This is a genomic window from Halorientalis pallida, assembly GCF_049605515.1.
Lineage (GTDB): Archaea > Halobacteriota > Halobacteria > Halobacteriales > Haloarculaceae > Halorientalis > Halorientalis pallida_A.
The window spans coordinates 3,233,735-3,288,101 of sequence record NZ_CP187158.1 but is presented as its reverse complement, the minus strand read 5'-3'; the positions used below and the strand labels follow the sequence as shown (position 1 = coordinate 3,288,101).

The 54,367-nt window shown below is 69.3% G+C and carries 57 protein-coding genes and 1 tRNA gene (2 of these 58 cut by a window edge); 26 read left to right on the top strand and 32 right to left on the bottom strand.

The features are described 5' to 3' along the window. Together ACOZ4N_RS18590 and nadC are read left to right on the top strand one after the other, a co-directional pair. Positions 1-929: the 3' portion of an L-aspartate oxidase gene (locus ACOZ4N_RS18590; RefSeq protein ID WP_424017853.1), read on the top strand. It extends 595 nt beyond the left edge of the window; only the last 929 of its 1,524 coding nucleotides appear in the window; the start codon falls outside the window, past its left edge; it ends in the stop codon at positions 927-929. After that, positions 929-1,744, top strand: coding sequence for a carboxylating nicotinate-nucleotide diphosphorylase (gene nadC / locus ACOZ4N_RS18585; protein ID WP_424017852.1), 816 nt, complete (start codon positions 929-931; stop codon positions 1,742-1,744). The genes ACOZ4N_RS18590 and nadC overlap by 1 nt, the downstream gene beginning before the upstream one ends. A gap of 1 nt (position 1,745) precedes the next feature. Here the strand turns inward: nadC and ACOZ4N_RS18580 are convergent, their stop codons facing one another. Next, positions 1,746-2,507: a GNAT family N-acetyltransferase gene (locus ACOZ4N_RS18580; protein ID WP_424017851.1), complete on the bottom strand. Its 762-nt coding sequence runs from the start codon at positions 2,505-2,507 to the stop codon at positions 1,746-1,748. A 140-nt stretch (positions 2,508-2,647) separates the two neighbouring features. Between ACOZ4N_RS18580 and ACOZ4N_RS18575 the strand changes: the two genes are divergently transcribed. After that, a complete protein-coding gene (locus tag ACOZ4N_RS18575; protein ID WP_424017849.1) occupies positions 2,648-2,830 on the top strand; it encodes a hypothetical protein in 183 nt (60 codons plus the stop codon). Between the two features lie 48 nt (positions 2,831-2,878). Beyond that, positions 2,879-3,283 carry a hypothetical protein gene (locus ACOZ4N_RS18570; protein ID WP_424017848.1) on the top strand — a complete coding sequence of 135 codons (405 nt, stop codon included), beginning with the start codon at positions 2,879-2,881 and terminating at the stop codon, positions 3,281-3,283. Here ACOZ4N_RS18570 and gpmI read toward each other — a convergent pair whose 3' ends face one another. Continuing rightward, positions 3,284-4,801 carry a 2,3-bisphosphoglycerate-independent phosphoglycerate mutase gene (gene gpmI, locus ACOZ4N_RS18565; RefSeq protein WP_424017847.1) on the bottom strand — a complete coding sequence of 506 codons (1,518 nt, stop codon included), beginning with the start codon at positions 4,799-4,801 and terminating at the stop codon, positions 3,284-3,286. It lies immediately after the preceding gene. 119 nt (positions 4,802-4,920) lie between these two features. On the opposite strand from gpmI, the gene ACOZ4N_RS18560 reads away from it, so the two are divergent. Together ACOZ4N_RS18560 and ACOZ4N_RS18555 are read left to right on the top strand one after the other, a co-directional pair. Then, positions 4,921-5,316: a DUF7522 family protein gene (locus ACOZ4N_RS18560; RefSeq protein WP_424017846.1), complete on the top strand. Its 396-nt coding sequence runs from the start codon at positions 4,921-4,923 to the stop codon at positions 5,314-5,316. A gap of 67 nt (positions 5,317-5,383) precedes the next feature. Next, entirely contained in the window at positions 5,384-6,634 is a 1,251-nt protein-coding gene (locus ACOZ4N_RS18555; RefSeq protein WP_424017845.1) for a DNA double-strand break repair nuclease NurA, read from the top strand. On the opposite strand, the gene ACOZ4N_RS18550 is transcribed toward ACOZ4N_RS18555, so the two are convergent. Next, a complete protein-coding gene (locus ACOZ4N_RS18550) occupies positions 6,631-6,972 on the bottom strand; it encodes a DUF7113 family protein (RefSeq protein ID WP_424017844.1) in 342 nt (113 codons plus the stop codon). The two genes, ACOZ4N_RS18555 and ACOZ4N_RS18550, sit on opposite strands and share 4 nt — an antisense overlap. Before the next feature lie 105 nt (positions 6,973-7,077). On the opposite strand from ACOZ4N_RS18550, the gene ACOZ4N_RS18545 reads away from it, so the two are divergent. The 3 genes from ACOZ4N_RS18545 to ACOZ4N_RS18535 are packed head-to-tail and all read left to right on the top strand — an operon-like array spanning position 7,078 to position 9,896. Then, the gene (locus tag ACOZ4N_RS18545; protein WP_424017843.1) at positions 7,078-8,952 is read left to right on the top strand and encodes an ATP-binding protein; all 1,875 of its coding nucleotides are present in this window, start codon (positions 7,078-7,080) and stop codon (positions 8,950-8,952) included. Positions 8,953-9,006: 54 nt separating this feature from the next. Next, the gene (locus ACOZ4N_RS18540) at positions 9,007-9,435 is read left to right on the top strand and encodes a universal stress protein (RefSeq protein WP_424017842.1); all 429 of its coding nucleotides are present in this window, start codon (positions 9,007-9,009) and stop codon (positions 9,433-9,435) included. A gap of 44 nt (positions 9,436-9,479) precedes the next feature. After that, a complete protein-coding gene (locus ACOZ4N_RS18535) occupies positions 9,480-9,896 on the top strand; it encodes a hypothetical protein (RefSeq protein WP_424017841.1) in 417 nt (138 codons plus the stop codon). A 35-nt stretch (positions 9,897-9,931) separates the two neighbouring features. Here the strand turns inward: ACOZ4N_RS18535 and ACOZ4N_RS18530 are convergent, their stop codons facing one another. Further along, positions 9,932-11,239: a KaiC domain-containing protein gene (locus ACOZ4N_RS18530; protein ID WP_424017840.1), complete on the bottom strand. Its 1,308-nt coding sequence runs from the start codon at positions 11,237-11,239 to the stop codon at positions 9,932-9,934. A gap of 142 nt (positions 11,240-11,381) precedes the next feature. On the opposite strand from ACOZ4N_RS18530, the gene ACOZ4N_RS18525 reads away from it, so the two are divergent. Then, the gene (locus ACOZ4N_RS18525; protein ID WP_424017839.1) at positions 11,382-12,212 is read left to right on the top strand and encodes an NAD(+)/NADH kinase; all 831 of its coding nucleotides are present in this window, start codon (positions 11,382-11,384) and stop codon (positions 12,210-12,212) included. Here the strand turns inward: ACOZ4N_RS18525 and ACOZ4N_RS18520 are convergent, their stop codons facing one another. After that, a complete protein-coding gene (locus ACOZ4N_RS18520) occupies positions 12,213-12,473 on the bottom strand; it encodes a hypothetical protein (protein WP_092688845.1) in 261 nt (86 codons plus the stop codon). 55 nt (positions 12,474-12,528) lie between these two features. Beyond that, entirely contained in the window at positions 12,529-12,753 is a 225-nt protein-coding gene (locus tag ACOZ4N_RS18515) for a hypothetical protein (protein ID WP_424017838.1), read from the bottom strand. Between the two features lie 102 nt (positions 12,754-12,855). Between ACOZ4N_RS18515 and ACOZ4N_RS18510 the strand changes: the two genes are divergently transcribed. Next, positions 12,856-13,431: a response regulator gene (locus ACOZ4N_RS18510; RefSeq protein ID WP_424017837.1), complete on the top strand. Its 576-nt coding sequence runs from the start codon at positions 12,856-12,858 to the stop codon at positions 13,429-13,431. A 223-nt stretch (positions 13,432-13,654) separates the two neighbouring features. Here ACOZ4N_RS18510 and ACOZ4N_RS18505 read toward each other — a convergent pair whose 3' ends face one another. Continuing rightward, entirely contained in the window at positions 13,655-14,056 is a 402-nt protein-coding gene (locus ACOZ4N_RS18505; RefSeq protein WP_424017836.1) for a universal stress protein, read from the bottom strand. A 173-nt stretch (positions 14,057-14,229) separates the two neighbouring features. Between ACOZ4N_RS18505 and ACOZ4N_RS18500 the strand changes: the two genes are divergently transcribed. Continuing rightward, the gene (locus tag ACOZ4N_RS18500) at positions 14,230-14,598 is read left to right on the top strand and encodes a winged helix-turn-helix transcriptional regulator (RefSeq protein WP_424017835.1); all 369 of its coding nucleotides are present in this window, start codon (positions 14,230-14,232) and stop codon (positions 14,596-14,598) included. On the opposite strand, the gene ACOZ4N_RS18495 is transcribed toward ACOZ4N_RS18500, so the two are convergent. Next, complete coding sequence (locus ACOZ4N_RS18495) at positions 14,599-15,117, bottom strand: HTH domain-containing protein (protein WP_424017834.1); 519 nt, start codon at positions 15,115-15,117, stop codon at positions 14,599-14,601. Between the two features lie 291 nt (positions 15,118-15,408). Between ACOZ4N_RS18495 and ACOZ4N_RS18490 the strand changes: the two genes are divergently transcribed. The 4 genes from ACOZ4N_RS18490 to ACOZ4N_RS18475 all read left to right on the top strand — a co-directional run bounded on the left by ACOZ4N_RS18490 (position 15,409) and on the right by ACOZ4N_RS18475 (position 19,541). Further along, on the top strand, positions 15,409-15,576 hold the full coding sequence (locus ACOZ4N_RS18490; RefSeq protein WP_424017833.1) for a DUF7331 family protein: 168 nt from the start codon (positions 15,409-15,411) through the stop codon (positions 15,574-15,576). A gap of 88 nt (positions 15,577-15,664) precedes the next feature. Further along, positions 15,665-16,618, top strand: coding sequence for a bifunctional 2-dehydro-3-deoxygluconokinase/2-dehydro-3-deoxygalactonokinase (gene kdgK1, locus ACOZ4N_RS18485; RefSeq protein WP_424017832.1), 954 nt, complete (start codon positions 15,665-15,667; stop codon positions 16,616-16,618). Between the two features lie 127 nt (positions 16,619-16,745). Next, positions 16,746-18,485: a pyruvate kinase gene (gene pyk, locus ACOZ4N_RS18480; protein WP_424019972.1), complete on the top strand. Its 1,740-nt coding sequence runs from the start codon at positions 16,746-16,748 to the stop codon at positions 18,483-18,485. Positions 18,486-18,569: 84 nt separating this feature from the next. Next, on the top strand, positions 18,570-19,541 hold the full coding sequence (locus tag ACOZ4N_RS18475; protein ID WP_424017831.1) for an ROK family protein: 972 nt from the start codon (positions 18,570-18,572) through the stop codon (positions 19,539-19,541). Between the two features lie 118 nt (positions 19,542-19,659). Here the strand turns inward: ACOZ4N_RS18475 and ACOZ4N_RS18470 are convergent, their stop codons facing one another. The 3 genes from ACOZ4N_RS18470 to ACOZ4N_RS18460 form a co-directional block, all read right to left on the bottom strand. Next, complete coding sequence (locus ACOZ4N_RS18470) at positions 19,660-20,826, bottom strand: Cdc6/Cdc18 family protein (protein ID WP_424017830.1); 1,167 nt, start codon at positions 20,824-20,826, stop codon at positions 19,660-19,662. An 8-nt stretch (positions 20,827-20,834) separates the two neighbouring features. Next, complete coding sequence (gene glpK, locus ACOZ4N_RS18465; RefSeq protein WP_424017829.1) at positions 20,835-22,376, bottom strand: glycerol kinase GlpK; 1,542 nt, start codon at positions 22,374-22,376, stop codon at positions 20,835-20,837. Positions 22,377-22,539: 163 nt separating this feature from the next. After that, the gene (locus tag ACOZ4N_RS18460) at positions 22,540-24,915 is read right to left on the bottom strand and encodes an extracellular solute-binding protein (protein WP_424017828.1); all 2,376 of its coding nucleotides are present in this window, start codon (positions 24,913-24,915) and stop codon (positions 22,540-22,542) included. Positions 24,916-25,152: 237 nt separating this feature from the next. Between ACOZ4N_RS18460 and glpA the strand changes: the two genes are divergently transcribed. From glpA to ACOZ4N_RS18440, 4 genes are all read left to right on the top strand, one after another. Beyond that, entirely contained in the window at positions 25,153-26,835 is a 1,683-nt protein-coding gene (gene glpA, locus ACOZ4N_RS18455) for an anaerobic glycerol-3-phosphate dehydrogenase subunit GlpA (RefSeq protein ID WP_424017827.1), read from the top strand. Continuing rightward, positions 26,825-28,105 (top strand): glycerol-3-phosphate dehydrogenase subunit GlpB, encoded by a 1,281-nt coding sequence (gene glpB / locus ACOZ4N_RS18450; protein ID WP_424017826.1) that lies wholly within the window; start codon positions 26,825-26,827, stop codon positions 28,103-28,105. Before glpA ends, glpB begins: the two co-directional genes overlap by 11 nt. Then, positions 28,102-29,424 carry an anaerobic glycerol-3-phosphate dehydrogenase subunit C gene (locus tag ACOZ4N_RS18445; RefSeq protein WP_424017825.1) on the top strand — a complete coding sequence of 441 codons (1,323 nt, stop codon included), beginning with the start codon at positions 28,102-28,104 and terminating at the stop codon, positions 29,422-29,424. The genes glpB and ACOZ4N_RS18445 overlap by 4 nt, the downstream gene beginning before the upstream one ends. 102 nt (positions 29,425-29,526) lie before the next feature. Then, positions 29,527-30,096, top strand: a complete 570-nt coding sequence (locus ACOZ4N_RS18440) for a hypothetical protein (RefSeq protein ID WP_424017824.1) — start codon at positions 29,527-29,529, stop codon at positions 30,094-30,096. A gap of 1 nt (position 30,097) precedes the next feature. Here the strand turns inward: ACOZ4N_RS18440 and ACOZ4N_RS18435 are convergent, their stop codons facing one another. Then, the gene (locus tag ACOZ4N_RS18435) at positions 30,098-31,939 is read right to left on the bottom strand and encodes a histidine kinase N-terminal 7TM domain-containing protein (RefSeq protein ID WP_424017823.1); all 1,842 of its coding nucleotides are present in this window, start codon (positions 31,937-31,939) and stop codon (positions 30,098-30,100) included. Positions 31,940-32,081: 142 nt separating this feature from the next. Here ACOZ4N_RS18435 and gfo6 point away from each other — a divergent pair, with 142 nt between their 5' ends. Further along, positions 32,082-33,164, top strand: a complete 1,083-nt coding sequence (gene gfo6 / locus ACOZ4N_RS18430; RefSeq protein ID WP_424017822.1) for a D-xylose 1-dehydrogenase Gfo6 — start codon at positions 32,082-32,084, stop codon at positions 33,162-33,164. On the opposite strand, the gene ACOZ4N_RS18425 is transcribed toward gfo6, so the two are convergent. From ACOZ4N_RS18425 to ACOZ4N_RS18415, 3 genes are read right to left on the bottom strand one after another with little or no spacing between them, the layout of a single operon-like run. Further along, positions 33,161-34,393, bottom strand: coding sequence for a mandelate racemase/muconate lactonizing enzyme family protein (locus tag ACOZ4N_RS18425; protein ID WP_424017821.1), 1,233 nt, complete (start codon positions 34,391-34,393; stop codon positions 33,161-33,163). The genes gfo6 and ACOZ4N_RS18425 overlap by 4 nt on opposite strands. A 43-nt stretch (positions 34,394-34,436) precedes the next feature. Next, positions 34,437-34,703, bottom strand: coding sequence for a hypothetical protein (locus ACOZ4N_RS18420; protein ID WP_424017820.1), 267 nt, complete (start codon positions 34,701-34,703; stop codon positions 34,437-34,439). Positions 34,704-34,729: 26 nt separating this feature from the next. Further along, complete coding sequence (locus tag ACOZ4N_RS18415) at positions 34,730-35,656, bottom strand: dihydrodipicolinate synthase family protein (protein ID WP_424017819.1); 927 nt, start codon at positions 35,654-35,656, stop codon at positions 34,730-34,732. A gap of 120 nt (positions 35,657-35,776) precedes the next feature. On the opposite strand from ACOZ4N_RS18415, the gene ACOZ4N_RS18410 reads away from it, so the two are divergent. Continuing rightward, complete coding sequence (locus ACOZ4N_RS18410) at positions 35,777-36,073, top strand: MoaD/ThiS family protein (RefSeq protein WP_424017818.1); 297 nt, start codon at positions 35,777-35,779, stop codon at positions 36,071-36,073. Positions 36,074-36,078: 5 nt separating this feature from the next. Here the strand turns inward: ACOZ4N_RS18410 and ACOZ4N_RS18405 are convergent, their stop codons facing one another. From ACOZ4N_RS18405 to ACOZ4N_RS18395, 3 genes are read right to left on the bottom strand one after another with little or no spacing between them, the layout of a single operon-like run. Further along, complete coding sequence (locus ACOZ4N_RS18405) at positions 36,079-36,558, bottom strand: type II toxin-antitoxin system VapC family toxin (protein ID WP_424017817.1); 480 nt, start codon at positions 36,556-36,558, stop codon at positions 36,079-36,081. Then, positions 36,555-36,773, bottom strand: a complete 219-nt coding sequence (locus tag ACOZ4N_RS18400; protein WP_424017816.1) for an AbrB/MazE/SpoVT family DNA-binding domain-containing protein — start codon at positions 36,771-36,773, stop codon at positions 36,555-36,557. The genes ACOZ4N_RS18405 and ACOZ4N_RS18400 overlap by 4 nt, the downstream gene beginning before the upstream one ends. 41 nt (positions 36,774-36,814) lie before the next feature. Then, on the bottom strand, positions 36,815-38,065 hold the full coding sequence (locus ACOZ4N_RS18395) for an HAD family hydrolase (protein ID WP_424017815.1): 1,251 nt from the start codon (positions 38,063-38,065) through the stop codon (positions 36,815-36,817). A gap of 97 nt (positions 38,066-38,162) precedes the next feature. Between ACOZ4N_RS18395 and gfcR the strand changes: the two genes are divergently transcribed. Both gfcR and trmB read left to right on the top strand, forming a co-directional pair. Continuing rightward, entirely contained in the window at positions 38,163-38,801 is a 639-nt protein-coding gene (gene gfcR, locus ACOZ4N_RS18390) for a transcriptional regulator GfcR (RefSeq protein WP_424017814.1), read from the top strand. A gap of 40 nt (positions 38,802-38,841) precedes the next feature. Next, complete coding sequence (trmB, locus tag ACOZ4N_RS18385) at positions 38,842-39,894, top strand: HTH-type sugar sensing transcriptional regulator TrmB (protein ID WP_424017813.1); 1,053 nt, start codon at positions 38,842-38,844, stop codon at positions 39,892-39,894. A gap of 15 nt (positions 39,895-39,909) precedes the next feature. Here the strand turns inward: trmB and ACOZ4N_RS18380 are convergent, their stop codons facing one another. From ACOZ4N_RS18380 to psmA, 7 genes are all read right to left on the bottom strand, one after another. Continuing rightward, on the bottom strand, positions 39,910-41,028 hold the full coding sequence (locus ACOZ4N_RS18380) for an AAA family ATPase (protein WP_424017812.1): 1,119 nt from the start codon (positions 41,026-41,028) through the stop codon (positions 39,910-39,912). A gap of 46 nt (positions 41,029-41,074) precedes the next feature. After that, positions 41,075-42,508, bottom strand: a complete 1,434-nt coding sequence (locus tag ACOZ4N_RS18375) for a DUF7519 family protein (protein ID WP_424017811.1) — start codon at positions 42,506-42,508, stop codon at positions 41,075-41,077. Beyond that, a complete protein-coding gene (locus ACOZ4N_RS18370; protein ID WP_424017810.1) occupies positions 42,505-43,803 on the bottom strand; it encodes a DUF58 domain-containing protein in 1,299 nt (432 codons plus the stop codon). The genes ACOZ4N_RS18375 and ACOZ4N_RS18370 overlap by 4 nt, the downstream gene beginning before the upstream one ends. Continuing rightward, positions 43,800-44,537 (bottom strand): DUF7269 family protein, encoded by a 738-nt coding sequence (locus tag ACOZ4N_RS18365; RefSeq protein WP_424017809.1) that lies wholly within the window; start codon positions 44,535-44,537, stop codon positions 43,800-43,802. The genes ACOZ4N_RS18370 and ACOZ4N_RS18365 overlap by 4 nt, the downstream gene beginning before the upstream one ends. Next, positions 44,530-46,416 (bottom strand): DUF4129 domain-containing protein, encoded by a 1,887-nt coding sequence (locus ACOZ4N_RS18360; RefSeq protein ID WP_424017808.1) that lies wholly within the window; start codon positions 46,414-46,416, stop codon positions 44,530-44,532. The genes ACOZ4N_RS18365 and ACOZ4N_RS18360 overlap by 8 nt, the downstream gene beginning before the upstream one ends. Positions 46,417-46,510: 94 nt before the next feature. After that, positions 46,511-47,224: an archaeal proteasome endopeptidase complex subunit beta gene (gene psmB / locus ACOZ4N_RS18355; protein ID WP_424017807.1), complete on the bottom strand. Its 714-nt coding sequence runs from the start codon at positions 47,222-47,224 to the stop codon at positions 46,511-46,513. Next, positions 47,221-47,961, bottom strand: a complete 741-nt coding sequence (gene psmA / locus ACOZ4N_RS18350; protein WP_424017806.1) for an archaeal proteasome endopeptidase complex subunit alpha — start codon at positions 47,959-47,961, stop codon at positions 47,221-47,223. The genes psmB and psmA overlap by 4 nt, the downstream gene beginning before the upstream one ends. A 141-nt stretch (positions 47,962-48,102) precedes the next feature. On the opposite strand from psmA, the gene ACOZ4N_RS18345 reads away from it, so the two are divergent. Next, a complete protein-coding gene (locus ACOZ4N_RS18345; RefSeq protein WP_424017805.1) occupies positions 48,103-48,516 on the top strand; it encodes a GIY-YIG nuclease family protein in 414 nt (137 codons plus the stop codon). Positions 48,517-48,522: 6 nt separating this feature from the next. On the opposite strand, the gene ACOZ4N_RS18340 is transcribed toward ACOZ4N_RS18345, so the two are convergent. The 5 genes from ACOZ4N_RS18340 to ACOZ4N_RS18320 all read right to left on the bottom strand — a co-directional run bounded on the left by ACOZ4N_RS18340 (position 48,523) and on the right by ACOZ4N_RS18320 (position 52,894). After that, positions 48,523-49,293, bottom strand: a complete 771-nt coding sequence (locus ACOZ4N_RS18340; protein ID WP_424017804.1) for an enoyl-CoA hydratase/isomerase family protein — start codon at positions 49,291-49,293, stop codon at positions 48,523-48,525. A 63-nt stretch (positions 49,294-49,356) separates the two neighbouring features. Further along, a complete protein-coding gene (locus ACOZ4N_RS18335) occupies positions 49,357-49,821 on the bottom strand; it encodes a hypothetical protein (RefSeq protein ID WP_424017803.1) in 465 nt (154 codons plus the stop codon). Next, positions 49,818-50,144, bottom strand: a complete 327-nt coding sequence (locus ACOZ4N_RS18330; protein ID WP_424017802.1) for a ribbon-helix-helix domain-containing protein — start codon at positions 50,142-50,144, stop codon at positions 49,818-49,820. The genes ACOZ4N_RS18335 and ACOZ4N_RS18330 overlap by 4 nt, the downstream gene beginning before the upstream one ends. A 66-nt stretch (positions 50,145-50,210) precedes the next feature. After that, positions 50,211-52,502 (bottom strand): neutral/alkaline non-lysosomal ceramidase N-terminal domain-containing protein, encoded by a 2,292-nt coding sequence (locus tag ACOZ4N_RS18325; RefSeq protein WP_424017800.1) that lies wholly within the window; start codon positions 52,500-52,502, stop codon positions 50,211-50,213. 86 nt (positions 52,503-52,588) lie between these two features. Then, the gene (locus tag ACOZ4N_RS18320) at positions 52,589-52,894 is read right to left on the bottom strand and encodes a putative quinol monooxygenase (protein ID WP_424017799.1); all 306 of its coding nucleotides are present in this window, start codon (positions 52,892-52,894) and stop codon (positions 52,589-52,591) included. Between the two features lie 117 nt (positions 52,895-53,011). Here ACOZ4N_RS18320 and ACOZ4N_RS18315 point away from each other — a divergent pair, with 117 nt between their 5' ends. Continuing rightward, positions 53,012-53,680 (top strand): hypothetical protein, encoded by a 669-nt coding sequence (locus ACOZ4N_RS18315; RefSeq protein WP_424017798.1) that lies wholly within the window; start codon positions 53,012-53,014, stop codon positions 53,678-53,680. 64 nt (positions 53,681-53,744) lie between these two features. Here the strand turns inward: ACOZ4N_RS18315 and ACOZ4N_RS18310 are convergent. Then, a tRNA-Ile gene (locus tag ACOZ4N_RS18310) sits at positions 53,745-53,818 on the bottom strand. Between the two features lie 80 nt (positions 53,819-53,898). Continuing rightward, positions 53,899-54,367 carry the 3' portion of an FxsA family protein gene (locus ACOZ4N_RS18305; RefSeq protein ID WP_424017797.1) on the bottom strand. The gene runs 74 nt beyond the window's last position, so 469 of the gene's 543 nt are visible here — the last part of the coding sequence; its start codon lies off the right edge, out of view; the stop codon is at positions 53,899-53,901.

The window sequence follows — 54,367 nt, the reverse complement described above, 5'->3', positions numbered from 1 at the left end:
GGACGACCAACCCCGCCGGCTCGACGGGCGACGGCATCGCCATGGCCGCGCTCGCGGGCGCGGACGTGACGGACATGGAGTACGTCCAGTTCCACCCGACCGTCTGCGTGGCGAACGACAGCCCGTTCCTCGTCTCCGAGGCCGTCCGGGGCGAGGGCGCGGTCCTCCGCAACGGCGATGGCGAGCGGTTCATGCCCGACTACCACGAGGACGCCGAACTCGCGCCCCGGGACGTGGTGGCCCGCGCGGTCAAGACCGAACGGGACGCAACCGGCGAGGTCACGCTGGACGTGAGCCCGCTCGATTTCGCCGGCGAGTTCCCGGATCTCGTCGAGAAGTGCGAGGACCACGGCGTCGACTACGAGGACGGCATCCCGGTCGCGCCCGCCGAGCACTTCCTCTGTGGCGGGATCGACGTGGACGAACACGGCCGGGCGAGCCTCGACCGGCTCTACGCCGTCGGGGAGTGCGCCCGCACGGGTGTCCACGGCGCGAACCGGCTGGCCTCCACGTCCCTGCTGGAGGGGCTGGTCTGGGGCCTGCGCGCCGGCGAAGACGCCGCAGGCAAGGACGTGGACGTGATCGAAGCGCCGGAACTGCTGGAGCGGGACCCCGAGCTGCCCGAGCGGTTCGCCGAGGAGAAGTTCCACCGGCTCCGGCGCGTGATGGACGAGTACGTCGGGCTGGAGCGTGATCCCGACGACCTCGGCCGTGCGATGGCGGTCCTGCGCCGGCTGAAGGGTGAGGTCGACGCCTACACCCGGACCCGGACCTCGCGGTCGCTGTACGAACTCCGGGCGGCCAGCGTCACGGCGCTGTTGATCGCCCGGCAGGCCGCCGAGAACGAGGAGTCGGTGGGCTGTCACCACCTCGTCGAGGAGGCGAGCGCGGACGGGGGTCAGGCACCCGAACCGCGGGCCGACGACTGATGCTCCCCGACTCGACAGTCGAGGACTGGCTCCGGGAGGACCTGGGCCACCACGACGTGACCAACGAGGTCCCGGGGGAGACGACGGGGCGACTCGTCGCCAAGGAACCCGGTATCGTCGCCGGCCTCGACGCCGCCTGTGCCGTCTTCGAGTATCTGGACGTGACCGCCGAGCGCGCCGCGGAGGCCGGCGACCGCGTCGAGAGCGGCGGGACCGTCCTGCGCGTGGCGGGCCCCGCACGAGAGGTCCTGCGCGGCGAGCGCGTCGCGGTCAACGTCGCAGGCCACGCCTCCGGCGTCGCGACGAAGACCCGCCGCGCGGTCGAGGCCGCCCGCGAGGTCGACGACGCGGTAACCATCGCGGCCACCCGCAAGACGACGCCGGGCCTGCGCGGTGTGGAGAAGCGCGCGGTCGTCGCCGGCGGCGGCGACACCCACCGGCTGGATCTCTCGCACATGGTGATGGTCAAGGACAACCACGTCGCGGAGATGGGCCTCGAAGGCGCGGTGGAACACTTCCGCGAGCGGGCCTCCTTCGCCACGAAGATCGAAGTCGAGGTGGAGAGTCCGGACGACGCGCCGCGGGCGGCCGACGCCGGCGCGGACATCGTCCTGCTGGACAACATGACCCCCGACGAGACCGCCGAGGCCGTCGCGAAACTCCGCGAGCGCGACGACGACACGCTCGCCGAAGCCTCGGGCGGGATCACCGTCGCGGACGTGCCCGACTACGCGGCGACGGGCGTGGACGTGATCTCGATGGGGAGCCTGACCCACTCGGCGGACACGCTGGATTACTCGTTCCGGACGGGGTAAGTCACCCGCCGCGGACCGGTTCCGGACCGCCCAGATCGGCGGCGAGCATGATCTCGTCGACCGGTTCGCCGTCGATCTCGAAGTGGTCGTTCCGGACGGCCTCGATGCGCCAGCCGTTCTCCTGCAGGAACGAGACCGCGAGGTCGTTGGTCTCGGGCAGGGAGTTGTACACGCGCCGACAGCCGTTGGTGCGGGCCCACTCCATCCCGCGCTGGAGGAGGTGGCTGCCGATGCTGTACCGGCGGTACTCCACGAGGACGCCGACGGTTATCTCGGCGGTGTGGGCGAGTTTCGCCAGCCGCGGAATCTCGACCTGGCACCAGCCGACGACCTCGTCCTCGACGGTGGCGACGAAGAACACGCGGGTCTCGCCGGCGTTGTTACGAAAGAGCGCGTCCTCGTACTCGAGTTGTTCCGCGACGCTCTCGGCGACCAGATGCTCTCGCTGGTCGGCGACCTCGCGGACGACGCCGAGCAATCCCGTCGCGTCGGCCTGACAGGCCGGTCTGATCTCGTAGTGCAGTCCCGCCGTCTCGTGTTCTTCGCTCTCGCCGCAGTCGAGCTGGACCCGGAGTTTCCCGTCGTCGGTCTCGCGGACGTACCCGTCCCGTTTCAGGATCGAGACGTGATGGCGGAAGGTTTCGGGGTCGATACCGACGTGTTCGGCGGCCTCGCTGGTGTCGACGGTCCCGTGACGTTCGACGTAGCGATAGATCGACATGCGGTCGTCGTCGTCGAGATCGAAAGAGCCGAAGGGGCTCATTTCTCGGCGTGTAGGGACTCCCGGTGTATACAACTTACTACCGTCTGACAGGATTTGATACTCGGGTGGAACCTGACTGGCAAGGAACACGCAGGCGGATTGACCAGTCAGGGCGTCGTACTGCCGACAGGGTGATCCGCGTGGATTCGCGACTGCTCGCGGGCACCGCGGCGCTGGTACTCGGTGCCGTCGTCGTCGGGATCGAACTGCTCGGCGTGATCGAGAGCGCGCCCGTCCTCTTGCTCCCGACGGGCGTCCTCGCGCTGGCCGCGGGCACGCTGCTGGTCGGCACGTCCGGGCCGGTCCGGGGACAGGCGGCCTGACCGATCCGCTTCCGGCCGGTTAAGTGGCCCCGCCCGCTCTGGGTGGACATGGCCGACGAGACGAGTTCCCCCGGTCTCGCCGTGACAGTGGGACGGCTCGGCCTCGCCGTCACGGCTGGCGGGAGCCTCGGCGTCGTGGGGTACGTCGTGTTCCCCGATCCGCTCCCGGGCCTGCTGGCGGGGCTGGCGACCGCCGCCGGCATCTTCCTGCTGGTCCCGCTCCTGCTGGCACCGGAGCAGGTGGCCCGCGAGGCGAGCGCCCGCCGAACCGCCGGCGTCGATCCGATCCCGGCCGGCGTCGCCCTCGCGGGGAGCGCACCGCTCGTTTTCGTCGGGATGTTTCTCTCGGGGTCGGTCGCCCTGGCCGCGGCGCTCGGCCTACTGGGTGCCGTCTCCGGCTACCGGCTCTTCGCCGCGGCCGTCCCCGACGAGGCCCCCGATCCGGCCGAGTGATCACTGAAGCAGTGACTCGCCGGTCATCGCGTCGGGTTTTTCGATGCCCATCAACGACAGCAGGGTCGGGGCCACGTCCGCGAGCGTGCCACCGTCTCTGGCCGTATGGCCGCCGTCGGTCCCCTCGGCGTCGAGGTAGACGAACGGAACGGGGTTGAGCGTGTGGGCGGTGTGCGGATTCTCGACGGTGCCCATGTCGTCGGCGTTGCCGTGGTCCGCGGTGACGAGGGCGGCCCCGCCCGCCGCGTGGATGGCGTCGACCAGCCGGCCGACCTGTTCGTCCACGGCCTCGACGGCCTCGACGGCGGCGTCGAAGTCGCCGGTGTGGCCCACCATGTCGGGGTTCGCGTAGTTGAGGACCAGCGCGTCGGGGTCCTCGGACTCGATCAGATCGATAGCGGTGTCGGTCACCGCGGGCGCGCTCATCTCGGGTTGCTGGTCGTATGTCGGCACGTCCGGACTCTCGACGATCTCGCGGATCTCGCCGGGGAACTCCACCTCGCGCCCGCCGTTGAGGAAGTAGGTGACGTGGGCGTACTTCTCGGTCTCGGCGATGCGCACCTGGGTGTGGTCGGTGTCGGCGAGGACTTCGCCCAGCACGTCCGCGGGCTGGTGGGGCGGGTACGCGACCGGCAGGTCGAAGGTCTTGTCGTACTCGGTCATCGTGACCAGTCGCGTCTCGGGCGGGTCGGTCGCGAAGTCCCACTCGGGGTCGATGTCGGCCAGCATCCGGGTCAGCTGGCGGGCCCGGTCCGAGCGGAAGTTGAAGAAGACGATCGAGTCGCCATCAGAGAGCGCGGGTCGCCCCTCGACCAGCGTCGGCTCGACGAACTCGTCGGTGGTGTCCCGGTCGTAGGACTGGGTGACGGCGTCGACGGCGCTCGGAGCGGTGTACTCGGCCTCGCGCTCGACGATGGCGTCGTAGGCTTTCTTCGTGCGCTCCCAGTTCTGGTCGCGGTCCATGGCGTAGTAGCGGCCGGTGACGGTCGCGACGTGGCCGGTGCCCCGGTCATCGGCGTGGGCTTCGAGCGCGTCGAGGTACGCCTCGCCGCCCGTGGGCGCGGTGTCCCGCCCGTCAGTGAAGGCGTGGGTGACGGCTTCGGCGTCGCGCTCGGCGGCGATGTCGATCAGCGCGTGGAGGTGTGACTGGGCGGAGTGGACGCCGCCGTCGCTGACCAGACCCATGAAGTGGACGCGGCCGTCGTTGTCGCGAGCGTAGTCGAACGCCGAGTTCAGGGCCTCGTTGTCGCCGAGGTCGCCGTCGCGGATGTCGTCGGTGATCCGTGTCGTCTCCTGTTTGACGACGCGGCCGGCACCGATGTTGAGGTGGCCGACCTCGCTGTTGCCCATCTGTCCCTCCGGGAGTCCGACCCGGCGGCCGTGTGTCTCCAGTGTGGTCGACGCGCCCTGCTCGCGGAAGCGGTCGACGGTCGGCGTGTCGGCGGCCCGCACGGCGTCGCGGGCCGATTCGTCGGGGTTGAGACCCCAGCCGTCGAGGATGACCAGACCCACCTGCATACGCGAGGCGTCGCCACGGTGCGGTAAAGAGGCGTCGGACCTGCCCCGCCGCGTCCGAGCCCCCGGCAGGAGTATCGGAGACCACCGACGTTATATAACAGGACAGCCAGGGCTAACGCATGGAGACGACCATCGTGGACGAGGCCTTCGCCGAGAAGTTGGTGACGACCGCACGCACGGCGGCGGGTGACAGCCTCCGCTCGCTGACCTACTTCACGCGCTCGAACTTCGAGCAACTGTATCTCCGCGATGACCTCGAACGCGACGCCGATCTGGACAGTTTCATCGGCCACGAGTGGCGCGGCTTCAAGAACACGACCGACGCCTACCGTGGCACCGAGCTCGGCGAGTACCGCTACACCATCCGCGTCTTCGAGAACGGCTTTCTCCTCCGGGTAACCAGCGACCGCGACGGCGTGTTCCTCACCACCGACGGCGCGACCATCCGCGATTTCAACTCCTACGTCACCGCGATCAAGGAAGTGCTGGACGAGAAGACCGGCCGCGACGAGTAGGCCGGCCATCCCGAACCCGCCCGCCGGCCCCGGACACTTTTCCCGCCCCCATCCGTTCGACCGGATAATGACGCTCGACCCGGTGCATTTCGACGGGATCGCCCAGCTCGCCGGCCGCATCGAGAGCGGTGTCGACGCCAGCGACCACCGGGACCTCGCCAGTACCGTCTGGGCCGACTTCCTCGACCCCCTCTACCACGAGGGCACGCCCATCCTCGAACCGCTCGGCGACCAGCGCTGTCGGCTCGTCGACGTCGAGGACGCGGCGCTGATGGAGTCGCCGTTCCCCACCCAGCACGGCCTCGATTCGGGGACCATCAACCCCACGACGTTCAAGAACGGCCTCGTCATCGACGTGGCCCAGGCCGCGATGGCCGCCGTCCCCTCCGATCTGGATCTGCATCGGGGCCGCACCATCGTCAGCACCGTCCACTCGAACGACGGCACCGTCGACGTGACCGAAGACGACTGGAGCCTGTTCGATCAGGGGTACGGCCGCGGGCGCATCCTCCAGGCCCCCCGCGTCGACCGGTTCGAACAGACCGTCGTCCACGCCCTGGCGCTCTACCTCGCCGAGAGTACCCACGCCAAACTCAACGCCGACATGGTGGCGGACCTGCTGATCCTGGACGGGCCCATCTACCCCACCGGCCTGCTGAAGTGGACCGACCAAGACCCCACACTCGCGGAACTGCTCGTCGAGGACGAACGCCCACGCGACGTGGTCCAGCACTACGTCGACCTCGTGGAACGGTTCGTCCAGCGTGACGTACCGCTGGTGGGCTTCGTCAAGAGCACGGCCTCGAAGGCGATAACCCGAACCGTGCGCCGGAAGTCCGCCGCCCCGTGGGTCAACGACGCCGCCCTGTTCGAGCAGATCCTCCGGCGCACCGACGACGACGGCGAGACCGACACCGACGTGCTGACCTTCACCAACTGGTTCGTCTCCCGGGCCGGCGCGGACTGTCCCCTCTCCGTCGAGAGCGACCTCGATCTGGACCTGACGAAGGAACTCGACCCCGAGGCCTACGAGGTCACGTTCTTCGTGATCTACGACCCCCGCGAGGAACTGGTCTACCGGGTGGAAGCGCCCTACGCGTTCACGAGAGACGAGGCCCTGCGCGAGGACCTGACCATGCAGGTCGTCTCCGACGTGGCCGCCCGGACCGGCCCGCCGCTGGCCGTCGAGAAAGCCGACGAGTTGGCGCGGATCAGCCGACAGGAGAAAGCCGCCCTGCAGCGCCAGCTGGAGGAGACCTTTTCGAGCGACCGCCAGCGCGAGTACAACGACGTGCGCTGGGAGGGCGTGGAGTTCTAGTGGGTCTCGGCCTCGGTCTTCGTGACTTCGATTTCCACGTCGTCGGCGTCGACGCCGACGCGGGCGAACTGGGTGCGGACGTGTTCCTTGGCGGCCTCGATGGCGCGCTCGCGGGTCTCGAAGCCGTGGGGCATCGGCGTCTCGAAGGCGACGTTGAGGTCGCGGCCCGCGATGGTTGTCGACTGGCCGCCGCTCTCGACCTCGTAGAACGAATCGCAGACCCAGATGTAGGGCGCGTCTTCGTCGGGCGCACCCTTGAACGACGGCGAGGACTCGCCGCGTTCGTACAGCGTGCCGGTCAGGTCCGTCCCCCCGGCGGAGCCTCGGATGAGTAACATAGCCGCAAGTACGCGACCGGCGGGCAAAAAGCCCGCGTCGGCGGTGATCGGCGCGGCCCGCCCGCGGGGGAAACGTGTTTGACCCGCCGGGCCGATGTGGCTGGTATGTCAGATCTGGGCGATTTCACCGATTTCGACGGGAGCGGGGACGAGGCGTCCGGCGGCGGCACCGAGGACGAGTCGGCCGACGACGAGACGCCCGACGCGGCCGAGACGGCGAGCGAATCGGCGGTGACCGAGGACGTGGGAACACCCGACGACGAGACACCGGAGTTCGAGACCGTCGACGTATCACCCGCGGGGAAAGACCGCGGCATCGGCGTCCTCTCGGCATCGGAGGGGCTGACGATCAGCGAGGACCCCGACGACACGGAGCTGCGGGCCTACGTCACCGTCGAGAACCGCTCCACCGTCCGGATCGGCAAGTACCTGCTCGTGCCCTATCCCGACGGCGAACGGCTGTTCTGCCGGATCACCGCCCTCGAATACGCCCAGGAGTTCCGCACCGACGACGCCACCGAGATCCACGCCCGCCGCGCGATGCGTCAACGGGGCATCGACGAACAGGACTTCAAGTTCATGGCCACGCTCGAACCCGTGGCGGTGTTGTTCGAGCAGGACGGGGAGTTGAAACGGCGGATGACCGACCGCGTGCCCAAGCCCGAGACGGTGGTGCGGCCCGCCACTGACAAATCCGAGATCAAGACCGGGCTGAAGATGCCCGAGGACGGGGTGTTCCTGGGCCACCTCGCGGTGGGTGGCGAGCGCGTCCAGACCGCGGCCGAACCGCCGACCATCGACTACCGGCTGAAAGACGACTACGACGCCGGCGACCCGCTGGTCTTCCGGCACACCCTCGTCGCCGGCGGCACGGGGTCGGGGAAGACCCACGGCTCGAAGAACATCCTCAGACAGTACCTCGACGATGATCGAACCTACCCCGTCGAGTCCGGCGACGACCGCGAGGTCCAGGCCGCCGTCGTCCAGTTCGACCCGCAGGACGAGTACGCTCAGATGCACGACGACAACCCCGACCTGGACGACGACGACCGCCGACGGCTGGAGCGCGAGGGTGTCGCCTACGGCGGCCACGACGACACCATCGCGTTCGTCCCGAAGGTCGACGGGTCGACCTACGCCGCCGACCACCACCGCGCCGAGCAGGTGGCGTTCACCATCCCCTTCTCGATGGTGCGGGGCAACCCGTGGCTGGTCGCCGGGAGCGGGCTCAACGACAACCAGTACGGCGGCCTCCGGTACCTTCTGAACCGCTTTTTCGACAACTACGGTGCCGAAGGAACCTACCAGCAGTTCGTCTCGTTCCTCGACGACCCCGCGCTGAAGGAGGAACTCGACGAGAGCGGGCGCGTCCACGAAGCTACCTTCGACGCCATTCGCCGCCGTGTGCGGGGCTTCGGCGACGTGTTCGATCAGGACGCTCGACCGATCACCGAGCAGATTCACGAACTCGTCCGGCCAGGGGGACTCACCGTCGTTCCCACCTACCACATCAACGACACCCGCACCACGGAGACCATCGTCCTCGCGGTGTCCAGTCTCCTCGTGGACGAGAAACTGTCGAACGACCCGCGCTACGACCGGATCAAGGAGACGCCCCTCGTGGTCGGCATGGACGAGGCGCACAACTTCCTGACCGACGCCGACAGCGTGCAGGCGGGCAAGGTCATCTCGAAGTTCACCGAGGCCGCCAAACAGGGCCGGAAAGAGCGGCTGGGCCTCTTTCTCATCACCCAGGACCCTCAGGACATCGCCGAACCCGTGTTCAAGCAGATCAACACCACCGTCGTCCTGAACCTCGGCGACGAGGACGCCATCTCGGCGGTGAACATCCCGTCGAACCTCGAAGCAAAGGTGCCCTACATGGAGAAAGGCCAGATGGTCGTCTACTCGCCGGACAACTCCGAACCCGTGGAGTTGATCGGGCTCCCAGTCTGTGTGACCAAGCACGGGCGGGACTGAGCGCCCCGGCGGACAGCCGCTACACCTTTGTCGCGTGCCATGTTACCTCTACGCATGGGAAAGCGCATCCTGGTTCCCGTCGACGGCTCCGAGCAGTCCCGGGAGGCCTGTGACTTCGCCATGCAGGAGCACCCCCAGGCGGAGTTCGTGCTGTTGCACGTCATCAACCCGACGGAGGCGGGGTACAGCGCCGGCGCGTCGTTCCCCGCCGCGTCCGAGGAGTGGTACGAACACGCGAAGGAAGACGCCGAGGAGTTGCTCGAAGAACTGGAGGCGGAGGGCCGGGACCTCGACGCGGCCATCACGACCGACACAGTGGTCGGCAAGCCCGCCCGCGCTATCGTCGAGTACGCGGCGGAACACGACATCGACCGGATCGTGATGGGGAGCCACGGTCGCTCGGGGGTCACTCGCATCCTGCTCGGCAGCGTCGCCGAGAACGTCGTCCGGAACGCGACGGTCCCGGTGACCGTCGCGCGGTGACGCGCGACAGAAGACATTTACCCCGACTCGATGACCCCCCGACCATGCGACGGCGTGCCCTCCTCGCCGCGGTCGGGACCGGCTGTGTTGCCCTCGGTGGGTGTCTCGGTGATGACGCCGACATCGACGACGGAGCGTCCCCGAGTGGATCAGCCGATCCGGAAGGGAACGTCCCGATCCGAATCGACAATCAGCGCGACGCGACCAGCACGGTGACGGTGACCGTCACCGCCGAGAGTGCGACGGTGTTCGAGGATACCGTCGACGTGGCGGCGGGCGAGTCGACCACACTCGACCCCGGCCTCGACGAGACGGGGGAAGGCTACGAGCTGATCGCCGAGACCGACGACGGCCGGCGGGACACGTTTCCGTTCTCTATCGAGGAGTACGACCTGCAGAACAGATCGAAACTCCTCGTGTGGATCACCGAGGACCGACTCGAAACGGGTATCGAGGAGTAGCGGAGCGGCTGGCGGACGAGCGTGCAAAAAGGTCGTTAGAAGATGTTGGCCTGCTGGTACACGGAGATCCCGTCGCCGGTGATCTCGTAGGGTTTGGTCTCCCGGGAGTGGTTGGCGTTCCGGATCTTCTGGATCTCGACGGCCATGCGGGTCTCGCGGGTCTCCTGGCGGACGTACCGCAGGTGGAAGACGGCGTCGGTCAGGTACTCGATGATGCCGTGGCGGGAGGCGTACTCGTGGGACTCGCTGGCCTCGGAGGTGAGCATCGTGGTGACACCGGCTTTCTTCAGCGAGCGGGTGAAGTCGAACACCTGCGTCCGGCGCTTGGCCTGGTTGTCGTACATCATCTCCAGCAGGGACACGGAGTCCAGCACGAGGCGGTCGGCACCGAAGTCCTTGATGAGTTCGGGGAGTTCGGCCTGGATGTTCTGGAGGCTGTTGGCCATCTCCACGGGGTCCAAGTCGATGATGGCGAGGTTGTCTTCGTCCTCGTGTTCGGCGAAGTTCCAGTCGCGCTCGTCGGCGGTCGCCATGATCGCGTCGTGGCTCTGTTCGAGCGTGATGAAGACGGCTTTCTCGGTTTCCTCCTTCTCGAGGCCGTGGTGGAGAAACTGGAGGCCGAACGTGGTCTTCCCGGTCCCGGCCGAGCCGATGGTGACGATGAGGTGGCGACGCGGGATGCCGCCCTGAATCATGTCGTCCAGGCCGGTGATCCCCACGTCGAGGCGGGGGATGTCGGACTCGAAGTCCTCGTCGTCGAACTCGCTGCCGCCGCCGCCACCGCCGCCACCGCCGCCGGCCGATCCGAACGCGGAGGCGAAGTCGTCGTCGAACAGTTCGCCGTCGTCGCCGCCACCGCCGCCACCACCGCCACCGCCGAAGGGGCCGCCGTCGTCGCTCCCGCCGCCACCGCCGAAGGGACTGTCCTCGTCGCTGTCGCCGCCACCGCCGCCGAACGGGCTCTCGTCGCTGTCGCCGCCGCCACCGCCGAACGGGCTCTCGTCGCTCGGACTCTCGCTCTCGCTGGCACCGAAGGCCGCGCCGTCACCGCTCTCGCCGCCGAACGGACTCTCGCCCTCGTCGGCGCTGTCGTCGCCGAAACCGCCGGCATCGTCGTCTCCGAACGGACTGTCGCTGTCGTCGCCGAACGGAGAGTCACCGCCAGCGTCGTCACCGGACGATCCGTCGCCGTCGTCGCCACCGAACGGGTCGCCAGCGTCGTCGCCGAACGGCGACTCCTCGTCGGCGGACTCGCGGTCGTCGTGCCCGTCGTCAGCGGTCTCGGCGTCGTCGCCGTCTTCGTCACCGACGGCGCTCTCGAACCAGTCGTCGTCCTCACTCATGCGTGGCTCACTGACGGCCGGGTGGCCATACCCGACCCTGGGTATGCTTCGTGATTAATGTTACCCGGGCCTCACGTCCCGATACGCCCGCTCGGGTCGGGTCCGCCCGGTTTATAGTGACCCGTTGCCAAACCCGAGACGGATGAACGTCGGCATCGTCGCCCAGCGGGACAATCCCCGCGCCGCCGCGCTGGCCAACGAGATCCGGACACACCTCGACGACGAAGGCGTGCCGACAGTCGTCGACGAGACCACCGCCGCACGACTCGGCACCGACGCCGAGGGCGTCCCGGTCGACGAGATGGCCGGCCGTGACCTGGTAGTCAGCATCGGCGGCGACGGCACCTTCCTCTTTGCCGCCCGCGGCGCGGGAACGACGCCGATCATGGGCGTCAACCTCGGCGAAGTCGGCTTCCTGAACGCGGTCTCGCCCGACGTGGCCGTCGAGACGGTCGACGGGGTCGTCCGGGAGATCCGCGAGGGCGGCGGGGCCGACACCCGGTCGATGCACCGACTGCAGGCCCGCGGCGACGGCTGGGCGCTCCCGCCGGCGATCAACGAGGTCGCCGTCCTCGGACCACAGCGCGGGCACGGACAGGGCGTCGACCTCGAAGTCACGGTCGACGGCGCCACCTACACCGACGGCCACGCCGACGGCGTGTTGATCGCGACGCCGACCGGCAGTACCGCGTACAACCTCAGCGAGGACGGCCCGCTCGTCCACCCGGACGTGTCCGGGCTGATCGTTACCGAGATGGCGGGCGAGTCGGAGATGCCACCGCTGGTGGTCGACATCGACAGCGAGGTCGAGGTTACCGTCGAGAACAGTGAGCGGGCAGTGGTCGTCGGGGACGGACGGACGAGCGAGGCGGTGACGCCGCCGGCGACGGTCACGCTCGAACGGGCGGAAAAGCCTGTCAGAGTCGCGGGGCCGCCGCTCGACTTCTTCGCGGGACTCGGAAAACTCGACTGATTATCGTTTGGCCGTGATGTAGACCATCGGGGCCAGCACGAGCAGGGCGATACCCAGGAACTTCCAGTGGGGTTTCGCGAGCATGCTCTGGGGCGTCAACAGGAATAGAAGTCCAAAACCCAGGAACTGCATGGCGTAGACACGCTGGGACTTCAGCGGCAGGGCAGCCAGGGCGGACAGGATAAAGATCGCCAGCAGCGCCTGCCCGACGTTGTACTGGAGCAGGAAGTTGTCGATCACCTGCAGTGGTAGCGCGAGCATTCTTGGCTAGGACTGACCCTGTAGCGGCCTAAAAACTTCCGTTACGCGCCCACGGTCACGCGGGACCGGTCAGGTCCAGCGGACGGACCCAGACGTACCAGAGGATCAGGACAGCGCCGACGTAGCCCAGAACCCACACCAGACTGCCGAGCGTGCTGTAGCCGGCCGCCCCGAGCGCGTAGTTGGCGAGTCCGGGGAGGACGACGCCGCCGCTCAGAACCAGTGCGAACTTGGCCTTCTCGGACAGGCCCGTCGCCGTGTCGGTCTCGTGGCCGCTCATGTTCGAGTCCAGGGGCCCGACCGGTGTGAATGGTTTGGTTCGGCGGCGTCGATGTCATCTGGCGGGCAAAATTATAACTCGCCGCTCCGAAAGGGACGTAGTATGGGGAACGATTCGGCGGCGGCGACGGTCCTCGTCGTCGACGACGAGACGGAAGTCGCCGACGTGTACGCGCTCAAACTCGAGCGTGACTACGACGTCCGGGTCGCTTACGGCGGGCAGGAAGCACTCGAGAAGGCCGACGGCGTCGACGTGGTGTTGCTCGACCGCCGGATGCCCGACGTCTCGGGTGACGAGGTCCTCGCGGAACTCCGCGACCGCGGGGTCGACTGCCGGGTCATCATGATCACCGCCGTCGATCCCGACTTCGACATCATCGAGATGCCGTTCGACGACTACCTCTGTAAACCGGTCGAGAGCGCCGATCTCGTCGGCGCGGTCGAGCAACAGCTCGCCGCCGACGCTTACGACGACCGGCTGACTGAGTACTACGAGGTCACCTCGAAACTGGCCCTGCTCGAAGCCGAGAAGACGCCCCGGGAACTCGAGGAGAACGAGGACGTGGCGGCGTTGCGGGAACGGGCCGACCGGCTCGAAAGCGAGATGGCCGAGTCGCTGTCGGACTTCGAGGACTTCGAGCTGGCCTTTCGCGAGATCGGCCGCCAACCCGGTCGGTGAGACGATCAGAAGAAGCCGTGATGCCGCCTGAGGAACGGCATCGCGGCAAAGCTGGCACGTGGTGCTTGCGGGACGGCTGTTGAGGGAGACGTGGGCGCGTCTCCCGCCGGTGAGAATCGGAAGCGATGAACCACCCACCCACCGGCACGCGATAGTATCACCTCCTCTGGAATTAAATTTTACCCGGAAATGCTTGGTTATTTAAATAGGCGCCCGGTTCGCGTCAGGCGTCGACGTTTCGCCGACAGACCAGCACGGATCGGTCGGCGTCGAGCAGGACGCTCTGGGTGACGCTCCCGAACAGGACTTTGCCGGTGGGGGACCGCTTGCGGCCGCCGATGCAGATGAGGTCCACGTCGTCCTCGGCGGCCACGTCGAGGATGGCGTCGGCCGGACTCCCGGATCGTTCGTCGAGCGTCACCGAGTAGCCGGCGTCTTCGAGGTGAGACTCGACCCGTCGGGCCGCCTGCAACTGTGTGATCGACGCGCCCGAGGGATTGTCGGTAAAGGAGTGGAGGACGGTGACGTGAACGTCCTCGGGGCCACCCGGCAGGTCCTCGACCGCCCGGGCCTGTCTGAGCGCGCGGTCGGTGTCGGTGTCGATGGGCATCAGTATCTCGTACATATCACCTCCCTGGCCCGGCAGTGTGTTAAATCGGGGTGTAACGTATCAGATTCTGAGAACTGGATGGCAAGAACGACTCGCGGATCGGCCTCGTCACGCTCCCGGCCAGGGTTACCCACTACAACCAGGTGTCGGGACGTAACTATATCAGGGTGGACGTTCTGGATTCGGGTATGAGCGACGACGACCCCATCGAGATATGGTGTGCCGGCGAGGAGTGGTGTGCGGTGACCGCGACGGCCTCGTTGATCGGGAAGAAGTGGCATCCGGTCATCGTCGACCGGTTGCTCGCGGAGGGGCCGCTGGGATTCAACGCGCTGAAAGACGCGGTCGACGGGGTGTCGAGCAAGGTGCTGTCGGACAGTCTGGAGGACCTGGAAGAACGCGGGATCGTCACCCGCTCGGTGGTCAGCGAGAAGCCGTTCCGCGTCGAGTACGCGCTGACCGAGCGCGGCGAGGAACTCGCGCCGGTGATCGAGGCGATGCGTGAGTGGGGCCGTGACCACCTCGTGCCCGCGCCGGACGAGGGGTCCCCGGCCTGATTACTCCTCGGCCTCCTCTGCGATCAGTTGCCCGTTGCCGTCGGCTTCGAGCGTCTCGGTGACGGTCGTGCTGTGCTCCAGGGTGTCGAGGCGGTCGGTCACGGTGCAGACGCCGTCCCCGTCGCTACAGGGAGCCACGTACGCCAGCTCGCCGTCGTGGTACTCCGCGAGCGTGAACATCGGCAACACGAGGGCGACGTAACTCTCCTCGGTCATCTGCGAGGAGACCCGCCGCGTCTCGAAGAAGGAACTGATCGACCGATCCGTGTCCGCGGCCCATTCGCGGAACCGTTCGACGCGGTCCAGCACGTTCTGGCCCGCGTCGGTGCGTGCGGCAGCCGTCGAGAGGCTGACCTGCCGTCCCCAGACGTGAACGGAGAACTCGTGGATTTGCCCGGTGTCCGCGAGTCGTTCGAGGCGCTCGATCACCGCTTCCTGACGGCCGTGCCCGGCACGGGGTGTGAGTGATCGAACGTGGAGATCGACGGTGACCCTCTCCGCAGTAGTCTCAGTTGTCATTGTACCCGGGTACCCATACCAATCAATTTACTGAATGATAAAGATTTGGGCGCGAGAAATAAACGCATGACGCGGCCGGTATCACCGGGTTGCATTGCCGAAGAATCACCAGCGGGCGGCCGCACGCTCCCGTCGCGCTCGATGGCCGGTCCATCTCCGCCCCCGACCGGCGCTCTCGGCGAGTATCGGTAGCTGAAACCCGACGGTTACCTGTCCCTCACCGACTTACCGTGTGGTGCGATAACACTTAACACAGTAGGAATCCTACGTCTATCCGAAGGGGGAATCACGATGGCACGAGCACCTGTCGACGACGCGGACGCCGAACGAGACGCGCCAGTAGCCGCCGGACAGTTCGTAGAGCTAGACGCCGCCGAGGGCGTCATCATCTACGACCGGCACAACCACCGCGCCTGGCTCCAGTCAGACGGCGCGGTGTCGGTCACCGAGCGGCGGTAAGGGTGCGGGGATCGACGGTCGCGGACCGACCAGCCGCTGGACCCCCTCGTCTCGCACCTTTTTGCTCGCGGCCGACGACGGTGTGTCCATGCCGGAACTCGCCACCTTCGGAGAGACGATGTTGCGCCTGTCCCCGCCCGGCGACCAGCCGGTCGAGACGGCCGGCACCTTCGCGGTTCACGCGGCCGGGGCCGAGAGCAACGTCGCCGTCGCGGCCCAGCGCCTCGGCGTCGAGTCGACCTGGCTCTCGAAACTCCCCGACTCGCCGCCCGGTCGCCGCGTGCTGGCCGCGCTCCGCCAGCACGGCGTCGACCCCGCGGTCGTCCTGACCGAGGAGGGCCGGCAGGGGACCTACTACCTGGAGAGCGCCGACCCACCACGCGGGCGAACGGTGACCTACGACCGCGAGGGCGCGGCCGTCCGGACCGCGACGGCGGCGGAACTCCCGACCGACCGGATCGAGCGCGCCGACGCCTTCCACACGACCGGCATCACGCCCGCGCTCTCGGACACGCTGGCGACGACGACCGCCGACCTGCTCGAACTGGCCCGCGAGGCCGACACGACGACCGCGTTCGACCTGAACTACCGGTCGAAGCTCTGGTCGCCCGAGGCCGCCCGGGAGACGGTCACCGATCTCCTCGGACTCGTCGACCTGTTCGTCGTCGCCGACAGGGACGCCGAGACCGTCCTCGGACTGTCGGGGTCACCGGTCGAGACTGCCGAACGGCTCGATGCGGACTACGACTTCGAGACGGTCGTGGTGACCCGCGGCGACGAGGGCGCGGTCGCGGTCCACGACGGCCGGACCCACGAGCGGCCCGCGATCCCGGCCGGGGACGCCCACCCCGTCGGCACCGGCGACGCCTTCGTCGGCGGGTTCCTCGCCAGCCGCCTCCAGGGCGGGAGCGTGCCGGACGCGCTGGCGTACGGCACGGCGACGGCGGCGCTGAAACGCACGGTCCCGGGCGACATGGCCGTCGTCACGCCCGAGGCCGTCGAGCGCGCGCTCGCGGACGAGAGCGAGATGATCGAGCGGTAACCCCGGGCGGTGGCCGGCCGGAGCGGGGACCACTCGGTCGCAGAGGTGGGCGGCACGGCCCACAGAAGCTAACCGCCCGCGGTGAGAACCACCGGGGAGAACCGTGGGCAGCGACCACACCGAACCCATGCGCAACGCGAAGATCGTCTGTACCATCGGCCCGGCCTCGGACAGCCGCGAGCGACTGCGCGAGTTGATCGAGGCCGGGATGGACGTGGCACGGCTGAACGCCAGCCACGGCACCCCCGAGGACCGCCGCGAGGCCATCGACCGCATCCGCGAGGTCGGCGGCGAACTCTCGGCCCCCGTCGCCGTGATGTACGACCTCGCCGGCCCGGAGATCCGGACGGCCCCCACGGAGGACCCGATCCACGTCGAGACCGGCTCGACGGTCCGGTTTTCCGTCGGCGAGACGGCCACCCCCGAGGAGATCGGGCTCTCCGCGTCCATCGCGGCCGCCCAGCCCGGCGACCGCGTGTTGCTCGACGACGGCCGCATCGAGACCGTCGTCGAGGACAGCGGCGACGAGGTCGTGACCGCCCGCGTCGAGGACGGCGGCGACCTCGCCGGGAACAAGGGCGTCAACGTCCCCGGCGTCGATCTGGGCCTCCCAGTCGTCACCGAGCAGGACCGTCAGGACATCGCGGTGGCCGTCGACCGGAACGTGGAGTTCGTCGCGGCCAGTTTCGTCCGCAGCGGCGCGGACGTGTACGAGGTGGCCGAGGCCATCGACGACGCGGGGGGCGACGTTCCCGTGGTGGCCAAGATCGAGCGGGCCGACGCGGTCGCGAACATCGAGGCCATCGCCGACGAGGCCGCCGGTGTCATGGTCGCCCGCGGCGACCTCGGCGTCGAGTGTCCGATGGAGGAGGTCCCCTTGATCCAGAAGCGGGTGATCCGGCAGTGTCACCGCGCGGGCGTCCCGGTCATCACCGCGACGGAGATGCTGGATTCGATGATCCACGAGCGCCGGCCGACCCGCGCGGAGGCCTCGGACGTGGCCAACGCCGTCCTCGACGGCACCGACGCCGTCATGCTGTCGGGCGAGACCGCCATCGGCGACCACCCCGGGACCGTGGTCGAGACGATGGACCGTATCGTCCGGGACGTGGAGGGCAGCGAGGAGTACGCCGAGTCACGCGAACAGCGGGTGCCCCCGGCCGGCGAGAGCCGCACCGACGCGCTCGCCCGGTCGGCACGCTTCCTCGCCCGGGACGTGGGTGCCAGCGCCATCGTCGCGGCCTCCGAGTCGGGCTACACCGCCCGGAAGGCCGCCAAGTACCGCCCGGACGTGCCCATCGTCGCCGCGACGCCCAGCGAACGGGTCCGCCGACAGCTCTCGCTGTCCTGGGGCATCCGGCCCGAGTACGCCAGCTACACGGAGAACGGGGCCGACGCGGTGATCCAGACGGCGGTGCAGTCGGCCATCGACGCGGGCGTCGTCGACCCCGGCGAGACCGTGGTGGTGCTGGCGGGCATGATGACCGAACTCGACGGGCTGGACACCGCAAACACGCTCAAGGTCCACGTCGCCGCCGAGACCCTCGTGTCGGGCCGGTCGGTCGTCGACGGCGTGGTATCGGGGCCCGTCTTCCACGTCGGGGACGGCGACCTCGCCGGGATGCCCGAGGGTGCCATCCTCGCCGTCCCCGCCGAGTTCGACGGCGAGTTCGAGGGCGACCTCTCGGCGGTCGGCGGCATCGTCACCGGCCACGAGGGCGTGACGGGGTACGCGGCCATCGTCGCCCGCGAACTCGGGGTGCCGACCATCGCGGACGCCGACCTCGGCGCGGTCGAGGCCGGCACCGACGTGACGCTTGACGGCGAGCGCGGCGTGGTCTACGCCGACCGGATCACGGAGCGCTGACCGACTGCGTGCCGGTCGGTTGCGGGGTGGCTCCCCACCGGGAGCGAGCGGACGGTCTTAAGTGCGCGCCGGGCCACCGTTCGGGTGAGAATGTACGCGGGAGTGGACCTCGGGGCGACGAACCTCCGGGCCGTCGTGACGGACGTGGAGGGACGGATCCTCGGCCGTGATCGGCGCTCGACGCCCCAGAACGAGGGGGGTATCGCCGTCACCGAGGCCGTCCTCGATTCGGTCCGGGCGGCCTGCGAGGCGGCGGGGACGACGACGACCCGGATCACCGCCGTCGGGATCGGCTCCATCGGCCCACTCGACACCGCCGCCGGCGCGGTCGAGAACCCCGTGAACGTCGACGGCGCGGACCGCATCCCGCTCGTGGGCCCGGTCCAGAATCTCGTCGACAGCGAGGCCGTCTACCTCCACAACGACGCCAACGCCGGCGTGCTGGCCGAGCGGTTCTACGCCGACCGCGCGCCCGACGACATGGTGTACCTGACCATCTCCTCGGGGATCGGCGCGGGCGTCTGTGTCGACGGACACCTGCTCTCGGGGTGGGACGGCAACGCCGGCGAGATCGGCCACGTCGCGCTGGACTCGGAGGGGCCGGTCACCTGTGGCTGTGGCGGCACTGGCCACTGGGAGGCCTTTTGCTCGGGCGAGAACATCCCCGAGTACGCCCGGATACTCCACGACCGCGAGGACGTGGAGACGGACCTCCCGCTGGAGGCCGATGGCTTCGACGCGGCGGCGGTGTTCGACGCGGCCGGCGCGGACCCGCTGGCCGACCGGGTGCTGGATCGGCTGGCCCACTGGAACAGCCACGGCATCGCTACCATCGTCCACGCCTACGCGCCGATCACGATCTCCGTCGGGGGCGCGGTCGCGCTGAACAACCCCGAACTGGTCCTCGATCCCGTCCGCGAGCGCCTGCCCGACCTCGTGGTCTCGAACGTGCCCGAGATCCGGCTGACCGAGTACGGCGACGACATCGTGGTGAAAGGGGCAGTCGCGAGTGCGATGACCGCCGGCACTGGTGATCGGGGGCGAATTCGGAGATGAGCCCCTGCGCCAGTGTCGGCGCAGGTGGCACTGGTGACCGGGGGCGAATTCGGAGATGAGCCCCTGCGCCAGTGTCGGCGCAGGTGGCACTGGTGATCGGGGGCGAACCCGTCGATAATCAGCGGTCCTCGCGGCGGTCGTAGAGCCGGCGGAAGACGGCGGTCGGGAAGCGGGGTTCGACGCGGCTGGGCGGGCGGCCGTGGTCGCCGGCGGCGTCACTGCGAACCCGTTCGACGATTCCGGTTTCGGCGAGTTCGTAGAGGAATCGCTTGACGGTCCCCGGGGAGAGGTCGACCCGGGCGGTGACGGCGTCGGTGGCGGCGTCGACGGAGGCGCGCTCGTCGTCGGCCAGGTCCACGAGGACGCGGCAGACGCGCTGGCGGTTCTCGGGGAGCGCGACGACCCGGCCGAGCGCACAGGACGGGCGGGGCACGTCGTCGATGGCGGCGGTGATGTCCTCGCCGTGGATGCGCGAGCGGTCGGCCGCGGCGGCGCGGTCGGCGGCCCCGAACACCGCGGCGAGGGCGTCGTGGGCGTCGCCGTCGGCCCAGTCGGCGATCTCCCGGATGCCCTCGTGTTCGATGGCCCGGTCGGCCAGTCCCGCGGAGGCGCGGCTCGTCAGCACGTCCGCCAGCGCGTGCCGTCGGTAGGCCGGAATCTCGATGCACTCGGCCGGGAGCGACGCGTCGACCGCGGCTGGTTCGTGTCGGCCGACGGCAAGCCACGAGAGGCGGGCGAGCGGCGAGAGGTGGTCGGCGACGGTCGACAGATCGGGCGTCGCGGGTTCGCCGACGTGATCGACGGCGACGACGACCGCGCGACCGCCGGCGAGTTCGCGGGCCAGGCGGTCCCGGAGCCGGTCGGTCCCGACGCCGCGAGTGGGCACCTGCTCGTCGACGAGGGCGTCGAGGACGGCCCGATAGAGGCCGAAGGGGCTGTCCGCGGTCCGTGCGTCGACGGCGACGAACGCGAGGTCGCCGCCGGTGTCGGCGCGGGTCGCGGTGTGGATCACGGTGGACGAGCCGGTGATCTGCGTCGAGAGGTGGTCGAACAGCGCGGTCACGACCGCCGACTTGCCGGCACCGGCCGGCCCCCAGACGTAGGCCTCGGGCGGCAGGTCGCCGTCGAAGACCGGATCGAGGGCGTCCAGCAGGCGTTCGAGGATCTGCCCCCGGCCGGTCGGGTCGGGGACGTGCGAGACGGGGCTGATGGCGTCGTAGTCGCGGATCAGCGGCGTGTCGCCGCTACTCTCCCGCCGTCGCCGGATGCGTTCTGCGAGATCCATGCGGGGCCTCAGTCACCACCGTCCCGGGCCCAATCCTTCGAGCGCTCGACGGCGTCGTGCCAGCGCTCGAAGCGGGCGTCGGCGTCGGTGCGGTCCATCTCCGGGGCGAACTCGGCGTCGACGTGCCAGTTGTTCCGGAGTTCGGCCAGCGAGTCCCAGTAGCCGACCGCGAGGCCGGCGGCGTAGGCGGCCCCCAGCGCGGTGGTCTCGTCGACCTCCGGCCGGACGATCTCGGCCCCGATGATGTCCGACTGGAGTTGACACAGGAAGTTGTTCTTGACCGCGCCACCGTCGACTCGCAGACTCCCCATCTCGACGCCGGCGTCGGCCTCCATCGCCTCGGCCACGTCGCGGGTCTGGTAGGCGATGGCCTCCAGCGTCGCGCGGACGATGTGTTCGCGGCGCGTCCCGCGAGTCATCCCGACGATGGTCCCGCGGGCGCGGCCGTCCCAGTGCGGTGCGCCGAGGCCGGTGAACGCGGGCACGACGTAGACGCCGTCGGTCCCGTCGACCGAGCGGGCGAGTTCGGCCGTCTCCGCCGGACTCTCGATGAGGTCCACGTCTTCGAGCCACTCGATGGCCGCGCCGGTGACGAAGATCGACCCCTCCAGCGCGTACTGGACGGGTTCGCCCGAGCGCTGGAACCCGACGGTCGTGAGCAGGCCGTGGTCGCTCTCGACGGCCTGATCGCCGGTGTTCATCAGGAAAAAGGAGCCAGTGCCGTAGGTGTTCTTGGCGTCGCCGGCGTCGAAGCAGGTCTGCCCGAACAGGGCGGCCTGCTGGTCGCCCAGCGCGCCCGCGACCGGGACCGAGGCGCCGAGGAAGCCCTCCGGGTCGGTGTAGCCGTAGTGGGTCTCGTCCGACGAGGGGCGGACCTCGGGCAACATGGCTCGCGGGACGGAGAACTCCGCGAGCAGGTCGTCACACCAGTCCATCTCGTGGATGTCGAACAGCATCGTCCGCGAGGCGTTGGTCACGTCGGTGACGTGGTTCCCGGTGAGGTTGTAGATCAGCCAGGCGTCGATGGTCCCCAGCAGGAGTTCGCCGGCCTCGGCGCGGTCCCGAACGTCCTCGGTGCGGGTCCGCTCCATCTTGATCGGGTCGGCGTTGTCCAGCAACCACTCGGCTTTCGTCCCCGAGAAGTATGCGTCGGCCTCCAATCCCGTCTTCTCGCGAATCCAGTCGACTTTTCCCTCGCGTTCGAGTTGCTCGACGCGGTCCGTGGTCCGCCGGTCCTGCCAGACGATGGCGTTGTGGATCGGGTCGCCGCTCTCGGCGTCCCAGACGACCGTCGTCTCGCGCTGGTTGGTGATGCCCAGCGCCGCCAGCCGGGTGGCCTCGATGCCCGCCTCGTCCAGCGCCCGCTCGATGACCGTCTTGACGTTCTCCCAGATCTCGACGGCGTCGTGTTCGACCCAGCCGGGTTCCGGGTAGACCTGTTCGTGTTTCTCGTAGGCGTTGGCGACGACCTGTCCCCCATGGTCGAAGACCATGAATCGGGTCCCTGTGGTCCCCTGATCGATCGCCCCGACGTAGTTGTCCCGTGTCATGGTGTCACTCGCCGGCACCGGAGACTGCTTTCTTTACTGCCAATGCCGCCATGGCGGTAAGAGGAAGGGTGTACCAAGATAAACCTTACGCAGGGATCCCGGTCGCGGATCGCCGGCCTGCAGTCGTGCGGTATCGGACCTGCCCGGTCGCCGGAGCCACGGGTTAGCTCCGGTCGGACTCGTAGGCGCGGAGCTGGCGTTCGGCCTTGTCGGTGAGCCGTTCGAGCGCCTCGTCGACCGGCCGGCCCTCGCTCATCTCCTCGTAGGCCTCGGCGATCATCGTCCGGACGGTGTCGAACGGGCCGATGCGTGCGCCGCTGGTGGCGACGGACTGGCGGGTCTCCCGGAGCTGGTCGAACGCGGTCGCGTAGTGGGGGTTCTCGTCGAACCACCCCTCGCGGTCCAGTTGCGAGACCGCCCGTTCGTGGACCGGGAAGTAGCCGGTCTCCTCGTGCCAGCGGACCTGCTGATCGGGCTGGGCGAGCCAGCCGATGAACTCGGCGGCCGCCTCCCGCTGTTCGCGGGGGACCCCCTCGGCCAGCCACAGCGACCCGCCGCCGACGAGGACGCCGTTGCGTTCGTCCGGGACCGGGAAGTAGCCGGTCCCCATCTCGAAGCCGGCCTCGTCGGCCCCGTTCCTGATGCCGGCCAGCGACGAGGTGGACCCGATCAGCATCGCCGCGGTCCCGTCGTGGAATGCGTCCTTGGCGGCACCGCGGGCCTCGATCCCCGGATTGTGATAGAGGCCGTCCCGCTCCATACCGGCCCACCACTCGAAGACCTCGTGGGCCGCCTCGCCGTCGAGGTAGGCCGTGGTGGCGTCGCCGTCGCGGCCGTTCCGCCGGTCGACGAGTTCCTGCCCCTGTTCGGCGAACCACTGCTCGACGTACCACGAGTAGTTCGCGTAGGTGATCCCGTAGTCGGTGACGCCCGCCTCGACCAGCCGCTCGGCGGCGTCCCGGACCGCCGCGAAGGTCCCGGGCGGGTCCCCGGGGTCCAGCCCCGCCTCCCGGAAGGCGTCGACGTTGTAACAGAGGATCGGGTTCGAGGAGTTGAAGGGCAAAGAGTAGAGGACGCCGTCGGTCCGGTAGTAGTTCAACACCGGGTCGAGCAGGGCGTCGACGTCGACCACCTCGCGCGGGATGTGTTCCTCGACGGGGACGAACGCGCCGCTGTCCATGGCCTGTTTGGTTCCGATCTCGAAAATCTGGGCGATCGCCGGCGGGTCGCCGCGCTCGGCCGCGGTGATCGCCGACAGCATCGTGTCCCGGTAGCTCCCCTTCGAGGTCAGTTCCACCGACACGTCGCGGTCGCTCTCGGTCTCGAACCGCTGGGCCAGCTCCTCCAGCAGGATGGCCTTCTCGCCGCTCATCGCGTGCCAGAACTGGACGGTCGTGGCCGCCGAGCCGGCCGCCCCGACGGTCCCGCCCTCGGCGTCGATCCCGGAGAGCAGGTCACGGAGCGACTCCGCCCGCTCGTTGAGGGTCGTGATGGAGGTGCGGATCTCGGTCAGCGACGTGGTCTGTTGCTGGGCGGCCGTCGCGACGGTCTCGGCCTCGGCGGCCGTCTCGTCGCTGATCGACCCGACCTCGTCGACCATCCCGACGACCTCCTGCGTGGAGGTGGCCTGCGTGTCCGTCGCCGCGCTGATCTCGCGGACGCTCGCCCGGACGCCCTCGACCTCGTCGGCGATCTCCTCGAGGGCCGAAAGCGCCGTCTCCACGGTGTCGACGCTGTCGCCGACGCTCTCGCGGGTCGCGTGGATGTCGTCGACGGCGGTCTCGGCCTGATCGCGCACCCGGTCGATCGAGGAGGCGATCTCCCCGGTGGCCTCCTGTGTCTCCTCGGCGAGTTCCTTGACCTCGTCGGCGACGACGGCGAAGCCCGATCCCGCCTCGCCGGCGCGGGCGGCCTCGATGTTGGCGTTCAGCGCGAGGATGTTGGTCTGCTCGGCGACGTCGTCGATGAACGACGCGACGTCCCGGATCTCGTCCATCAGGTCGTTCAGCCGCTCGACGTTCTCGACGGTCTCGGCGGTCCGGGACTCCAGTTCGTTGAGTTGCTCGATGGCGTCGCCCGCGGCCGCCCGACCCTCCTCGCCGCGGTCGGCGGCCCGGTCGGCGGCCTCGACCACCTCGTCCGCCGAGGAGGCGATCTCCTCGATGGTCGCCGAGAGGTCGCGCATCTCGTCGGAGATGTCCCGGATGAACTCGTTTTGCTCGGCGACGCCCTCGGAGATCTCGTCGACCCCCTGACTGACCTCGCGGCTGGCCTCCTGCGTGCGGTCGACGCGGGTGCGCACCTGCTCGGTCGCGGTCACGACCTGCTCGCCGAACTCGTCGACCGACTCGAACCGGTCGGCCCAGTCGTCGAGCATGTCGTTGTAGGCCCGCGCGAGGGCGGCCAGCGCCTCGTCGTCGACGTCCTCGTCCATTCGTTGCCCGAGATCGCCCCCGGCGTTGTCCTCGATCACGGCCACGAACTCCCGGATCCGCTCCGGGGAGTGTTCCTCCGGGGTGGATCGGTTCGAGCCTGTCACTGTCACCGCCCCCGGTCGGCCGAACTGCGCCGGTCGCCCGCCGGCGGCGACGGGACACGGCGATCCTCCGTGCGAAGGGTCCGGTCGTACATCGATGCGTGTTCGGCCCGAACACCGGACCGGGCAATAATCGTTTCGCCCGTATTTCAGTTTTTGAGAGGGGTTATCTGTAATTTATCGCCGGTGGGAAGCCTGCGGTAAAAATATGTGCGCGCGGTCCAACTGACCGACAGTGCGATGGGAGCAACACCGAGCGTCCTCGTGATCGGCGGCGGGTCGACGGGCTGTGGTATCGCCCGGGACCTTGCAATGCGCGGTGTCGACGTGACGCTCGTCGAGCAGGGCAACCTGACCCACGGGACGACCGGGCGGATGCACGGCCTGCTCCACAGCGGCGGGCGCTACGCCGTGGCCGACCAGGCCAGCGCCCGGGAGTGCATCCAGGAGACCCGCGTCCTCGAGTCGATTGCGAGCCACTGCGTCGAGGAGACCGGCGGCCTGTTCGTCAAACGCCCCGAAGACAGCGAGGACTACTTCGAGCGGAAACTGCGCGGATGTGACGAGTGTGGAATCCCCACCGAAGTCCTCTCGGGTCGGGAGGCCCGCGAGCGCGAACCCTACCTCGCCGAGGACGTGGACAGGGCCATCGCGGTGCCCGACGGGGCGGTCGATCCGTTCCGGCTCTGTGTGGCGAACGCCGCGAGCGCGCAGAACCACGGCGCGCGGATCGAGACCCACGCGGAAGTGACCGACCTGCTCGTCGAGGCCGGCGAGGTCGTCGGGGCGGAGGTGGCCCACGAGAGCGGCCCCGGCACACGGACCCACGGGAAGGCTGGCACGACCGAACGGATCGAAGCCGACCACGTGATCAACGCGACGGGCGCGTGGGCCGGCCGGATCGGGGACATGGCCGGCCTCGACGTGAACGTGCGCCCCTCGAAGGGCGTGATGACCGTGATGAACGTCCGTCAGGTCGACACCGTGATCAATCGGTGCAAGCCGAAGGGCAACGCCGACATCGTGGTGCCCCACGAGACCACCTGCATCCTCGGGACCACCGACGAGGAGGTCGAGGACCCCGAGGACTACCCCGAGGAGGAGTGGGAGGTCGACCTGATGATCGACGAACTGTCGAAGCTCCTGCCCGTCCTGCAGGAAGCCCGGACCATCCGCTCCTACTGGGGCGTGCGCCCGCTGTACGAACCGCCGGGAGAGGGCACCGCCGACTCCGAGGACATCACGCGGGATTTCTTCCTGCTCGACCACGCCGACCGGGACGGCCTGCCGGGACTCACCACCATCGTCGGCGGGAAGTTCACCACCTACCGGATGATGGCCGAGGACATCAGCGATCACGTCTGTGACCGGCTGGGGGTCTCCGCCACCTGTCGGACCGACGAGGTCCCCCTGCCGGGGAGCCGCGACGAGCGCGTCCTCGACGACGCGATGGACGAGTTCGGCCTCACCTCGCCGGTCGCCCGCCGGAGCAAACAGCGACTCGGCGACCGCGCGCCCGACGTGCTCGACACCGAGGGCCCGAACCCCGTGATCTGTTCCTGCGAGGGCGTCACCCGCGCGGAGCTACAGGACGCCATCGCCCAGTCAGGCACGGACCTCAACGCGGTCCGCATCCGGACCCGGGCCTCGATGGGCAACTGTCAGGGCGGGTTCTGTGCCCACGCGATGGCGGGAGAACTTCACCCCGAGTACGACGCCGCACAGGCGACCGCGGCGCTGGACGAACTGTACCAGGAGCGCTGGAAGGGCCAGCGCCACGCGCTGTGGGGCGAACAGCTCTCCCAGGCGATGCTCGGCTACGCCCTGCACGCGACGACGATGAACCGGGACCGCGCCGAAAACGGCGAGAGCGCCACTCTCGACTTCGATGCCTTCGACGGAGGTGCCCCGGGTGGCGATTGAGCAGGACGTGCTGGTGATCGGCGGCGGACTGGCCGGCGTGACCGCCGCCGTCTCGACCGCTCGGACGGGCGCGGACGTGCGCCTGGTCTCGTACAAACAGCCCACGCTCCGGCACGCCAGCGGCCTGATCGACGTGCTGGGCTACACGCCCGACGGCGAGGGGCCGCTGGTCGACCCCTTCGCCGCCCTCGCCACCCTCCCCGAGGGCCACCCCTACGAGCGCGTCGGCGAGGACGCAGTCCGGGCCGGACTGACGCTGTTCGACGATCTCGCCGACGGTACCTACGAGGGAAACCACACCGAACGCAACGCCCTGATCCCGACGCAGGGCGGGCGCGTCAAGCCGACGGCGCGCTACCCCGCCAGCGCGGCCGCGGGGCTGGCCAGCGACGAGCGCGACGCTCTGCTGGTCGGGTTCGAGCGGCTGGTCGGGTTCGACGCGCCGCTGTCGGCCGCTCGACTGAACGCGGCCGGCGCGCCCTTCGCGGCCCGCGGCGCGACCGTCGAGTTCCCCGCGGAACTGAGTGCGGACCCGAAAGTGACACGCTTCGCGCACCTGCTCGACCGGGACGAAGCCGGCGGGGACGGTCCGGAGGGGAGCGTCCGGCGGGCGCTGGCCGAGCGCGTCGCCACCCACCTCGACGGCGAGAAGCGGATCGGATTCCCGGCGGTGCTGGGCGACGACCACCCCGAGGCAGTGCGGGCCGACCTCGAAGCCCACCTCGGCGTGGACGTGTTCGAGGTTCCGATGGGGCCGCCGAGCCTCCCGGGCCTCCGACTCGAAGACCGGCTCTACGACGCGCTGGACGCCGAAGGCGTCCGCATCGAGACCGGGAATCCGGTGGTCGGGTACGAGGCCGGTCCGGACGGCGACCGGATCGCGGCCGTGACGGTCGACCGCAACGGTGCGACGGTCCCCTACGCGGCCGAGCAGTTCGTGCTGGCGACCGGCGGACTGGTCGGGAAGGGCATCGAGACCGACCGCGCGGGCGTCGCGGAACCGATCTTCGACTGCCACGTCGCCCACCCGCCGGACCGGTACGACTGGTTCGACGACGACGCCTTCGGCGACCACCGCTTCGCCCGGTTCGGCGTCGATCCCGACCGGGAGTTGCGGCCCCGTGATGCCCGGGGCGAAGTCGAGTTCGACAACCTCCGTGCAGCGGGTGCGGTGCTGGGCCACTACGATTTCACGGCCGAGAAGTCCGGTAGTGGCGTCTCGCTGGCGACCGGTTTCCACGCGGGCAGGCTGGCAGGTGAGAACACGTGAGCGACGCAGACTCCCCCCACGACCCAGGCGTACCGGACGACGAGATCCCCGACGACGAGTTCGAGCCCGTCGACGTGTTCCCCGAATCGGACCTGGACCTGCGCTCCGGGGCCGACGACTGTTACAAGTGCTCGACCTGCGACACGAACTGTCCCGTCGCCGAGGTCGACGACGAGTTCCCCGGGCCGAAGTTCCAGGGCCCCGAGCAGTGGCGACTCAAACGCAAGGACGACCGGGATATCGACCCGTCGATCATGGACTGCTCGAACTGCATGCGCTGTGACGACGCCTGCCCCTCCGACGTGCCGCTGAGCCAGATGCACAACGAGGCCCGCGCCGAGTACGTCGACGGCCAGATGAGCAAGCTCTCCGTCGAGTACTGGCGCAACCGCGTCCTCGCGAACTACCGAAAGGGGGCGTGGCTCGGGAGCAAGTTCCCGCGCCTGACGAACGCCCTCGCGAACAACGGACCACTCCGCAAGCTCGGCGAGAAACTGTTCGGCCTCACTGCCGAGCGGGAGTTCCCCGCGTTCGCGACGGAGACGTTCCGGGAGTGGTGGGCGGCGCGAGGTGGCGCGCAGGTCCAGAGCGACGACAAACGCGTCGCGTACTTCCACGGCTGTTACGCGAACTACAACACCCCGGAAGTGGCCAAGGCGATGGTCAGGACTTTCGAACACTTCGGCTACGAGATCGTCGTCCCCGAGCAGGGCTGTTCTGGCACCCCCATGTTCGCCAACGGGATGCTCGACGACGCCCGCCGGGACGCCGAGACCAACATCTCGTCGTTCTCGGACTTGATCGAGGACGGCTACGACGTGATCTGTTCCTGCACCTCCTGCTCGATGGCGCTCCGCCAGGAGTACCCGGAGCTATTTACCTTCGAGGGCACCGCCGACGTGGCCGCCCACACCTACGAGGCGCTGGAGTATCTGCGGATCCACGAGGACCTCCGTGGGGCGCTGGCGGAGGCCGAAGTCGACGGGGACGGCGAGGACCTGGCCTACCACGCGCCCTGTCACGCCCGGAACCAGGGGCTCGACCGGCAGGCCGTGGAGTTGTTCCGGGACCTGGACGGCGTCGGCGTCGAGGACGTGGGCGACTCCTGTTCGGGCATCTCGGGGACCTACGGCTGGAAGGCCGAGAAGTACGAGAAGTCGATGGCCATCGGCGAGGAGATGTTCGAGGAGATGGACGAGGTCGAGGGCCAGACTGGTATGACGGAGTGTCCGACCTGCGCGATGCAGATGGAACACGGGACGGGCTACGAGATCCGCCATCCGCTGGAGATTCTGGAAGCCGCGCTGGTCGAGGGCTGACGCGAGTGGCGGCTGTTCGGTCGGGCGCTGGACTGGCCCGGCACAGTTTCCGGCGTGAAACGCGCCGGAACTTTATATCGGAGAGACAGGATAGCAGGGGACATGGGCTTGCGTAGCTGGGTCACCGGGTTGCTCGGCGAGGAGGGGAACGCTGCCGAGGCAGCCGACGACGGCGACGACGGACAGCTCGAACTCACCGTCGACGTGGAGCGCCGGGCCGGGTCGATCCTGGAACACTACGGGCTCTCGGGCGAGGACGCCCGCCAGGTCGCGGAGATCCTGGCCGCGGAACTGGCTCGCGAGGAGGGGTACGCCCGGTCGATGATCGCCGACCGGGTGGCCCGTGAACTCGACATGGACGACGACCGCGCCCGGACCATCGTGGACACGGAGGTGGCGTCGATCCGGAACCTGGCCCGGGTCCGGAAGTTCACCGAGCAGGCCGGCGAGGACGTGCGGTTCCGCTGGATCGACTCGGTCGGCAAGGACGACTCGCCGGTCTGTGCTGACGTTCGGGCCGCCATCGACGAGCGCGGACCGGTCGGCCTCGGCGAGTTGCGGTCGATCATCCGCGAGGCCGCCGACGAGCATCCGTCGGGGACGCCCGAGCGGGCCGACGACCTCGTCCCCCACGAGCAGTGTCGCCACACCGTCGTCCGGCACGTCGAGTGAGTCAGGGAACCGGTTCGTCCTCCAGTGCGGGTTCGTCACCGACGAGCCCGGTGATCCGGAACTCCGCGCCGCCGTCGGTACTTTCGGCCACGTCGATCCGCCAGCCGTGAGCGTCGACGACCGTACTGACGATGGACAGGCCGAGTCCGGTCCCCGTCTCGCTGGTGGTGTATCCCTGCTCCAGGACGACCTCGCGTTCGTCCTCGGGGATGCCGGGGCCGTCGTCGGCGACGTAGAAGCCACGGGGACTGGCCGCCGACCGATCGTCCGCGTCCCCCTCACCGTCGATCACGCCGACGGTCACCGTCACCCCGTCGTCGGCGTCGGTCGCGTCCCCTCGCGAGTCCGGGTGCGTGGACCCGTGTTCCACACTGTTTCGGAACAGGTTCTCGAACAGTTGCAGGAGGCGGGTCCGGTCGGCCTCGAACTCGGCGTCGTCGCGGCAGGTCAGGGTCCCGCCCCCGGTGTCGACGTTCGCCCAGGCCGCTTCGGCGACGCCACAGAGCGAGACCCGCTCGGTCTCGTCGACGGTCTGGCCCTGTCGAGCCAGCGTCAGCACGTCCTCGATGATGACTTCCATCCGCTCGTGGGCGTTCTCCGCGCGGTCGAGGAACTCGAGCCGCTCGTTCCGGCGGGTCAACTCGATGGCTCCCGCCGCGACGTTCAGCGGGTTCCGGAGGTCGTGGGAGACGATCCCGGCGAAGTCCTCGAGTTGCTCGTTCTGGCGTCTGAGTTCGGCGGTTCGCTCCTCGAGGGTCTGTTTGCGGCGTTCGCGCTCGGTCACGTCGTGGATCAGCGAGACGCGACCGGTCGCGCCCTCGCCGTCGAGTTCGGTGATCATCACGTCGAAACAGCGCTGTTCGCCGGTCGGCGTCCGGACCCAGACGCCGGAGAAGTTCCCGGCGACATCCGGATCGAGGAGTCGCGTGTCGTCCTCGTCGACGAAGATATCCGGTGGGAGGACTTCCTCGAGTGGCCGGCCGACGACGCGGGCATCGGGATCGCCGAGTATCTTCCGGCCCATCGGGTTGATGTCGACGACGCGGTTGCGGTGGTCGGTCACGAGCATACCCCCGCCCATCTCCTCGATCATGGCGGTCCGTGCGACCGGCGCGAGGCTCTTGGACTGAGAGCCGAACAGTTCGAGGATCGGCTTGAGCGGGAGGAACCCGTAGGATCGGTAGCCCACGAACACCAGCAGGGAGAGCGAGCCGAACACGAGATTCGCCAGCGGAGCCAGCGTGTAGTGCGGCGTCGGGCTCAGTCCGACGGTGCTCAACACGTGGCAACTCGTCAGCAGGAGGCTGTAGGCCAGGAAGAAGAAGGTCCGTTTCCGGTAGACGTTCCGGGAGCCGACGAACTTCCCGAACAGGTAGTAGTCGCCGACGAACAACAGCGTGTACGAGTAGACGACGACGCCCCAGAAGACGAGACCGTACCCGGCCGCGAGCGTCGGCTGGCCGGCGTGTCCGAGACGGACGGGTCCGGCGACGCTCAGGACGCCGACGGCGAAGACGGCGAGCGGGACGAGCGCCAGTCCCGCGACGAGTCGCGTGGATACAGCGCCCGTGTGGCCCGTGTACTGGCGGGCAAAGAGGAACAGCGCCGGGCCGATGAGCGACATGGCGAACAGCGAGAGGGCGGCCCCGGCGGCCTCGCTCGCCGGTCCACCGACGACGACCAGCGCCTGGCCGAACGCCCACAGCGCCAGACTGATCTCGACGAACAGCAGCGGGGTCGTGCCCGACTTGGGACGCTCGTTCCAGAGGAACGCCGCGACCGCCGTCGAGAGCGCACCGGAGAGGACGAGCAACCCTGCGAGGACAGGGATGCCGGATAGCATGCTTACATCTCGTCACATCTCCGGTTAAGTGTACGCACGGGGGAATCAGTGCTGATAACGGCAGGGAAGGGGTCGTCCCGTGGCGGAGACCTGTCGAGCGGCCGACCCACACGCCTTTTCGCGTGCAGGGCGAATCGGAGATATGGATCTCGCCACCGTCCTCGACGAGTTCACCGCGCGGGACTGGCAGGTCGCGGCCGACGACGCCGGCCCGCTCCGCGTGGCCGTGGTCGGACTCGGCTGGTGGACCCGCGAGGAGGCGATTCCGGCCATCGCCGACTCGCAACTGTGTGAGACGACCGTCGCCGTCAGCCGGACCCGCGAGAAGGCCCGCGAGGTCGCGGCCGAGTTCGACGGGATCGAACGCGGCCTCTCGGCCGACGCGTTCCACGACGGCGCGGCGACCGACGCCTACGACGCCGTCTACGTCGCCACGCCGAACGCGACCCACCTCGAATACGTCGAGTCGGCCGCGGCGTTCGGCAAGGCCGTCCTGTGTGAGAAACCGATGGAGGCCAGCGTCGAGCGCGCCGAGCGGATGGTCGCGGCCGCCGACGAGGCGGCGGTCACGCTGATGATCGCCTACCGGATGCACACCGAACCCGCCGTGCGACGGGTCAGGGACCTCCTCCGGGAGGGACTCCTCGGCGACCCCGTCGCCGTCCACGGCCACATGTCCCAGCCCCTCCTGGAGATGATTCCCAACCCCGATCAGTGGCGGCTGGACCCCGAACTCGCCGGCCCTGGGGCCTCCGTCACCGACATCGGGCTCTACCCGCTCAACACCGCCCGTTTCCTGCTGGAGTCCGATCCCGTCGCGGTGCAAGCCGCGATGGACTCCACCGGGGCGGCGTTCGACGACGTGCCCGACGAGCGGGCCGCGTTCACCCTCGAATTTCCGGGCGGCGTGTACGCGACCTGTACGGCCAGCCAGCACGCCGCGCAGTCGAGCCACGTCGAACTGATCGGCACCGAGGGCCGCGCCCGGATCGACCCCGCATTCTTCCCCAGCGAGCCCCGGCAGGCGACCGTCACGCGGGCGGGGACGACCGTCGACGTGGACTTCGAGCAGGTCGACGAGATGCGCGAGGAGTTCGACTACTTCGCGGACTGCGTACTCGCCGGCCGGGACCCCGAAGGTGACGGCGCACACGGGCTGACCGACATGCGGATCATCGAAGCGGTCTACGAGGCCGGCGAGCGCGGCGAGCGGGTCGAACTCTAGTCGAACAGCTCCTCGCCGTCGACCATGTGCTCGGCCACGGCGTCCATATCGAGGGTGACGCCCAGGCCCGGCTCCTCGGGAACCTCGATCCGGCCGTTCTCGATGACCGATTCCTCGACCAGCTCGCCCCACCAGCCGAGTTCGTAGGAGTGGAACTCGGCGGCCAGCGCGTTCGGGATCGCAGTGCCCACGTGGGCAGCGGCGACCGTCGCCACCGGCGAGGCGACGTTGTGCATCGCCACGGGGACGTAGTGCTGGTTCGCCACGTCGGCGATCTTTCGGGTCTCGCGCATGCCGCCGACCTTGGGCATGTCCGGAGCCACGATATCCACCGCGCCGCGTTCGATCAGCCGGCGGAGTTCCGTCACGCGGTACCGGTTCTCGCCGACCGTGATCGGCGTCGTGGTCGACCGGGTGACCCGTTCCTGCACGTCGAGGTTCTCCGGCGGCACGGGGTCTTCGAGCCACCACACGTCGTACTCCTCGATGGCGGCCGCCAGCCGCTCGGCGGAGTTGCCCGAGAACGTCCAGTGACAGTCGAAGGCCACGTCGGCCCGGTCGCGGACGCGCTCGGTGACCCGCTCGACGATCTCGGCCTTGTGGCGGATCTCGCCGGGCCGGAGGTGACGGTTGGCGCGGTCCTTTTCGAGGCCGCTGGGCACGTCCAGATCGAACTTCAAGGCGTCGTATCCCAGGTCCTCGACGACGCGTTCGGCCTCGTCGGCGCAGGCCTCCGGGTCCGCTTCGTCCTCGGTGTGACAGTCACAGTAGACCCGGACCGCGTCGCGGTACTTCCCGCCCAGCAGCTGGTAGGCGGGCAGTTCGAGGATCTTCCCCGCGAGGTCGTGGAGCGCGACCTCGATCCCGGCGATGGCGGTGACGGTGACGCCTTCGACCGACCCCTCGCCGGAGGTCTTCTGGACGAGGTGTTCGTAGAGCCGGTCGATGTCGAGGGGGTTCTCGCCGACGAGGAACGGTTTCATCCGCGCGATCAACTCGGGGACGCCCGCGCCCCAGTAGGCTTCGCCGGTGCCGACGATCCCGGCGTCGGTGTAGACCCGAACCAGGGTCCACGGGAAGTTGCCGTCGACCATCGTGGTCTGGACGTCCGTAATCTCCACGTCGCGGCCGCCGCCGCGTTTCGCCCGGACGCCCATGGACTCCGCCGAGAGGTCCCGCATCGTGTACTCGGCGTTGGGGTCGCGAAGCGTCTCGTAGTCGATGCCCATGGCGTCCGTTCCACGCGCGTGGCCTAAAAGGGCACGCGCGGGCTCACTCGGCGTCGTCGTCCTCGACGATCTCGTCGAGTTCCCTGCGGAGTTCGTGGCGGTCGGAGTCGATGTCGGCGTTGAGCCGCTTGAGATAGACGAAAAACAGCATCACGAGGCTGGCGGCGACCACCAGCACGGCGACGAAACCGGCGAAGACCTGTGCCGCCTGGCTGTCCTGGATCGCGGCCAGGATCATGATCGCGACCCCGGCCACCAGCAGGACGGCGACCGCGGGCAGGCCGACGAGGCGACTGAGTGACCGCAACATGTCACCGAGTCGCCCCGGCAACAGCATCAACGTTTGGGCTCGCCCAGCAGTCCGAGGTCGTCGAGGTCCGCCCGCAGGGCGGCGCGGTCGGCGTCGTCCATCCGCCGGAGGGGGCGGCGAAGCGGCCCCACGTCGAAGTCGAGGTCGCGCAGTGAGAGCGCGGTCTTGACCCCGGCCATGTACGGCCCGCGTTGCATCGCGTCCCGGACCTCGTAGACTCGGCTCTGCAACTCGCGGGCGCGAGCCTCGTCGCCGTCGGCGTAGGCCGAGTAGAGGTCGACCACCAGTTCGGGGAAGACGTTGGCGACGGCGCTGACGAGTCCGGCACAGCCGACTTCCAGTCCGGGGAACAGAAGCGAGTCCGACCCAGCCAGGAAACTCAACTCGGGGTGGCGGTCGATGGCCTGTCCGAGCCAGGGCACGTCCTTGCTCGAATCCTTCAGCCCCGCGACCCCGTCGATGGCGGCGATCTCGTCGAGCGCGGAAAGGGAGAGTTCGTTCCCGGTCCGCGAGGGGATGTGGTAGACGTACACCGGCACGTCCACGGCCGCCGCGACCCGGCGGTAGTGGTCCACGGCCGCCTCGTGGTCCAGTGGGTAGTAGTACGGCGTGACGACGATGACACCGTCGGCACCGGCGTCGGCCGCGTGTTCGGCGTTGGCGACCGTCCGGCGCGTACTCGGCGCGCCGACGCCCGGGACCACGGGGACGGACTCGATCTCGTCCACGACCGTCTCGACGACCTGACGGCGTTCCGCGGGCGTCAGGAGGGCGAACTCGCCGTTGGTTCCGAGCGGGAAGACACCGTGACAGCCCGCCTCGACGACGAAGCGGGCGTGGGCCGCGGTCGCGTCGAGATCGACCGACTCCTCGTCGCCGAAGGCCGTGACGGTCGGCGGCACCACACCGTGCAGGGAGAGCGGGTCGTCGCTCCCGGCGGTCGGATCTGCCATCGTCCCTACCTCCACGCCCGGGCGTGTAAGCCCTTTCCCGCACCCGACGCCACCACGCCAATTCTCTTTTTCGAGTGTGAGTTAACTTTTTCACGCTGGAGCCAGTATGGGTGAGTATCCATGTGCGACATCGACATCAGCCGTTCGCTCGCGGCACGGGTTGGGGCCCAGGAGGCACACATCGGTGTGCGCGAGGGCGATACGGTACGAGACGTGATCGACCGGCTCGCCGCCGAGTACGGCTCCCAGGTCGCAAGCGGCATGCTCGACGGGAATCGCCTGCGCTCCGACGTGATCGCCGTCCGAAACCCCGACACCGAACACGAACCAGTCACCGCGGACACGGCCCTCGATCCCGGCGATAGCCTGGACTTCCACCTGACCTCCGAACACGAGAAAGTGAGCGGCTCGGCCTGACGAATCTACTCTTCTGTCCGCTGCATCTCGACATCGAAGTAATCCCTGAAGAAGCCGCCATCGAAGGTGAGTAGGGTACCAGCGGTTTCGGCGTGTGCGCCGATCAGAAAGTCCGCGGCAACGTGCTGACGTGCGGTGATCGACGACGCACAGTCCGGACACTCGAACGTCGTCTCGCGTCCGCAATTCGAGCATTGAAGTGTCTCACCGCGCCGCGAAAGGTAGGTCTGGAAGCACTCGCCAGCGCGGGCGGCGATGTCGCGGGTGATCGGTTCGACCGCGATGCCGGTGTCGTCGAGGAAGTAATCGAGTGCGTCCCGGTCCGCGAACGTGTCGTCGGCCGCGAGTTCGGCGTACACGACCGGGTTGACCGAGATCTTCCCGGCCTCGTCGGCCGCGACGAGAGCGCGTTTCGCTCGCCGATTGTGCGCGTCGTCCGGGTACAGGAGCGCGAGCAAGGCACTCGTGTCCACGACGGTGGTCATCGCGTGTCCCGGAGTTCGGCCATGCGGTCGCGAACGGTGTCGTCCGTGTCGGCCACACCCCGCCACTTCTCGAAGCGTGACTCGTCGACCTCCTTCCTGACGACGTAGCCCTGCTCGGTCTCGACGAAGGTAATCTCGTCACCCGGTCTGATGCCGAGTTCCTCCCGGATCGACTTCGGGATCGTGACCTGGCCCTTCTCGGTGACACGCGTCATGTTCGTACGTACACGGTATTACTGCTAAAGTATTACGGCAGTCAGGATTCCAGCCGCGCCAGCCGATTCAGCGCGTAGATCGTCGCCAGCACGTCCGTCGCGTCCCCGGGATCGAAGACGAGTTCGTCGGTACTCATCACGTGCTCCAGCACGTCCCGGGAGGCGTGTTCGGGGGCGGCCGCGAGCCCGTAGTCGTTCTCCGCGACCCACTCCATCACCCGGAGGTCGCTCTTGGAGTCGCCCATGACGACGCAGAAGGGGTCGTCGATCCCCAGCACGTCGAAGGCGGCCTCGACGCCGGCGACCTTGTTGAGTTCGAGACTGCCGATCTCGGCGGCGTCGGCCTCGTAGTAGGCCACGTCGATCCGGTCGAACACCGCGGCGACGGCCCCGGGCACGTCCTCGGGATCGGTGTCGACCGTCTCCCCCTCCTGTTCCAGCACCGTGCGGATTTCGGGGTCCTGGGCGGCGTAGTATGCCCGTGCCCACGCACCGGCGTTCTCGGCGTCCTCGGCGACTTCCTCCAACACGGCGTCGCCGAGCAGGTCGAGCATGTAGACGAGGGCGTCGTCGATCACCTCGCGAGCGCGGGGACTCCCCGTCTCGAAGTTGGGTTTGAGCGTGACGTTGAACTCGTTGCCCTGGAGGTGACAGCCGCGCCGGAGATCCTCGGGGGCGGCCGAGAGGACCCGCGAGCGAACGGCGTCGAAGACGGCCTGAATCTCCGGGTCGAGGTCGTCGTAGAGCAGTTGCTTGGTGTCGCCGCCGTGGCCGGGCGTGAACACGCCGGTCCCGGCCTCGTAGACGACGCTCACGTCACCGGAGTGGACGAGTTCGTTGCCCAGTCCCTGGATCAGAAAGCCCTTGACGTTCTCCAAGGTCTGGCCGGTACAGACGACGATGGGCATCCCGGCCTCGTGGAATTCAGTCAGGAGGTGCAGGGTGTCCCGGGGAATCTCGTTGTCGGTCCGCCCGGCCGACCGGAGGGTCTCGTCCACGTCCAGCACGAGGGCGTTGACCGCGCGGTCGTACTTGGTGAGCAGGTCCAGCGCGGTGAAGGCCTGTTCCCGGGTCGCGGTCGCGGCGATGTCGGCGAAGGTCTCGCCGGTCGCGGGGAAGGCCTCGCGGATCTCGTCTTTGCCCTCGGCGAGTTCCTCGCTGGCGTTCTGCCAGTGTTCCAGGGCCACCCGCGAGTCCACGGGCGGGAACAGGTCGACGAAGTCCTGGTAGGCCCGCAACTGCCCGGTGTCGAACTCGTCGAACAGCCGATACAGCTGATCGTAACGCTCCATGTCCCCTCTGGGCCGGCGACGGACAAAAGGCTCGGGGGCCGGGCGGCAGGTCGGAAACGGGAAAAGGCCATTACCGGCGGCGGTCAACGGGTCTGGTATGAAGAACATCGACGACCTCATGACCAGCGCGGCGGAGCTGGCAGAGCGGGGCCTCTCGAAAGGCGAGATCGCCGACGAGCTGAACGTCTCCCGCGAGACCGCGAGCTGGCTCGTCGAGCGCAGCGACGGGCCACAGACCAAGAGTACGCAGGAACCGACCGGCGGCGGCCCCGAGGACATCCACGTCGACTGGAACGCCATCGGTCGGGACTCGAACCGGCTGGGCCACGTCGGCTCGGCGATGGCCGACCTGCTATCGAAGCAGGGCGAGGAAGTCGACCTGACCATCGGGATCGAGAAGGCGGGCGCGCCGCTGGCCACGACGGTCGCCCGCGAACTCGACACGGACCTGGGGACCTACGCGCCCCGGAAACACCAGTGGGACGACGACGACATGGACGACCTCGGGGGCACGTTCTCCCGGAACTTCGCGCAGATCCGCGACCGGGACTGCTACGTGGTCGACGACACCATCACCAGCGGCACGACGATGACCGAGACCGTCCAGGCCATCCGCGACCAGGGCGGCGAACCGGTGGCCTGCGTCGTCCTCGTCGACAAGCAGGGCGTCTCGGACATCGAGGGCGTCCCCGTGTACTCGCTGGTGCAGGTCATCCGCGTGGGCAACGACGAGTGAAGGGACACACTGATTTGAGTCGTCGGCCTGGGAGTGCACAATGAGCGAGGAGGATCTGCACGCGACGCTGGAGCGGGTCGCCCAGCGGTTCGACTTCGGCGAGTACGAGTCGGCGGCGTACCTGACGATCCTGGAACACGGCCAGTTGACGGCCTCGGAGATCGCCGACCGGACGGACATCCCCCAGCCCCGGGTGTACGACACCGTGCGCGACCTGGCCGATCTGGGCCTCGTGGAACTCCAGGAGTCCCGGCCGATGCGCGTCCTCGCCATCGACCCGGAGGAGGCCTTCGCCGACTTCCAGTCCTCGCTCGACGACCTCGTGGACGGCCTCTCCCGGCGGTACACCGCCCCCGCCCGGGACACCGAGGCCGTCTCGCTGATCAAGTCCCGCTCGACGATCCTGCGCTATCTGGAGGAGATCGTCGACGCCGCCGAGTACGAACTCATCCTCTCGCTCGACCCGGAACTGCTGGACCGGTTCGCCGACGATCTGCGCGCCCAGCACGAGGCCGGCGTCGCCATCGAACTCCTGCTGTCGCCGGCCGCCGACGTGCCCGACGACGACGAGTTCGACTACCTCGACGTGGCGACGACGGTCCGCGCGCGCCGCGGCATCACCACCCCCGTCGTCGCCGTCGCCGACGGGAACTACTCCATCTACGCCACGCAGGACGCCCTGCAGGGGGACCGGGACCGCTACGGCGTGATCTTCAACCGCTCGGAACTGGGCTTTCTGGTCTCTGGCTTTCTCAACACCGTCCTCTGGACGACCGCCGAGACAGTCGCCGAGGGCGTCGACGACCGGCCGTTCCCGCGCCGGTACGCGACGATCCGCCGGTGCATCTCGGACCTCCGCCACGCCGACGGGGACTTCTACGCCTCAATCGAGGGCCGGGACGTGCTGACCGGCGAACACCGGGAGGTCGAGGGGTCGGTCGACCAGGCCGCGTTCGGTGCCGGCCGTCAGACCGCGACGCTGGTCGTCGAGACCGACGACGGCCCCGTCGAGGTCGGCGGTCAGGTCGCCGCCGTCGAGGACGTGGAGGCCCACGAGATCCGGATCGGTGAGGGCGGACCGCCGGGCGTCTGAGAGGCGCGACGGGCGCTATATCGAGTCGTCGATCCCGCTCTCGGCGTCCTCGCCGCGAGACTCGTCGGTCGGTGAGGGGTCGGTCTCGTCGGGTTCGGACGGTATGGAGTCTCCCGATCCGGTGATCTCGCTCGGGCCGACAGCGTCGGACGAGTCGGGGCCGTCCGCGCCGGGTGCCACGCCGGGCACGTCGACGGCCGCCATCGCGTCGCGGACGATCTCGCGGGCGTCGACGCCCTCGACGCCGGCGTCGGTCGTCAGGACGATCCGGTGGGCCATCGCGGGTTCGGCGATCCGTTTCACGTCGTCGGGCGTGACGTAGTCGCGCCCGGAGAGGACGGCGCGGGCGCGGGCCGCCTCGAACGTGCGCTGGATGCCCCGGGGCGAGACGCCGACGGCGGCGCGGTCGTCGTCGCGGGTGGCCCGCGCCAGTCGCACGATGTACCGGCGCACGTCCTCGTCGACGCGGACGTCCTCGGCGGTCTCGCGCATCGCGCGGACGGTCGCGGCGTCGGCCGCCGGATCGACGTTCGGGGCCAGCGTCCGGCGGTCGGCCCGGCGGGCGAGCAACTCCATCTCGCCTTCGAGGTCGTTGTACCCGATGGAGGTCTTGACGCTGAAGCGGTCGCGCTGGGCCTCGGGCAGGCGGAAGGTCCCCTCCTGTTCGATGGGGTTCTGCGTGGCGACGACGACGAAGGGGTCGGGCAACTGGTGGGTCTCGCCGTCGACGCTGACCTGGCGCTCCTCCATGGTCTCCAGCAGGGCGGCCTGGGTCTTGGGCGGCGCGCGGTTGATCTCGTCCGCGAGGACGACGTTGGTGAAGACCGGTCCCTCCGCGAACTCGAAGCGGCCCTCGTGTTCGTTGTAGACGTTCGAGCCGGTGATGTCGGAGGGCAACAGGTCGGGCGTGAACTGGATGCGGGCGAAGTCGAGCCCGAGCGCCTCCGCGAGCAGGCGGGCGGTCACGGTCTTGCCGGTGCCGGGTACGTCCTCCAGCAGGACGTGGCCCCTGGCGAGGACGGCGGTGAGGATCGTCTCCAGCACCTCGCGGTCGACGACGGCCGCCGATCCGATGCGGTCGATGACGGCGTCGCTCCGCTCGGCCGCCTCCTCGAGTCCCAGTGCGTCGGTCATACGCGCCACGTCACAGCGCACCGACATGAACGCCCGGGGTTCGGGTTCACCCGCGGATCGGACCGAGGAGTGCGAGGACGCCCGCGACGGCCAGCACCACCGCCGAGAGGACCGGGCCCTGCGGGCCGAGGCGGTCGAACAGGATCGCCAGCCCCGTCGCGAGGACGACGGCACCGGCGGCGAGGCCGACGGCGGCGACGCCGTGGAGCAGTTCCAGCCGGCGCGTGTCCGGTCGGTGGCCCAACTCCACCGTCAGCCCGAGGCCGAACTCGCCCACGTCCCAGACGACCATCGACCCCGCGACGCAGGCGAACACCACGGGGCCGGGCACCCGGAGCGCGGCCGCGCCGATGCCCGCGACCAGCAGGCCGGCGCTGGCCAGCGAGAGCGACCCGGCCCGGTCGGGGAGGACGCCGAGTTCGACCGCGAGCGGCCCCATCGAGTAACACAGCATGAACAGCATGCCGGCGACCAGGATCAACGCGGCCAGAAACGCCGCGCCGGCCAGTCCGGCCGCCCCGCCCCGGCCGGAGAGTAACAGTCCCAGCACCGGGAACGGGATCGCAAACAGCGCGAGCATCCCGAAGGTCGGGCCGGCGAGCCAGTCGGCGTTGCCGGCCGTCGCGCGCCGGGCGAGGACGGCCAGCAGCGCGACCAGCAACGCGCCGACGCCGACGAGAAACACCGGCAGGCGAACCCAGACCGTCGACAGCACGCCGAAGACGAGCGCGAGCCCCGGCGTCCGGTAGATTCCGGTCATCGCCCCGACGAGTTCCAGCACGCCGAGCAGGAACCAGCCGGAGAGACAGGCGGCGACGACCCACTTCGTCGTCTCGCGCCAGCGGTCGCGCCGTCGGTCCATCTCCTCGCGAGAGACGGCGAGCAGGTGCGCGAGGGGGAGTCGAGTCACCGCCAGCCAGATCGAGCCCGCGGTGAACGCGAGCAAGAAGAGGAGGGTCGCCAGCGACGGGACGCCCGGCGCGACGCCGAACTCCCAGAGCAAGAGCGCGAACGCCGCGACGATGGACAGGACGACACCGGCGACGAACGGGACGAAGACGCCGGCCCAGCCCTGTCGCATCGCGCGAACGGTCGTGTCGTGGGTGACGTTCGCCCAGGCGCTGGCCAGCCCCATGGCGGCGAGGCCACACCCGAGTGCGAGCAGGAACCCGCCGGGCCCGCCGACGAGCGTCGCGGCGGCCACGCCCCCGAGCCAGAGCAGTCCGCCCGGCATGAAACAGAGCTGCCCGACCGCCAGGCTGTCGAGACGCTCCCGGTCGAGCAGCGCCGTCCCGACGGCAACCAGGCCGCCACCGAGGACCGCGAGTTGCACCGCGTCGAGCAGCCCGCTCGTGAACCCGGCGGCGACCGTGACGACGGCGGTCACGACCGCCGCCACGCCGAGGCTGGCGGCCCGCGCCCGCCCCTCGTCCCCGATGGCCGACGGTCGATCCAGCCGCGGCCCGAACAGCAGGATCACGACGGTCCCCCCGTGAGCGCGCCCCGGGCGTCGGCCGCGAAGGCCGCTTCGAGGACGGCGTACAGCGGCGTGGCCCGACTCCAGTCGACAGCCCGCGCGCCTGCCGCCTGACAGTTCGCCAGCCGGGTGTGTCGCCGGACCGACTCGAACTGCCCGGTGACGGTGTTGTGGGTCAGCACGTCCGGCGAGAGGACGACCCGCGAGTAGTCCCGAACGCCCCACGCCTCGACGGTCTCGACCGGCCAGTCGTCGAGCAACGGGGAGAAGAGGACGAGTTGCGCGCGAGGCGGCGCGAGTGTGGCGATCCGGCGGGCCTGCGCGTCGGGGTCGACCGCGCGCACGTCGGCGGTCGCCTCGGTCGCCGCCGCCAGCAGATCGCGTGCCCGCGACCGGCGGTCGCGGCCGGTCCCGGGCGCGAGCCAGTGGAGGCCGGCGGCGTCCGGGCCGTCCGCTCCGACGACGGCGACGCCGACCTCGTGACCGGCCCCGAGCAGGTCCTCCAGCGCGTGAGTCGCCGCGTACGCGGCCAACTCGACCGCGGTCGGGCGCGCCGGCCCGGCGACGACGCGGCTGATCGGGCGCGCGTCCACGACGAGTACGATGCTCGACGCGCGCCGTTCCCGGTAGTTGACCGTCGTCAACTCGTCGCGTTTCGCGTAGTGTCGCCAGTCGATGCGCGAGGCCGGGTCGTCGCGCCGGTAGGGCCGCGTCGAGTGGAACTCCAGGCCCTGGCCGGGCGAGTCGGTCGGCATCCCACCGGCGAAGCGGTCACCCTCCTGTTCGATGGGGGGCGCGCTGGCGTCGAGCCGGCAGTGCAGTCGTCGCTCGCCGCTGGCCGCGACCGACCGGTCGGCGGCCGCGCCCGCGCCGAAACTCCGGACGCGAGCCCGTGGCGCGCCGAACTCGTGGTCCCCGCGTTTGGCCACGACGCTGTACTCGGCCCGCAGGGTCTCCCCGGGCTCCAGCGCCGTCCCGCCCCGCGGCGACCCGTCGATCACGCCCAGTGCCTCGGGGACCGCGTCGGCGACGCGTACGTCCGGCAGCGGGTCCGAACCGGCGTTCTCGACGGTCAGCGTGACGGTGACCTCCTGTCCGGGCGGCGCGGTCGACGGCTCGATCCCGCGGTGGGCCCGCAGTGCCACGTCGGCGTCGGCCGTCGAGAGGACGCCGTAGGCCAGATACAGGAGCGGGACGACGGCGGCGAGCAGGAGGGTGGCGTAGCCCGCCGCGGCGCCGACAGTCGCGAGGACCGCCGCCGCGGCCAGCCCGGCCGTCCAGCGCGCGGTCGGGTTCATCGCTCGGCCTCCCCCGGCGGTGCCGGGCTGTCCGCGGCGGGCTGGAGACTCCCGTCCACGTCGCGCTGGAGGGTCTCCAGCCGCGGTCGGACGATCCGTACTCGCTTCGGAGCGTCCTGTCCGGGCACCTGCGGGAGCGCCTCGCTGGCCGCTTCGTCGATGGCCGCGACCGCCCGCCGGACGCGCCGCCTGAGTTCGCGTTCGGGGTAGAGCCAGCCCGCGAGCCGCGCGCGGACCGACCGCTCGGGCATCGAGACCGTCGAGGAACAGACCGCCCTGGCGACGGGATCGTCGGTCCAGGTGCCATCCCGGATCGACTCGCGGGCGTCCATCCGGTCGGCACCACCCGCGACCAGCGCGTCTTCGAGCGACCGCGACAGCAGCGGCCGGATCGTGTCGACGCCGGCCGTGACCGACCGCTCCGCCCGCGCCCGTTCGCCGGCCTCGGTCATCGCGTCGGCGAGCGCCCGCCCGGACAGCGCCGTGTCCTCGGGCGTCCGTTCGGGTGCCGGTGAGACGAGCGGCCCCGTCGTGGATTCGACGGGCTCGGACGTGCCGACGCGCCACAGCGCCCAGCCGATGGCGACCAGCACGAGCAGGATGGCCACCCCACGCAACGCCGGGTCCGACTCGGGCACGGCACCGGAGACGGCCGCCCGCACGGCGATCCCGAGACTCGTCAGGATCGCGGCCACGCCGAAGGCGATCCGGAGCCGCGACAGCCACTTACTCACGGTCGGTCACCTCCCCGTCGTCCGGCCGGTCGTCGGCGTCGGTCTCGCGGTGGTCGCGCAGGGCGTCGAACGCCGCCCGAGAGCGGTCCTCGCGCTCGGGCGTCTCCGGCCGCCCGCCGTACTCCACGTCCCGGAAGACCCGGGTGAGGTCACGCACCGACTCGCGGGGAAAGCCCGTCTCGGCGGCTTCGCGTGCGACTTCGCCGGGCGTCCGCTGGGGCCAGCGCTCCGGCGCGACCCACCGGGCGAACGCCCGCCAGCGCTCGCGCAGTCCCGAGGGGTCCCCACCTTCGTCGCTGGCTGTCGCCGCCACCGTCTCGTCGGCAGTCGGCGCGGTGTCGTCGGCCCCACTCGCACGGACTCGGCCGGGGAGTCCACGGAGCCACGCCAGCGCCGCCACGAGCGCGGTCCGGAGCCGACCGGGCAGCGACAGCAGCCACGCGAGCCCGTTCGATAGCGACGCACGAACGGCCCCGAGGATTCCCAGCCCCGCCAGCGACGCCAGCGCGGCACGGAGCGCGCCCAGTCGGGCGGCCAGCCAGTCGAGCAGTCCTTCGAGCGCGGCGGTGACCCGGAAGGCGACACCGACGAGCCATCGCGCGAGACGACGCAATCGGTCGGTCAGCGAGGTGGTGGTCCGCCGGACGCCGTCGGTCCGACCGCGCAGTTTCGCGACCACCAGCACGAGGGCGGGGACGACCAGCACGGCGACGAGCACGGTCACCGCGTACAGCGGTACCAGCGACTGGCGCGCGGTCAACTCGCCCGACCGGAGCGCGATCACCGCCGTCGGATCGGTCGGGAGCGAGAACGCCAGTCGTCCCTGCGCGTCGGTGGTTCCCAGTCGCTCGCCACCGAGAGTCACCGTGGCGTTCGGGACCGTCCGGTTGCCCAGGCGGGCGACCACCACCGCGTCGCCGCCGGGGATCGCGAGAACCGTCGCCGGCCGCACGACCGCCCGGAGGTCGGTCACGTCGACGGTTTTCCGGCCGGCGAACTCGCCGCGTTCGACCCGGACCGTCAGCGAGTCCCGGCCGTCGCTCGGAACCTCGAGTCCGTATCGGCCCTCGTCGTCGGTCCGCCCGACCCGCTCGCCGTCGACCGAAACCGTTGCCTCTCGCATCGGCTCGCCGTCGATGGTCGCCACGAGACCCACGCGCTCGCCGGGAATCGGCTCGCCCTCGACGGCGATCTCGACCTCGCCGTCGACGGTGACCGCCTCCGTGACGCGTGGGCCGTCGGCGTCCGCGCCGTCGCCCTCGTCCTCGCCGGGCCACTCCTGGGCCGCGCGGGCGGTTCGGAGCGGGTCCGGGGAACCGACGCCCGCCGCGACCGGGACGCCGGCGGCGCTCGCGGCGGCCGCCTCGACGCCGGCGGTCTCCCGCGAGTTCGAACAGGACGAGCCAGCCGGGAGCGTCGCGTCGAGCGTGAGTTCGCGCTCGTAGGGGACCTCGGCTTCTACCGTGCCCCGCTCGTCGGTCGTGCCGACGACCTCCCCGTCGAGCGAGACGCGTGCGCCCTCGACGCGGCCGCTGTCGTCCGAGACGACCACCGTGATCCTGGCTCCGGGCGTCGGCTCGCCGACGAACCGCACGGTACAGACACTGGCTCGCTCGCGGTCCTCGGGTTCGTCGTCGCTCAGCCACTCCAGCAGTTTCTCGATGGCGTCGCCGAAGCCGATGCCACCGCCACCGCCACCGTCACCGGAGCCGCTACCCCCGCCCGAGGGAGCCTCCGGACTCTCGCCGGGGCCGCCCGGGCCGAGACCCAGCCCCGTGTCGACCTGTGGCGCGGCGAACGCCGCCACGAGCAGGCCCAGCGCACACAGCGCGAGGAGGGCGAGTTGGCGCCGGCGGGCCGGCGTCCCACCCTCAGCCATCGAACACCCCACCCGCGAGACGGAAAGCGGACACTGTCAGTACGCTGTCGATTCGCCCGCCACGAACTATAGTGTTACTGAAAAAGGAAGGCGTCTACAGGAGGTCGTCGTACTCGTAGGTGTCGATCTCGACGCCCTCGCCGGTGACTTCGGCGACCACGAGGCCGTTCCCGGAGCCGGTGTCACGTTCGGCCGCGGAGCTGACCGCGTCTGCGGCGACCGTCTTCGCTTCCTCCATCGAGAGGTCGTCCTCGTACTGGCTCTCCAGCGTCCCGTAGGCGACCATGAGCCCGGAGCCGGTGACCGTGTAGTCGTCTTCCATCACGCCCCCGGCCGGGTCGATGCTGAACACGTGGCTGCCCTCGTCGTCGACGCCCCCGAGGATCGGGTTGATCGCGAAGAAGGGGCCGCCACGGGCGAAGTTCCCCGCGAGCGTCGCCAGCGCGGACATGCTGATGTCCTCGCCGCGACGGGTCTCGTAGAGGTTGACCTCGGCGCGCAGCGAGCGGATGAAGGACTGGGCACCGCCCACGGAGCCCACCAGCGTCAGCGCCGCGGTGGGGTGGATCTGTTCGACCTTCTGTACGTTCTTGTTGGAGACGAACCGGCCGCCCAGCGACGCGCGGCGGTCGGTCGCCACGATGACGCCGTTCTCGGTCGCGATGCCGATGGTGGTCGTCCCCGTCTCGTTTACCTTCTCGTTGTCCTTCTCCGTCGTGTTGGGCAGCTGGCCGAGTTCCGGCTCGTAGGGGTTCTGCAGCCCCTCCTCCAGGCTCGGCGGGCCGCCCGCTGGGTTCATGTCGTTCATTCCTCGTCACCTCCGATGTCGATTTCCTCGACGTACTGTTCGATCTCCTCGGTCTCGTGGCGTCGGTACTGCTCGGTCTCGACGTCGATGGTCCCGAGGGCGACGCCTTCGGGGTCGATCCCCTCGTCGCCGACCGTGTCGAGGCCCCGCAGCGCGAGGTCGATCCCGCCGTCGAGATCGAGGTCGTCGCGGTACTCCTCCTCGAAGAAGCTGATGAGGTCCTCGCGGTTCCCGCCCACGGCGAGTGCCTGCCACTCGTAGGGCGTGCCCGACGGGTCGGTCTCGAACAGGCGCGGCTCGCCGTTCTCGATCCCGCCGACGATCAGCGCCACGCCGAACGGGCGCGCGCCGCCCGTCTGCGTGTACTGCTGGATCTGGTCGGTGATACCCTTTGTCAGCGACTCCACGCCGATGGGCTCGCCGTACCGGAGCTGGTTCACCTGCGCCTGCCGGCGCGCGAAGTCGATCAGCTGGCGCGCGTCCGCGACGTGACCGGCGCTGGCGATGCCGATGTGGTCGTCGATCTTGTGCAACTTCTCGACGCTCTCACGCTCGAGGAGCGGAGAGCGCACCCGCGTGTCGGCTGCGAGGACGACGCCGTCCTCGGTGCGAACACCGACGCTTGCGGTGCCGCGCTTGACGGCCTCACGGGCGTACTCGACCTGATAGAGGCGTCCGTCCGGGGAGAAGATCGTGATGCCCCGGTCGTAGGCCTGCTGTTGTGCGTTTCCCTGCATAGTTTGCATCGAAAGCCGGGGGTGGCCTTCACCTTGGGTTAGTGCCTCCCGTATTTAAACCCGTTTATGGTAGCAAGTGACACCGTCATCGCCAGTCGCCACGACCGGAAGGTCGATTTGGACGCGAGGTGAAGTCCCGGCGTGGTCGGAGGAACGTACACTATCGTCGTCAACCTTCCGGAACCGGAGACGCTTACGGTCGGATCGCTCGGCCGACACGAACTGCCCCCCGGATACTACGCCTACACCGGCAGCGCGTTCGGTCCCGGCGGTTTCAAACGGGTCGACCGCCACCACGAACTGGCCGCCGGCGAGCGCGAGGCGCGTCACTGGCACATCGACTACCTGCTGGGCGACACCGCCGCTCGAATCGAAACGGTGGCCCGCTCGCCCGAGGCCGAGATCGAGTGTGCCGTCGCCCGCGAGATCGCCGAGACCGCCCCGGTCGTAGTCGAGGGGTTCGGTGCCTCCGACTGTGACTGTCCGGCGCACTTGCACCACCACGCGAACCGGGACGAACTCGTCGCGGCTGTCCGGGAGGCGCACGACGGGTGAGGGGGCTCAGCGCCCCTCGAACTCGGGTTCGCGGCCCTCGAAGAACGCGCCGACGCCCTCCGCGAAGTCCTCGGTCTCGAAGATCCGATCCTGCGCGCGGGCCTCCGCGCGGAGCGCTTCTTCCATCGAGCGGTGCGTGGCGCGCTGGACCAGGCGCTTGGTCTCGCCGACCGCCAGCGTCGGGCGCGAGGCCAGCGTGGCGATGCGTTCGGCCACCATGTCCTCGAACTCCTCGTCGTCGAAGGTCTCCGTGGCGATGCCCATGTCGACGGCCTCCTCGGCGTCGACGCGGCGCGCGGTGATGAGCAGGTCGAGCGCCCGGCGGACGCCGACGAGTCGGGGCAGGACGTAGGTCGCGCCGGTGTCGGGCGCGAGGCCGATGTCGGTAAAGCCCCAGCCGAAGACGGCGTCGTCGCGGGCGTAGACGAAGTCACAGGCGGTCGCCAGCGAGGCCCCCGCGCCCACGGCGACCCCGCGGACGACGGCGATAGTGGGCTTCTCCATCCGCAGGAGACCGGCCGCGATGGCGTTCAGCCCGGTTTCGAGTTCCTCGATCACGCCCTTGCCGTCCATCCCGCCCGAGAGGTCGATGCCCGAACAGAAGGCGTCGCCCTCGCCCTGGACGACGACCGCCCGGACGCCGGCGTCGTGTTCCAGCGAGCGGAGTTCCGCGGCCATCTCCTCGCAGGCCTCGGCACTGATGGCGTTTTTCCGGTCGGGATTGCTGATCGTCACCGTCGCGTAGTCGTCTTCGCGCGTGACCTCGATATCGGTCATGGCCAGGGTGAGGAGCCCCGGGGTTAGAATGGTTGTGGGTTGGTGGCGGATCACTCGGGACGATCACGCTACGTGCCGAAGTCGAATCGAGAGTCCGTACTCCCCGGGTTCGAGTGCAGCGAACGATTCGTCGTTGGTCAGGATCGTCGGTTCACGCTGTTCGTGTTCGAAGGCGAGCACGAGAATCGGGATATCTTTGGGTTGTACGTCGAGTACTCGACCGAGCAGTAGTGTCTTGCTCGCGGATCGTCGTTCGGACAACAGATCCTCGGCAATCTCACGACTCGACGGGGCTTCGATGAGACCAGTCATACGCGACAGCCGAGTCAGAAACAGCGTCTTCACCTCATCGCGCTCCGCCCTCGAGAGTCCCGGTGTGCGGTCGAAGGCGTCCAGCGCCTCTTGGACGATGTACGCGTTGATGGCGGCTGTGGTTTCACCACGCTCGATATCGGCAAGCAACCGTTCTGCGCGGTCGTGTGTTTCCAGTGTCCCGAACACCCAGAGATTCGTATCCGGGATTTTCATCCGTCGTGAAGTCGCTCGCTCGTCTCCTCCCGGGCCCGCTCGACTGCGTCCTCGACTTCGGCCGAATCCACGTTCGCGCCGAGTTCGTCGAGCCGGTCGTGAAGCTCGTCGTCACTGATCGGACGCTGTTCGGCCCGTGCCAGGAGCTGTTCAGTTCGGAGCGCGGCGATGGCTGTCTCGTTCTGGAGGGTCTGGAGGTGCGTCCGACAGGCCTCCTTGACGAACTCACTTTTGTTGGTATAGATCCCGGTCTCGTCGAGGAACCGCTCGATCTCCGCGTCGAGTTCCCGGGGGAACTTGACGCTCACGTTAGCGTATTTCACGGTAGTACCATCGTATTACAGCCGCAAAAGCGTTCGGTGGCTGGGTCCGTCGGTCGATGTTTTGGCTCAGGTCGGGAACGTCCCGATCCCGAACAGGCCCGGCGGATCGCCGCCCCCGGTCCCCATCGTGTCCGGCCAGTCCAGTTCCGCGACCGACCCCACCGTCAGATCCGTCGCCGCGCCGCTCCGGTTGCCGAACCCGTCGACCAGCCCGTTCTCGGGGACGGTCACGGTGTCACCCGCGCTCACGCCCTCGACTGTGGCGACCCAGCCCTCGGCGTCGGGGTCCCACTGGGCCTCGTAGGTTTCGCCGCCGACCTCGACGGTCAGCGATCCGCCCTCTGGCAGGATCGGGCGCACGCGGAGATTGGTCTCGGGCTCCGGCGGCGGGTTCTGCGCGACGAAGATCAGCCGCGTCGGCTGGTCGCCGGGGCCCGCGTTCTCCGCGCGGACGCCGCGCAGGCGCAGGTCGGTCGAGGGCTCGATCTCGAACGTCCGGCTGGTGAGGTCGTACTTCGCCGCGTTCACGCGGAGCCGGTAGGTTCCCGTCGGCAGGTCCGGCGGCACGTCGTAGCGGACGGTGTAGTCGCCGAACCACTCGGTCCAGACGAAGCCGAGGCCGAGGTCGGTCGTGACCGTCTCCCAGCCGCCACCGGACTGGCGTTCCAGCAGAACGAACGGTTCGTCGACCGGCCGGTCCTTCCCGGCCCAGCCGCCCTCCCACTCCAGCGTGACCACGTCCATCCGCTCGACCGTGCGGGCTGGCTGATCCGTGATCTCGCCGTCGTCGTCACCGCCGCCGACGGGCGCGTCCGGAATCGAGGGGCGCGATCCCGAGGGTTCGGCGGGATCGCCAAGTCCGTCGCCGAACGCGGCGGCGAGGTCGCGCTGGCGGTTCCGGATCAGGAGGGAGGTGTACTGCCCGAAGGCTGTGTTGCCGCCCTCGTAGTCCTGCTTGTTGTACTCCTCGGGCGTGGTGAAGTAGCCGTTGTAGCCGTTCGTGACGCCGGCGACGGCCACGTCCGCGACGGCGTCGGGCGCGACCCCAGCCGCGGCCTGTCGCATCCGCCGCCCCATCTCGACGGTCGGCTCGCCGGGCACCGTCACGAGCAACTGGTCCCCGACGCGCATGGCCTGGACTTCCACGTCCGTCGAGTAGGGGGCGGGCGCGAGCGGAATCTTCCGGCCAAGCACGTCGTCGGCCAGCCACTCCGGTCGGCGCTTGCCCTCCAGTTCGAGCCCCGAGAACGGCGTCGGCCCGTTCTCCCCGCCGTCCAGCGTCGGGACGCCGACGATTGCGTCGTCGTCCACCGGCTTGCCGGGTTCGACTTCCTGTCCCTCGTACTCGTCGTGGGTCGCGCGACCGCCGAGCGGCAGGTTCCGGGCGAGTGCGTCACCCGCCGACTGCCAGGCGTCCCACATCGCCCGCTCGACGCGGATGGCCGTCCGCTCGGCCACGGCGTACTGGCCGTAGTCGTCGTACCGGGGGATCTGGTCGCCGACGCGCCCGGTCGTGTAGATGGCCATCGGCGCGTCGCCGTCGAACCGGCGGTCGAACCACCGGGTCGCCACGCCCGGGAAGTCCGCCGAGAAGGTCGTGTTGGCCGGCGTGAACGCCGTCGGGTGGTTGCCAAAGAGCGTCCACGCACAGATCGGCGTCCCGTCGGTCCCCTCGACCCTGAGCAGCCTGACCGTGGTGTCCCGCGCCCGGTCGGGATCGATAGGGTGGTCCTCGGGCGACCCCTCGCCGATGGGAATGTCGAGGCCGAAGTTCGCGAGGTGGGCCTCGATGGAGCGGTTCCAGTTGCCCGCCTCGACCGTCCCGGTGGCCCAGCCCGCCCGCGCCGGCTGGCGGTTCGCGTCGGCCTCCGCGATGGCGTCGCCGATCTGTCCGGCGATCCACTCGCCCGGCGAGTTCGGTCCGGCGTGGGTGTGCGTCGCCGCGAACAGGACCGACCCGCGGTCGAACCCCAGCGGCCGGACGTGTTCGATAACCTCGTCCCGGACCGCCGGCTTCCCGAGGTCCGCCGACACCAGCGCGACCTTTCGCTCGCCGTCCGAGAGTACCAAAGCGTGTGCGAACAGTCGGATCGCTACACCCTCCGCGCGGATGTCCGGCCGCACGTAGCCGAAAAACGAACCCCCGTTCTCCGGCGTGATGTCGCGCTTCGCGACCCCCGCGGTCAGCGGCCCGCCCGCGTCCGCGCCGGTCTCGCCGGCCGCCGTCCCGCTGGCCAACCCCGCCGTGAGCCCGGACAGTGCCGCCGCCTGGACGAATCGCCGTCGGTTTACTGATCCTATGCGCTCCGCTCCCCGTCGGTCCGGGGCCCCCGACCCCGAACCACCCGAATCACGCATCGTGCCACCGTGTACCGCACTCTACATTATATAAATTCGTACGGATATGAAGGTCCGTTTATAAGAAACGGGAGCTACCTCGGCGATCAGAGTTCGACTTCGCTCATCGAGTCGACCTCGAACCGGAGGATCTCGGGGTCGCCGGCGAGCCAGTCGCTCAGCGCCGTGAGGAACTCGGTGAAGTGCTCGGTCTGGCTGTGGGCGGCGAAGGCCGCCTCGTCCTCGTAGCGTTCGACGAAGCGGACGACGTTCTCGTCCTCCACGTCTGTCGTCGCCCGATAGTCGAGCATGCCGTCCTCGGCGCGGGACTGCTCGGCCAGGTCCTCGATGTGTGCCAGTGCTTCCTCGCGCTCGTCGGGATCGATGGGGAAACTCGCGTGTACGACGATCATCGCACTCGGTGGATGGGGGGCAGGTACGAAAAGCTATCTCTCCGGTCGAGTTGACCGGCGGTCGAATCCCCTCTCACCGCGGGACGCAATTATGTGTCAGCAACCCCTGATCCGGACATGGACCGGGATCGACGGCGACTGCTCGAAACGACGGCGCTCGCTCTCGCGGGTGCCCTCGCAGGGTGTGCAGGAACGGACCAGCAGGGCACCGAGGACGGCTCACCGACCGAATCCGAGACACCGGGTGGAACGGCCGCGCCCGCGACGACGGACCGAACGGTTGCGACCGAAACGGAGACCGACACACCGACCGAGACGGCCACGGAGACGGAGACGCCCGGAGACACGCCGACCGAGACGGAAACCGACACGCCGACTGAAACCGAGACGGAGACGGCGACGCCGGACGAACCGCTGACGCCGACGGAGACGGTGGCGTTGACGATCGACAACGAGGGGTTCAGCGCCTGGGAAGTCACCGAGGACGAGAGCGGGGAGGTGGCCGAAACCGAAACGGAAAACCCCACGATGACCTTCGAGACGGGCGTCCGGTACACCGTCGAGAACGATGGGTGGTCGTTCCACCCGTTCGCGCTCCGGGCGAGCGACGACACCGCCCTACTCTCCCAGGACGTCGAAGGACGGTACGAGGACGACCGGGACGTGGACTGGGTCGACGACGGGAACGCGTTCGCGTTCACCCTGACCGAGGCACTCGCCGCCGACATGGACTACTACATCTGTACGGTCCACTCCTCGATGCGCGGTGACGTGCGCGAACGGTGACGCCGCTGGGCGGCGTGAGGTCACAGGAAATGAGGTGGCTGTGGAGTTGCGGCCCGCGTGAAAGTGGGCCAACACGGATTTGAACCGTGGACCTCCCGGTTATCAGCCGAGCGCTCAACCTGACTGAGCTATTGGCCCAGGTGAGCGCATCAGAGTGTTCCGCCCTGCCTATGTTAAGCGTTTCTTTTCACCGAGAGGGTGGCGGGCCTTGACACCCGTTACTTCGAGTCGTCGTCCACGTCGTAAGATTCGCTGTCCACGTCGTAGGTGTCCTCGGAATCCGGGCCGGGCCCTCCCTGTCCCGGGCCGCCCTGTCCGGGGCCGGGCTGGCCCTGCCCCTCGCCGCCGGGGAAGCCACCCACGTAGACGTTGCCGCTGGCGAAGCCGCTGGTCTTGGCGTCGACGTAGGGCGTGACGACCCACTTCTTGGTCGCCAGCCGGACGGGATAGCGGGTGAACGGAATGACCAGCACCAGGCCGACGAGGTCGGTGACGATCCCGGGCGTCAGCAACATCGCGCCCGAGATCAACAGCAGGCCGCCGTCGATGAGTTCGTCGGTCGGGGGCTCGCCCTGGGCGAGCTTCCCCTGGATCTTCCGGAGGGTGTGGCGGCCCTCGGCGCGGACCAGGAGCATCCCGATCAGCGCGGTGAGGACGACCAGCGCCACGGTGTAGAGCGGGCCGATC

Coding starts and splice junctions, on each gene's coding strand:
- ACOZ4N_RS18470 (WP_424017830.1), bottom strand. CDS start 20,826: ATGGATCTCGCAGAACGCATCCGGCGACGGCGGGAGAGTAGCGGCGAC.
- ACOZ4N_RS18415 (WP_424017819.1), bottom strand. CDS start 35,656: ATGGCAGATCCGACCGCCGGGAGCGACGACCCGCTCTCCCTGCACGGT.
- gfcR (WP_424017814.1), top strand. CDS start 38,163: ATGAAGAACATCGACGACCTCATGACCAGCGCGGCGGAGCTGGCAGAG.
- ACOZ4N_RS18525 (WP_424017839.1), top strand. CDS start 11,382: ATGAACGTCGGCATCGTCGCCCAGCGGGACAATCCCCGCGCCGCCGCG.
- ACOZ4N_RS18550 (WP_424017844.1), bottom strand. CDS start 6,972: ATGTTACTCATCCGAGGCTCCGCCGGGGGGACGGACCTGACCGGCACG.
- ACOZ4N_RS18320 (WP_424017799.1), bottom strand. CDS start 52,894: ATGATCGTCGTACACGCGAGTTTCCCCATCGATCCCGACGAGCGCGAG.
- ACOZ4N_RS18370 (WP_424017810.1), bottom strand. CDS start 43,803: ATGAACCCGACCGCGCGCTGGACGGCCGGGCTGGCCGCGGCGGCGGTC.
- ACOZ4N_RS18545 (WP_424017843.1), top strand. CDS start 7,078: ATGTCAGATCTGGGCGATTTCACCGATTTCGACGGGAGCGGGGACGAG.
- ACOZ4N_RS18580 (WP_424017851.1), bottom strand. CDS start 2,507: ATGAGCCCCTTCGGCTCTTTCGATCTCGACGACGACGACCGCATGTCG.
- ACOZ4N_RS18535 (WP_424017841.1), top strand. CDS start 9,480: ATGCGACGGCGTGCCCTCCTCGCCGCGGTCGGGACCGGCTGTGTTGCC.
- ACOZ4N_RS18570 (WP_424017848.1), top strand. CDS start 2,879: ATGGCCGACGAGACGAGTTCCCCCGGTCTCGCCGTGACAGTGGGACGG.
- ACOZ4N_RS18495 (WP_424017834.1), bottom strand. CDS start 15,117: ATGACAACTGAGACTACTGCGGAGAGGGTCACCGTCGATCTCCACGTT.
- psmA (WP_424017806.1), bottom strand. CDS start 47,961: ATGCAGGGAAACGCACAACAGCAGGCCTACGACCGGGGCATCACGATC.
- ACOZ4N_RS18425 (WP_424017821.1), bottom strand. CDS start 34,393: ATGGGCATCGACTACGAGACGCTTCGCGACCCCAACGCCGAGTACACG.
- gpmI (WP_424017847.1), bottom strand. CDS start 4,801: ATGCAGGTGGGTCTGGTCATCCTCGACGGCTGGGGTCTCAACCCCGAC.
- gfo6 (WP_424017822.1), top strand. CDS start 32,082: ATGGATCTCGCCACCGTCCTCGACGAGTTCACCGCGCGGGACTGGCAG.
- ACOZ4N_RS18440 (WP_424017824.1), top strand. CDS start 29,527: ATGGGCTTGCGTAGCTGGGTCACCGGGTTGCTCGGCGAGGAGGGGAAC.
- ACOZ4N_RS18435 (WP_424017823.1), bottom strand. CDS start 31,939: ATGCTATCCGGCATCCCTGTCCTCGCAGGGTTGCTCGTCCTCTCCGGT.
- ACOZ4N_RS18400 (WP_424017816.1), bottom strand. CDS start 36,773: ATGACGCGTGTCACCGAGAAGGGCCAGGTCACGATCCCGAAGTCGATC.
- ACOZ4N_RS18500 (WP_424017835.1), top strand. CDS start 14,230: ATGAGCGACGACGACCCCATCGAGATATGGTGTGCCGGCGAGGAGTGG.
- ACOZ4N_RS18530 (WP_424017840.1), bottom strand. CDS start 11,239: ATGAGTGAGGACGACGACTGGTTCGAGAGCGCCGTCGGTGACGAAGAC.
- ACOZ4N_RS18340 (WP_424017804.1), bottom strand. CDS start 49,293: ATGACCGATATCGAGGTCACGCGCGAAGACGACTACGCGACGGTGACG.
- ACOZ4N_RS18555 (WP_424017845.1), top strand. CDS start 5,384: ATGACGCTCGACCCGGTGCATTTCGACGGGATCGCCCAGCTCGCCGGC.
- ACOZ4N_RS18520 (WP_092688845.1), bottom strand. CDS start 12,473: ATGCTCGCGCTACCACTGCAGGTGATCGACAACTTCCTGCTCCAGTAC.
- ACOZ4N_RS18560 (WP_424017846.1), top strand. CDS start 4,921: ATGGAGACGACCATCGTGGACGAGGCCTTCGCCGAGAAGTTGGTGACG.
- ACOZ4N_RS18510 (WP_424017837.1), top strand. CDS start 12,856: ATGGGGAACGATTCGGCGGCGGCGACGGTCCTCGTCGTCGACGACGAG.
- kdgK1 (WP_424017832.1), top strand. CDS start 15,665: ATGCCGGAACTCGCCACCTTCGGAGAGACGATGTTGCGCCTGTCCCCG.
- ACOZ4N_RS18490 (WP_424017833.1), top strand. CDS start 15,409: ATGGCACGAGCACCTGTCGACGACGCGGACGCCGAACGAGACGCGCCA.
- ACOZ4N_RS18395 (WP_424017815.1), bottom strand. CDS start 38,065: ATGGAGCGTTACGATCAGCTGTATCGGCTGTTCGACGAGTTCGACACC.
- psmB (WP_424017807.1), bottom strand. CDS start 47,224: ATGAACGACATGAACCCAGCGGGCGGCCCGCCGAGCCTGGAGGAGGGG.
- ACOZ4N_RS18540 (WP_424017842.1), top strand. CDS start 9,007: ATGGGAAAGCGCATCCTGGTTCCCGTCGACGGCTCCGAGCAGTCCCGG.
- glpK (WP_424017829.1), bottom strand. CDS start 22,376: ATGACACGGGACAACTACGTCGGGGCGATCGATCAGGGGACCACAGGG.
- ACOZ4N_RS18325 (WP_424017800.1), bottom strand. CDS start 52,502: ATGCGTGATTCGGGTGGTTCGGGGTCGGGGGCCCCGGACCGACGGGGA.
- ACOZ4N_RS18380 (WP_424017812.1), bottom strand. CDS start 41,028: ATGACCGACGCACTGGGACTCGAGGAGGCGGCCGAGCGGAGCGACGCC.
- ACOZ4N_RS18315 (WP_424017798.1), top strand. CDS start 53,012: ATGGACCGGGATCGACGGCGACTGCTCGAAACGACGGCGCTCGCTCTC.
- ACOZ4N_RS18360 (WP_424017808.1), bottom strand. CDS start 46,416: ATGGCTGAGGGTGGGACGCCGGCCCGCCGGCGCCAACTCGCCCTCCTC.
- pyk (WP_424019972.1), top strand. CDS start 16,746: ATGCGCAACGCGAAGATCGTCTGTACCATCGGCCCGGCCTCGGACAGC.
- ACOZ4N_RS18505 (WP_424017836.1), bottom strand. CDS start 14,056: ATGTACGAGATACTGATGCCCATCGACACCGACACCGACCGCGCGCTC.
- glpA (WP_424017827.1), top strand. CDS start 25,153: ATGGGAGCAACACCGAGCGTCCTCGTGATCGGCGGCGGGTCGACGGGC.
- ACOZ4N_RS18410 (WP_424017818.1), top strand. CDS start 35,777: ATGTGCGACATCGACATCAGCCGTTCGCTCGCGGCACGGGTTGGGGCC.
- ACOZ4N_RS18405 (WP_424017817.1), bottom strand. CDS start 36,558: ATGACCACCGTCGTGGACACGAGTGCCTTGCTCGCGCTCCTGTACCCG.
- nadC (WP_424017852.1), top strand. CDS start 929: ATGCTCCCCGACTCGACAGTCGAGGACTGGCTCCGGGAGGACCTGGGC.
- trmB (WP_424017813.1), top strand. CDS start 38,842: ATGAGCGAGGAGGATCTGCACGCGACGCTGGAGCGGGTCGCCCAGCGG.
- ACOZ4N_RS18335 (WP_424017803.1), bottom strand. CDS start 49,821: ATGAAAATCCCGGATACGAATCTCTGGGTGTTCGGGACACTGGAAACA.
- ACOZ4N_RS18515 (WP_424017838.1), bottom strand. CDS start 12,753: ATGAGCGGCCACGAGACCGACACGGCGACGGGCCTGTCCGAGAAGGCC.
- ACOZ4N_RS18420 (WP_424017820.1), bottom strand. CDS start 34,703: ATGTTGCGGTCACTCAGTCGCCTCGTCGGCCTGCCCGCGGTCGCCGTC.